The organism is Streptomyces sp. NPDC093094, from assembly GCF_044754345.1.
In the GTDB taxonomy this organism is placed as follows: Bacteria; Actinomycetota; Actinomycetes; order Streptomycetales; family Streptomycetaceae; genus Streptomyces.
Genome location: NZ_JBIVOX010000024.1, coordinates 1 through 56,899 on the forward strand (window position 1 = coordinate 1; position 56,899 = coordinate 56,899).

The window sequence follows — 56,899 nt, forward strand, 5'->3', positions numbered from 1 at the left end:
CAGCCACGTGATCATTCTGGCTGTCTGGGGCCCGTCGGCACAGCAATTGGGCGACACATCACGACAGGGCGAACGTTGCTTGATGCGGCACTAGCAATCTTCCGACGCGCGTTAGCAACGCCTGGCGAGGTGCGACCTGGGCGCTCGGGTCACGGCTGGGGTGGTCGCAAGGCGCCGGCGATGACCGTGGTCACCATCTTGCGGACGGCGGCGGTCTGCGGCGGGGCGCTTGTCCGGTCGGCGAACAGCATGTGCCCGGCCCCGACGAGGGTGGGGGCGAGTGTGTCGATGTCGGCGTCACCGGCCAGGCGCCCCAGCTTCCGCTCGGAGGTGAGGTATGCGGCGATCATGGCGGTGCCTTGCATGGCCAGTGGGATGCCGGTCAGACCGGCCTCGCGCAGCCGGGCGCGGAGGCCGTCGCGGAAGGTAATGAGCGCGACGATCGCCACCGTGACCGGACCGAACAGGTCCTGCAGCGCGTCGGCGAGGTTGTCCACCACGCTCCCGGTCCCGGCGGCCGCGCGCAGAGTCATGGTCCGGTCCTCGATGCCGCGAACGCGATCGAGGACCAGTTCCGCCAGGAAAGCGTCGAAGTCGGCGAAGTGCCGGTGCAGCACACCCTTGGCACAGTTCGCCTCCTCCGTGACCGCCCGGCTGGTCAACGCGTCGGGCCCGTCCCGAAGCAGGACGCGCTCGGCGGCTTCGAACAACTGGCCGCGCACGTTGTGGATGTGCACCCCTGACGGCATCGTCTCCCTTTCCACGCCGCCCCGCCTTAACAAGTGGGCAACCGCCCATTAGTGTGGGCGCATGCCCACTTTATCGCAGGGACAGCCCGACAAGTCCGGCCCCGAGCCCCATCGCCACCGGCAGACAGCCGAGTCGTTCGGCGTGGACGCCGAACGCTACGACCGCGCCCGACCGCCCTATCCCCAGGCCCTGGTGGACAGGATCGTCGCCGCAAGCCCCGGCTGGCACGTCCTCGACGTCGGAGCCGGGACCGGCATCGAGGCCCGGCAGTTCCAGGCGGCCGGCTGCACAGTGCTCGGTGTCGAGCCCGACGAGCGGATGGCCGCCTTCGCGCGACGCAGCCGCATCGAGGTCGAGGTCGCCAGGTTCGAGGACTGGCAGCCGGCCGGGCGGCAGTTCGACGCGGTCATCGCAGGCACCGCCTGGCACTGGGTGGACCCCGTCGCCGGCGCGGCCAAGGCGGCCCAGGTGCTCCGGCCCGGCGGCCGACTCGCCCCCTTCCACCACGTCCCCCAGCTCCCGGCCGAGGTGATCGACGCCCTCGCCGAAGCACTCCAACGGGTCGCCCCCGATTCCCTGTTCAACCCCGGCCTGCTGAGAGGCTCGGCCGTGGACGCCTACCAGCCACTGTTCGCGAAAATCGCCGACGGGATCCGGCAGACCGGCAGCTTCAGCGAGCCGGAACAGTGGCGCTTCACCTGGGAGCGCACCTACTCCCGAGAGGAGTGGCTCGACCAACTCCCCACTTTCGGCGGCCTCACCCAACTCCCCGCGGACAAATTGGCGCAGGTCCTGGACAGCGCCGGGACCGCGATCGACAAGCTCGGCGGCCACGCCACCATGCCCTACACATCCGTCGTGATCACCGCGACCCGCTCCCATACGTCCTGACCACTGCAAACGCCGGGTGTCGCCGAGCGTGAGGAGACTGATGAGCTCGGCTACACCCGCCGGGGAGCGGGGAAAATTCTCCGGTTTGTTGCACCGGACCTCAGCCCAACGGTCCGTCCCTGCGGGCCACACGATTGCTAAAGATCAGCGGATCGGCCCACGGCTAACGCAACATGGAATCCGGAGTTTCAGCAGGATCCACTGCTACTGACCTTTGCGGCGTGATGTCGTTGGGGGCTGACGATGTGTGACCGTTGCGGTATGCCGGTGGTGTGAGATATCCGCAGGGTGGTGGGCTGACGCCTGAACGGCAGGCGTTTCGCGAGCGGATCCGGCTGGACGCCGCGGAGCGATTCGCTGCTGGTGCCTCCAACGCCGAGGTCGCCAAGGACTTACGGGTGAGTGTGCGCTCGGTGCAGCGTTGGCGCCGGGCCTGGCACGATGCGGGCGCTGAGGGGCTGCGATCCACCGGACCGGTCTGCGTGCCCAAGCTCAGTGAGGCCCTGTTCGCAGTAGTCGAACAGGAGTTGGCCAAGGGGCCGGTCGCGCACGGCTGGCCGGACCAGACCTGGACGCTGGCACGGGTCAAAACGCTGATCGGACGCCGGTTCCACAAGAGCATGACGCTGTCGGCGATCGCGCGGATGCTTCACCGGCACGGCTTCAGCCACCAGGTCCCGGCCCGACGAGCCGTTGAGCGAGACGAGGAGGCCGTGACGGGCTGGGTGAAGGAGACCTGGCCGCAGGTGGAAGGTCCGTGGCGGCGCTCGATGCCTGGCTGTGCTTCGAAGACGAGGCCGGCTTCTCGATGACGCCGCCCACCGCACGGACGTGGGCCCGGCGCGGACGCACACCCTTCATCCGGGTGAGGGGACGTTCCCAACGCCGCTTCTCCGTCGCCGCTCTGGCCTGCTACAAGCACGGCGAACGCTCGCGGCTGATCTACCGGCCCAAGCGGCATCTCGATCACAAGCGGGGCGGCAGACGCAGTTTCACCTGGACCGACTACCGCGACCTGCTCATCGCCGCACACCGGCAGCTCGGCGCACCCATAGTGCTCGTGTGGGACAACCTCAACGTCCACAAAGACCGCCGACTGCGGGAGTTCATCGACACCCACGACTGGATCACCTGCTACTTCCTGCCGGCCTACGCACCGGACCTCAACCCCGTCGAGGGCATCTGGTCCCTGCTGAGACGCAGCAGCCAGGTCAACACCGCCTTCACCGACCCCGAACACCTCATCAGCACGCTCCGACATGGTCTCCGCAAGATCCAGTACCGCAGCAACCTCATCGACGGATGCCTCGCCGAAACCGGACTCACCTCGACGACACCACGACAACAAGGTCAGTAACGGAGCGGCTCAACCTACACCACCCCGACTCCTTCGACCTCGACTCCGTCGGAACCGCGCCGCACACAGCCGAGGATCCCCGGTGGCAGGGGCCAAGTTCGTGAGGCCGGCGCCTCAGAAATCGCGAACTCAGGCGCTTTCCCCGGCGGCTGCATCGGCGACAGCACCCGTAACGAGATCGACTACGCCCGCGGCCTCGGCAAGGAGATCCGCTACACCCACCCCGTCGACGGAGGCGACAGCCGTGGCTGACTCCACGACGACCGAAACCGGCGAAGTCCTTACCTTCGCCGGGACCGAGGACTCCTTCAGCACCCACTACGGCATCTCCGTCACCACGGTGGGCCTGGACGTCGAGGGCCTGCTGGCGTTGGGCCACCTCACCGACCGGCACGTCCTGGCCGTCACAACCGCCCACTCCCGACGCGCGTACGGCCACTGCGTCCAGCCCGACCAGGAGCTGCAGGACCTGCTCCGCTTCGGTACCAGGCGGGTGTGGGTCGTCTTCGCCCGCGGCGTCGAAGACCTCTACGCCTGGCGGTACGAGGAGAGCAAGGCCAGCGCCGAGCACGCGCAGCCCGCCACCCTCATCGACACCGAGCACCTCACCTACGAGGACAAGGCGGTCCAGTCCGAATGCCCGGCCTGCGGCAGGCCCAGCCGTTCCACCGCCGGCGCAGACGGCCGCGGCCGGTCCGGCTGGGGCGCCCACCACCACTGCAGGACCTGCCACCATGCGTGGCCGGCCGTCCCCTTCACCCCTGTACGGCTGGAGCGCGACCGTCGGTGGCCCGTGGCCCACGACGGCGGCTGTTTTGCCTGCCCCTGCCTGCCGGGCTACCCGTGCACGAGCGGCTGCACCATCGGCACCGACCCGGTCATCGGCCAGCTGCTGTGCACCCGCTGCCGCGCCCAGCACTCCCCGGCCACCTGGCAGCAGCTCGCCGCCGTCGCCTACGGCACCGCCCGCAGGCACGACACCCGCGACGCGCAACGCGACCGCTGGCTGTACAGCGAAGCCCTCCGCGGCATCCCGCCCACCCAGGCCGCCCGGACCTGGACCCACCGCGTCCAGCTCACCGCCGCCCGCCGCGTCCTTGCGTAGACCGTCACGGCCTGACACGCACACAGCCACCCACCCGGCTGCCGGGACCGACCGGCCACGACAGCCCCGCCGAATGTGAGGGCAGATGCCCACCGTCTACGACCAGTTCACCAACCGCGTCACCGACATCACCGCCCAGCTCACCGCCCACGGCATCCCGCTCACCGCGCCAGCCACACCCCCCCGTCGGCCCCGCCAACCCGGCCGACCCGTGGGCCAGCAGCCCGCCGATGCCGGTCGAGCGCTCCACCCTCACCTGGTGCACCGCCGTCCTGATGCTCGCCGGCCACCACCACACCGGCATCGACCGCCAGGTTGATGGCGAAAATGGCTCTGTCCGCAGTTCCGTGAATCCCCAGGTCAGCAGCAGGAACGCGGGATCGTTTCGGCAGCGTACTTCCTGCCGTGGCGAGTGCGACGGTTGAGGATGTGTGAGGTGTCCCCCGGAGTGTGGACACAGGGGCTCATGCTGCGATCGCGAGTTTATCTGCTCGTAGGCGCTGCTGTTCGAACTCGGCTGGTGAGAGGTAGCTGAGGGCACTGTGGCGTCTGCGGGCGTTGTAGTAGGTGAGCCACTGGAAGATCTCCAGCCTTGCCTGACGCACCGTAGAGAACAGCCGCTGGTGCAGCGTCTCCCTCTTGAGGCCCTGCCAGAAACTCTCCGCGAGGGCGTTGACGCTCCTATAGTTGTCAACTTCTTGTGGGGGCTGTTCTCGGGGCGGGTCGGAGCAGGTGGTAGACCTCGCGGATGACGTAGCGCTTGAGGCAGCGGATGATCTCGCGTTTCGTCTTGCCCTCGGCGGTGCGGCGGGCGACGTAGTCGATGGTGGGCTGGTGGAATCGCATGCGGACGATGACGGTTCGGTAGATCGCGGCGTTGAGCTGGCGATGGCCTCCGTGGTTGATGCGGTGCCTGCCGCTGGTCATGCCGGAGCCGGTGGGCACGGGAGCGATGCCCGCGAGCTTGGCGAGAGCGGCCTCGGACTTGATGCGCTCGGGGTTGTCGCCGACTACGACGAGGATTTCGGCGGCAGTGTCCACTCCGATGCCGAACGGCTCGAGCAACTGCGGGGCGGCTCGGTGCACCAGGTCATCGATCATCTTCGTCAGCTCTTTGGCCTCGGCGTCGAGGTACTGCCACCGCTTGGCCAGCGTGCGCAGGGCGTGACGTAGTGCATCCTCAGGGCCCTCCAGCTGTCGAGGGCGCAGGCCTGCCAGGTGCCGGGCCAGAGTGATCTGCGTTTTGCCGGCGGTCTCGTGACGCAGGCCATCGGGGGCGTGGACGAGCATCGCCTTCATGGTGACCATCGCGGCCGCGCGCTGTTCGACGGCCTGGTCGTGGGCGATCTTTAGCCGGCGGATCATCTCGGCCTCGCCGTCCGCCGTCTTGGGAGTGGCGGTGGCGAAGCCAGCGAGAACCGCGCGGGCGGCGTTCTCGGCATCCAGCGTGTCGGACTTGCCGTTCATCCGTCGTAACCGTCGGTCCGGCCGGCCAGCCTCGACCACCTTGTGACCGGCCCGGCGAAGGAACGAGGCCAGGGTGGCGCCGTAGGAGCCGGTGCCCTCGACCCCGAAGGCGAGCACCTTGCCGAACGAGGTTCCCCAGTGCAGGAGTTGCTGGAATCCGCCGATGTCCGTGGGGATCGTCAATGTCGCCAGGATTCCGCCGATGGTGTCCATAACTGCCGCGACGTGCACGTGCTTGTGTGTGTCGACGCCGATCACGACGTGCCCAGACATGTGCTGCTCGTCGGTGTTCACCGCGTTCCTTCCGGCCGGTGGCGTGAAGTGCACGCTGTCGCCGGCCGGACGGACAGGACTGTCACGGGGACGCTTTTGACGAGGTGGCTCCAGGCTCTTATCAGGTCACGTCCGTCCGGCGGCAGCGCTTGCTGCGTGCCCGGCCGGACGGTCGACAGATCAACGCCAGGACACCCGTGGGGTCGGTCGTAGCAAGAGTCAGACCGTCACGGCCGGGGCTACCCGATCCTTGCGGGATCCGGTGCCAAGAGACTGACAGTCGTACGAGTCCCCGACGGAACCCATCGATGCCTGAACTCCCGCTCGCACCAGGCGAGTTGTGAGCTTGATGGACGTGTATTGACAGCCGTGGTCGGCGTGATGGATCAGCTCGCCGGGCTCGACCTCGCGGGACGCGAGCGCGTACTCCAGCGTGGTCAGCACCAGGTCCGCGTCCGCTCGGGCGGAGGTCTCCCAGGCCACCACCCGGCGGGAGAACGCGTCCCGGATCGCCGAGAGCCACAGCGGGCCCTCGCCGGTGGGGATCACGGTGAGGTCGGTGACCCACAGCCGGTTCGGCACCTTCGCGGTGAAGTCCCGCTCGACCAGGTCCGGGGCGAGCGCGGCCTTGGGATCGCGGCGGGTGAAGCCCTTCCGCCTCGGGCTGATGCCTGCGATGTCGGCCTCGCGCATCAGGCGTTCAACCCGTTTGCGGCCGACGTGGACGCCCTCGCGTCTGAGGACGGCGTGCACGCGCGGTGATCCGTAGACGCCACCGGATTCCGCGTGGATCTCCTTGATCTGCTCGGTCAGCTCGACGTCACGCCGACGCCGGTCGCACGGCTCGCGCTCGGCGCGGCGCCAGCGGTAGTAGGTGGAGGAGGGGATGTGCAGTTCCCGAAGTACGCACTCGACTCCCAGGCGGGGATGCTCGTCGACGAGCGCCGTCACCTGGGCCGGGTCGGGTCGAGTTGCGCCGCGAAAAACGCCGAGGCCGTCCGTGGTACATCGTTGGCCCGCTTGAGCTGGACGTTCTCCTTGCGCAGGGCCATCAGCTCGGCGCGTTCGTCGGTGGTGAGCCGGTCGTCACGCTCGCCGGTGTCCGCCTCGGCCTGGCGGATCCAGCCGCGCAGGGCCTCGGGATGCACACCGAGATCGACGGCCAGCTTCTTGATCTGCGGCCTCGGCTCCGTCGTGCGATACATCCGCACCGCACGCTCACGCAACTCCAGCGAATACTTCCTGGGTGCAGCCATGGTCGATGCTCCTCTCATGAGAACCATCTGACCCTCTGTCACCGCACTCCGCATCTCGGGGGAACCTCACTTCGGTATGCTCGCCGCCGTCCCGGCCGCCACAGTTCAGCGCCTCCTGCGCGGCTGCTTGGCCGGCCGGCCTCCGACCGCCCTGCGGCATCGGCCCCGCACCCTGCCCGCCATCCCTTCGACCGCCGACACCCTCGCGGCTCCGCCGTCTGTGCCGCACTTCTCGACCCCGTCTCCCGGGTCCGGCCTCAGGAACGACGGGGTCACGGATCCTCTGCTGCAATGACCGCCGGCCGTTTTCTGGACCGTTCCGTACGTGGGCTCCCGGGCGGACGCCGGAGCGGGGTGGTCGGTGGCGCGGCGTGCGATGCGTGCCTGGGCGATCCCGGAGCGGGTCTTCGCGGTGGCGGACGCGCTCGTGGAGCGGTGGTGGGAGCAGGCCGTGCGACCGCCTGTACCCTGCGGGCGGGGGCCGGCGTGCCACGTGGCGTGGACGTTACCGCGGTGGCGTCCGGGGCACTCGGGATCGGCGGGGCAGCCGACGAGGAGGGTCCGGTCATGCAGGTGTCCTCTCAGGGCGTCACGGTCGTAACTCTCCTGGCAGATCCGGACGCGCCGACGGAGATCGCGCAGCGCATGGCCCGGACGCTTCCTGATCGGCTCGCCGACAGATCGGGCCAGGGGCGGCGGTTCGACGTCGAGGTGGTCAGTGAGCCCTTCACCTCGGGGGCTGAGGACCCGCCCGCCCTGATGCGCAGGATCATGGACCGTGGTAGTGCGGAGAACTGGGACATCGTCGTGGCCCTCACCGACCTTCCGCTGCACTCGCACGGGCGCAAGCTCGCTATGAATCTGAACCACGAGGACGGCTTGGCGCTGCTCTCTCTTCCTTCACTGGGGGGCCTACGGCTGCAGACGAGGGCTCGGCGGGCCGTGGAAGAAGCCGTGCTCGACATGGCGGGGCCGCAAACCGATGGGGCTGAAGGAGCTCCGCGAAGTCAGCCGCTTGCGGGGCCCTCCATCGATCGTCCCGCGCTTGTTCATCCGGGCCGAACCGGTGAGAAGGGAACCGACGACCTTCTGTACGTCATGGGCGGGCCGCGCGGTTACCTGCGGGTGCTCGCCGGTATGGTCCGCGCCAACCGGCCGTGGCGGTTGGTGCCGGGCTTGTCGAAGGCCCTGGCGGCCGCGCTCGCCACGGGAGCAGTCGCCACCGTGAACTCCACCGTCTGGACCCTGGCCGCGTCCCTCAGCACGCCACGCCTTGTGATTGCCACGATCGGATCTGTCGCGACCATGATCGGCTGGCTGATCATAGACGCGGAGCTGTGGCATCGAACGACAGAGAGCTCTCCGGAGGCGAGGCAGAGGGCGCGGCTGTACAACGCCTCGACGGTCGTGACCGTGGGTATCGGCGTGCTCGTCTGCTACGTGGGTTTGATGGTCATCAACTTGGTGTGGGCGCTGTTCATTCTCAACGATCAGGCTTTCACCGCCGTGACACGAACTCCACTGCATGCTGAGCAGTACTTGACGCTGTCCTGGTTCGTCGCTTCGGTCGCCACCGTGGGTGGCGCGCTGGGATCAGGCTTGGAGAGCGACGAGGCGATCCGGGCAGCCGCCTACTCCAAGCGCGAACAGGAACGTCGACGCAAGCTCCAGGACGACCACGATGACCGGTCGAGGTCCGAGTCGTAGACACGGCGGTAGTCGGTGGTCGTCCGGGTCGGAAGATTTCGCTGATCGATGGGCGCGTGCCTGTTTCGCGTCGAGGGCCGACGGGGACCCGGACGGCACGCCGCCGGGGCGCCGGCGCTCCGTGTCGCAAGCCGCCGGCGGCGCCGTTGCACCTGATCCGGGTGAACGACCCGCAGAGGCATGCCGGAGCCACGGACTGCGTCCCACCAACCCCCACGCGTTCAACTCCCGGGAGTGAGGCTCTTCGCGCCGTCTCCATCACCGCCATGGTGCGGTCATGCCGCGACATCGAGGGATCGCAATCATGAGAGCAGCGGTATACGAAGGCCCGCGAACGGTCACGGTGAAGGACGTGCCGGACGCGAAGATCGAGCACCCCTGCGACATCATCGTCAAGATCACCACCACCAATATCTGCGGCTCGGACCTGCACATGTACGAGGGCCGCACCTCGTTCGAGTCCGGCCGCACGCTGGGACACGAGAACATGGGCCAGGTGGTGGAGGTCGGCTCGGCCGTGCGCAAGGTCCAGGTCGGCGAGTATGTGGTCCTGCCCTTCAACATCGCCTGCGGCTTCTGCAAGCAGTGCGAACGGGGTCTGACCAACTACTGCCTGACCATGCAGCCGGAACCGGCCCTCGCGGGAGCCGCCTACGGTTTCGCAGACATGGGCCCGTACCAGGGCGGCCAGGCGGAGCTGCTGCGTGTGCCCTACGGTGACTTCAATGCGCTGCGCCTGGGCGAGGACGCCGCGGAGCGGCAGACCGACTACGTGATGCTCGCCGACATCTTCCCCACCGGCTATCACGCCACCGAGATGGCCAACGTCAAGCCGGGCGACCAGACGATCGTCTTCGGGGCCGGTCCGGTCGGGCTGATGGCGGCCTACTCCGCCGTGCTCAAGGGCGCCGGCCGCGTCTGGGTGGCCGACCACCAGACCGACCGGCTGCGCAAGGCGGAGGAGATCGGGGCCATCCCGATCAACACCGCCGAGCAGGACCCGGCGGAGACCGTCAAGGAGGCCACCCTCGGTCTGGGCGCCGACAACGGGTGTGAGTGCGTCGGCTACCAGGCACACGATCACGAGGGAAACGAGGACGCCAGCCTCACGCTCAATGGCCTGATCGACTCGGTCAGGTTCACGGGCGACATCGGCGTGGTGGGCGTCTTCCTGCCCCAGGACCCCGGCGGCGAAGAGGCCCAGGGCGAGCTGGAGGCACAGGGCAAGGTGCCGATCGACTTCGGCATGATGTGGTTCAAGGGCCAACGCATGGGGACCGGCCAGGCGCCGGTGAAGAAGTACAACCGGGCGCTGCGGGACCTGATCGCCGGCGAGAAGGCGACGCCGAGCTTCATCGTCTCCCACGAGCTCAGCCTGGACGAGGCCCCCACCGCCTACGAGCACTTCGACGCCCGTGACGAGGGCTGGACGAAGGTGGTGCTGCATCCCGACGGCCACAGCAACGGCCACAAGGAGTAAGGAGACCAGGGTCGTCAGCCGCTCCAGCACCGGGCGGGCGACGACCGGCGGCCGGCCCCGGTTTCGGCTGGGGCCGGATGAGCCTTCCCCGCCTGCGCTTCCCGCGACGCCGGGCATATGGCGGTCGGCTCCCTTCGGCATTGCGGTACGGACGGTGGGGTTCCGCCGCCCGGCGCGGCGGCGTGAGCACTGGACAGGCCAAGCCCCTTCCGGTCCTATGAGTCGGGCCGTGGAATCGGCCGTTGACGCTTGTCTGCGAGGGGCGCCCGCATACGGCCCCCGCAACCGGAGTGCCGCGCCGGGATTGTGGAGGGCAGGCGAGGATTGGATGCGGAGCGCACGGACACGCCGGCGTCGTCCGCCGTGGGCCCTTCGCCCCTTGAAGCGACTCACCTTCCGTTCACCTCACCGCACGTGAGGAGCACTGATGACAACAGACACCCGCTCTGCCTCCCTCCTGCGACACGATCCGCTCGTGCGTGGCCTCAGCTGGGCCAGTGCGCTCCTGGGCGTGCCCCAGGTCGTCGCCCCGGCGGGCTTCGCGCGGGTCCTGGGCGTGGACGACGCCCCCTCGCCACCGATGGGCCACGACCGCCGTCGGCATGCGCGAACCGGCGGCGGCGACGGGACTGCCGGGACGACTGCATCCTGTCTGGCTGTGGGGCCGCGTCGGTGGCGACCTGATGGATCTGGCGATGCTCGCCCGGGCCTTGAAGAACCACAACAGTCGCGGCCTCGGACGCACCGTCGCTGCGACGGCCGTGGTCACCGCCATCACGGCTACGGACGTCTACACGGCCGTGACCCGCACTCGTAGGAGCGCTCCCATTAAACTGACCGTGGCCACCACCGTCACCCGACCCCCCAACGAGGCGTACACCCTCTGGAAGGACCTGGAGCGACTGCCGGAATTCATGGTGCACCTGGACGAGGTGCACGTGACCGGCCCGCGCACCAGTCACTGGCAAGCCAGCGCGCCGTTCGGCAAGACGGTCGAATGGGACGCCGAGATCACCCAGGACGTCCCCGACCAGCTGATCGCGTGGCGGTCGGTGGACGGTGCCGACATCGACAACTCCGGCGAAGCCCGTTTCGTGCCGGCCCCCGGCGGCCAGGGCACGGAGATACGGGTGTCCCTGCGCTACGAACTGCCCGGGGGAGCGGTGGGCAAAGCGGCGGCGCGCTACTTCGGCGAGGAGCCGCACCAGCAGTTGGACGACGACCTTCGCCGCTTCAAGCAGATCGCGGAAACCGGTGAGGTCGTCCGCTCCGAGGGCGCACCCGGCGGCAAGCGGGCCCGGGGCGAGTTCCCGCAGCACCCGCCCGGCCGCTGACCGAGGACGAACTGAAGGAGGCCCTGGCGTGAAGGCCGACTGCTGGACGGGACGCAAATCGGTCGAGGTGCAGGACGTCCCCGGTCCGTCGATCCTGAACAGCCGCGACGTCATCGTGAAAGTCGCCTCGACGGCGATCTGCGGCTCCGACCTCCATCTGGTCGACGGCTGCGTGCCCACCATGGAGAAGGGCGACATCCTGGGCCATGAGTTCATGGGGGAGATCGTGGGGGTCGGCGCCGGCATCAGCGACGACAAACTGCGTGTCGGCGACCGGGGCGTGGTGCCTTTCCCCGTCTCGTGCGGCGCTTGTGCGTCCTGCCGCGCGGAGCTGTACTCGTGCTGCGAGAACAGCAACCCCAACGCCGGGATCTCGGAGAAGATGTTCGGTCATCCCATCTGCGGCATCTACGGGTACTCACATCTCACCGGCGGCCAGGCCGAGTACGCGTGGGGGGTACTCGCCGACGTCAACGCCTTCAAGATCGAGTCGGATCTCCTCGTGCTCCCACGTGCAGGACCTGTCCCACCACCGGGCCACGCGGTTGCGTGCGCCACTACGAGCACCAGCTCCGCGCCGCCTCGGACGGCATCGCACGCCGAGCCACCGGACACCCCGCTTCGGTGTCCTGCCCGGAAGGGCGAGGGGGCAGGCGAAGGCCCCGACTGGTTCGGGGGCACCAGCCGGGGTGGATCGAGAGTGGGTGCGAAGGGCGGTCGCCTCGCGGCGGGGGCTCCATAGGGCTTCAGCCGAACGATCTTCCTCATGGGCAAAGGGTGTGGCCCGGGGACACAGTTCCCTTCACGCCCGCGTACGGGTCAACGGTGAAGCACTCTCAAATGTTTCCCGGGAGCGGGGCCCGGTGACGGCGCCTGACGCGCGGTTCGCGGCGCGATCAGGTAATCAGGAACGGTGAACATGGACGCGACCGACCCCTTCGTGCATGTGCGGGGCGCCGGTGAGAACAACCTGCGGAACATCGATGTCGACGTTCCGCGGGACGCGATGGTCGCCTTCACCGGCGTCTCCGGTTCGGGGAAGTCCTCGCTCGCGTTCGGCACGCTCTACGCGGAGGCCCAGCGGCGCTACTTCGAGTCCGTGGCACCGTACGCCCGAAGGCTGTTGCAACAGGTCGGTGCGCCGCATGTGCAGGAGATCACCGGACTGCCACCGGCCGTGGCTCTGCAGCAGCGACGCGGGTCGCCCAGCTCGCGCTCGACGGTCGGCACCCTCACCACCTTGTCCAATCTGCTGCGCATGCTGTACTCGCGCGCCGGCACCTATCCGCCCGGGGCCGCACGGCTGGAAGCCGAGTCGTTCTCGCCCAACACCGCGGCCGGCGCCTGCCCGCAGTGCCACGGACTGGGCGTCGTGCACGACGTGGCCGAGGACCTGCTCGTCCCGGACCCCTCGCTGAGCATCCGCGAGGGGGCGATCGCCGCTTGGCCGGGCGCCTGGCAGGGCGCCAACCTGCGCAGTGTCGTGAGCGGCCTGGGGATCGACATCGACCGACCGTGGCGCCGGCTCAGGAAGAAGGACCGGGACTGGCTGCTGTACACGGACGAGCAGCCCTCCGTGTACGTCGAGCCGGAGGAGGGCCGCGTCGACCACGGCTACCAGGGCAAGTTCTGGAGCGCCCGCAAGCACGTCATGCACGTCCTGGCCGACTCCAAGAGCGAGAAGATGCGCGAACGGGCGCTGCGGTTCGTCAGGAGTGTGCCCTGCCCCGCCTGTCACGGCAGCGGACTGCGGCCCGAGGCGCTCGCCGTGACCTTCGCCGGACGGTCCATCGCCGAGATCAACGCCATGCCGCTCACCGAGGTCGTGGCGCTGCTGCGGCCGGTCGCGGAGCGGTCCGAGGCCGACGCCACCACGTCGACCGCCCGATCCGGGGAGACGACCGAGGTCGCGGTCCGGATCTGCGGTGATCTGGTCGCGCGGGTCGACGTACTGCTCGACCTGGGCCTCGGATATCTCAGCCTCGGGCGCCGTTCGACGACCCTGTCGCCCGGCGAGGCGCAGCGCCTGAGGATCGCCACCCAGCTGCGCTCGGGGCTGTTCGGCGTCGTCTACGTCCTCGACGAACCCTCCGCGGGCCTGCACCCGGCTGACGCGGAACCGCTGCTGGACGTGCTGGACCGCCTCAAGGCGGCAGGCAACTCGCTGTTCGTCGTGGAGCACGACATGGACGTCGTACGGCGGGCGGACTGGGTGGTCGACATCGGCCCCGGCGCGGGCGAGGGCGGGGGACGCGTGCTGTACAGCGGTCCGGTCGCCGGTCTTGAGCGGGTCGGGGAGTCGGCCACGAGCCAATACCTTTTCGGGCGCGCCCAGCCACTCGATCACCGCCCGCGCACCCCGCACGGGTGGCTGCGCCTGCGCGGCGTCTCCCGCCACAATCTGCACGACGTGTCCGTCGACGTACCGCTCTGCGTGCTGACGGCGGTGACGGGCGTGTCCGGTTCCGGAAAGTCGACGCTGGTGACGCAGGCGCTCGGCGAGGTCGTCCGCGGCCACCTCGGACTCGCGCCCGAGGAGCCCGACGAGGCACACCTGGAGGTCGACGTCCAGGACGCGTCGGGGGTCGAGTCGTTCGACCGGCTGGTCCGGGTCGACCAACGGCCCATCGGCCGAACTCCCCGGTCCAACCTGGCCACGTACACCGGGATGTTCGACGCGGTGCGCAAGCTGTACGCGGCGACGGACGAAGCCAGGGCGCGCGGCTACTCGGCCGGACGGTTCTCCTTCAACGTGCCCGAGGGGCGGTGCGAGACATGCCAGGGCGAAGGGTTCGTCGCGGTGGAACTGCTGTTCCTGCCCGGCACCTACGCGCCGTGCCCGACCTGTGAAGGCGCCCGGTACAACACCGAGACACTGGAGGTCACCTACCGCGGCAAGAACATCGCGGAAGTACTGGCGCTGTCCGTCGACGCCGCCGCCGAGTTCCTGTCCGCCGTGCCGGCCGCCTTCCGCAGTCTGGAGACGTTGCGCGAGGTGGGACTGGGGTACCTGCGGCTGGGTCAGCCCGCGACGGAACTCAGCGGCGGTGAGGCGCAACGCATCAAACTGGCGACCGAACTGCAGCGAGCCCGCCGCGGGCACGCGCTCTACCTGCTCGACGAGCCGACGGCGGGGCTGCACCCCTCGGACATCGCGCTGCTGTTGCGACAGTTGCACCGGCTCGTCGACGCCGGTAACACGGTCGTCGTCGTCGAGCACGACTTGGACACGATCGCCACCGCCGACTGGGTCATCGATCTCGGTCCGGGCGGCGGTGACGCAGGTGGGCGGGTGGTCGCGACGGGCCCGCCGGCCAAGGTGGCGAGGGCCCGCCGCAGCGCCACCGCGCCCTATCTCGCGGCCCGTCTCGCACGCTCCTGACAACAGAATCGTGATCGCGAAGCCGTCGGGGAGTCCCGCGCCCGCCACCCGGCGGACGACCGTTACGCGCCATCGGACCGGCCCGGCAAGCCAGGCGGAGCATCCGGGGTTTACCGGAACCGCGGCGTCTACTACGACGGATGGAAGCCGTACGAGACACCAGTGAAGTTGAGCGGCCAGGAAACCCTCCAGCGCGTTCGGGACGGCTTTCCCCACGCGGTCGACGGCGGCATCGAACGAGTCGTGCTGTGACTCCGAAGTGGGTCGGCACCGCTTGCGCCTCGAAGCCGCCGACTGGCCCGCGCATGTTGTTCATGCCGACCTTGATTGGCTTGATCCGTCCGGCGAGGGCGCGGGCGACCTGTCCGAGGGTGAGGGGCCGACCATGCGGCAGGGGCCGCACCAGGTGGCCCACGCCGGGTTCCTGCCGGTGCGCACGGAAAGTGTCGAGCACTCTGCAGGGGGACGAACCAGGTCGCTCCACGCCTGCGTCCGGCAGGTCAGGAACGCAGAGGCCCGGTCGCCCCACGAGTATGAGAGAAAGGATCCACACATCTCGGGTAGCCGGCCCGTGAGCGGGTACGCGAAGGGCTTCGAGGGACGGAGTGGTCCCATGGCCGGCAGTCGGGGGCACAGCCTGTACCGCCGTTACTCCTGCCGGAAGGGCGGCCTTCCGCGGGGCAGCGCATGGCGGCACGCCACGGCCGCGCGCGGAGGGCCTCGCCCGCCCGCTCGCACCCCGACCGACCGTGCCCTCCACGAACTGGTCGCGCTCTCCCGCGCCCTGTTCGGCACTCCGGACGAAGCTGAGATCCTGCGCCTGGCCATGGATCACATAGCCGCCGCGGGGCCATACACTGCCGAGGCCGGATACCTCAATGTGGGCGGTGACCTCGTCCCCAGCCCAAGGAACGGGCAGACGCCTGCCTCGGCCGTGAGCCGGAGGGTGCGGGAGCTGGCCGGGCAAGACGGCAACGTGAACGTGTCCGGCAGGCTCTGGGGCCGGGCCCTGGGGCTACGCGGACTTGAGGGACTCCACGGCTACCTCGTGGTCACGTCCCGCTCCCGTCCCACCAAGGCCGAGCGATCCCTGCTCGCCACGCTCGTCCGGCACACCGCTGCCGCACTGTCAGTCGCTTTGGCACATCGCCGCCGAAGCGAGGACGCGCTGGAGCTGCACCGCCTGAGGGACGAACGCACAGCCCTGCAGCGGCAGCTGATCTCTGTGGTGGCTGAGCTGGGCTATGAGCGAGCCGTTCACGCGCTCATGGCCGGCGTCGCTGTCTCGGGTGGCGGCGAGGAAGCTGTCACCCGCGCACTGCACGGGCTCACCGGACTTCCTGCGCTGGTCGAGGACCGCTTCGGTCGGCTGAGGTCCTGGACCGGCCCCAGCCGCCCCGTCCCCTATCCCGAACCGGACCCCGTGCGCCAGGACGAAATGCTGCACGCCGTCGCCCGTCAGGCCGGGCCGGTGCGGATAAGGGACCGGCTGATCACCTTGATCCGCCCGCACGGCGAGATCCTGGGCGTGCTGGCTCTGGTCGATGCCCGGGACGAGGCCGACGAGCACACCGTGCTCGTGCTGGAACACGCTGCCGCGTCACTCGCCCCGGAGCTGACGCACCTGCGCAATCTGGCCGAAGTGGAGCTGAGGCTGCACCGCGAGCTGGTGGACGACCTCCTGGCAGGGACGGACGAGGCGAGCGCCTACGCCCGGTCCGAGGCAGCCGGACACGACCTGCACCGCAGCCACTACGTCATCGTGGTGCAGTGGTCGAACCGGACCGCCGACGATTCCTTCGCACAGACCGTGGGGCGGGCGGCCTCTGACGTGGGCATGCGCTCGCTTCTGACCCGACGCTCCGACCAAGTCGTTCTGGTCGCCGACGACAGGCCGCACCCCCGCGCTCTGTACGACGCGCTCGCCCGGGAGACCGGAACACGGTCCGGGGCGATCGGGGTAAGCGCCCCTTCCGACTCCCTGAACGACATCCCCCACCACTACCAGGAGGCGCAGCGCGCCCTGGACGTGCGCCGCCACTCTCGTGAGTGCTACGGCACGTCGTTCTTCGACGAGCTCGGTCTCTATCGCATCCTGGGACCCGGCAACAATTACCGGGAACTGGAGATGTTCGTCCAGGAGTGGCTCGGGCAGCTCATCGACTACGACTCCCGGCATCACACGGCCTTGGTGGAGACGCTGTCCCGGTACTTCGACTGGGGCGGCAACTACGACGAGACCGCGGAATCCCTCACGATACACCGCAGCACGCTGCGCTATCGGCTCCAGCGCATCCGTGACATCACCGGCCACGACCTCGCGAACGTCGAGGACCGGCTGAACCTCCAGGTGGCGACGCGAGTGTGGAAGATCGTGCTGGGCGGGCCCGGCTGACGCCTCTCTGGAACTCCTGCGGGAGCGGTGTCAGCAGCGCTGCAGTGGGTGGGCCGGGCGGCATCTGGGCCGCCCGGCGGATGCCTGCACGGCCGGCGGCGACCTTGTCGGGCAGCCGGGTGTCGGCTGCGGAGTCTTGCATACCGACCGCGGTGACCAGCACCGCCAGGAGGAGGTCGGTCGCGTCGCGTCGCTTGCGGCCCACGATCTTCTTACCCGCACACGCGCTCTGGCTGGCGGAGGGAACGCCGGCGGAGGTCTTCAAGTCTGTGCTCGGGCGTCCGGCGGAGGTCCAGGCGTGGCCGTGGCGGGTGTGAGGGTCTCCGCATCATCGGGGGAGACGCCCGCCCGCTCGGCTGCCTTCGCCAGGCGTCGATCCGTTTTCCCCTGGGCTTGGAAGAAGCCGTAGGCCCCGCAGCTCGTGCCGGGCCGGCCCCTGAGGACCCCGCCACGAGCCGCCAACCGGAATCGTCGTCCCGCTCCCTGTCCTCGTAGACCGAGAGCCGGTGCCACTTTTCGACCCGCTGGGCGCAGGCGGGGTGACCGGGCGAGCAGCCACTCTGGGGCCTGCAGGGACCGCTCGGCGGTCGGCCGGCGGAAGGGAGGGGTGACCATGACCGAGCAGGCCCGCAGGACCGTTGCCTCGTACGCGACGTACCAGGAAGCCGAACATGCCGTCGATCACCTCGCCGACCAGGGCTTTCCCGTTCAGAAGGTGGCGATCATCGGTCGGGACATGCGCCTGGTCGAACAAGTGAATGGTCGAACGGGGTACGGCGAGGCCGCCCTCCACGGCGCAGCCACCTGAGCGCTGCTGCACGCGGCCCAGGGCGGCCGCCGGAACATCGCCTCGGTCCGCTCGATGGAGCCCAGCCGGTACGACGTCGTGGTGGACGAGGACGTCGCCGATGAGGCCGTCCGGCTGTACAGCCGGGCCGGCGCGGACGCGGAGAGCGCCTCCTCCAGGGGCGGCCGCCCGCGCGGCGGCCCCGCCCTCAGCTGAACGAGTTTCGGAGCCGGGCGGACAGGGCCCGGAGGATGAACGGTCGCCGACGGACGTCGACCGCCGCGAAAGGAGTTCCTCATGGCCAAGGCAGTGGGCATCGACCTGGGCACCACCAACTCGGTGATCGCCGTGTGGGAGGGCGGCGAGCCGTCCGTCGTGCCCAACAGCGAGGGCAACCGCACGACACCGTCCGTCGTGGCCTTCACCGACACCGGGGAACGTCTGGTGGGCCAGCTGGCCCGGCGCCAGGCGATCCTCAACCCCAAGGGCACCATCTACTCGGCCAAGCGGTTCATCGGCCGGCACTTCGACGAGATATCCGACGAGGCCAGGGCGGTGGCGTACGACGTCGTCGAGGGCGACGGCGGGGCGGCCCGCTTCAAGGTGCGCGACAAGCTGTATGCGCCTGAGGAGATCAGCGCACAGGTGCTGCGCAAACTCGCCGACGACGCGTCCAAGCAGCTGGGGGAGCGGGTCACGGAGGCGGTCATCACGGTGCCCGCCTACTTCAACGACGCTCAGCGCACCGCCACCAAGGACGCCGGACGGATCGCCGGGCTGGAGGTGCTGCGCATCATCAACGAGCCGACGGCGGCTGCCCTCGCGTACGGCATGGACAAGAAGGAGCACGAGACCGTCCTCGTCTTCGACCTGGGCGGCGGCACCTTCGACGTGAGCATCCTCGACGTCGGCGACGGTGTGGTGGAGGTGCGCTCCACCGCTGGTGACAGCCACCTGGGCGGCGACGACTTCGACCGGCGTCTGGTGGACTACCTCGCGGACGACTTCCAGAAGGAGAACGGCATCGACCTGCGCAAGGACCCGCAGGCGCTGCAACGACTGTTCGAGGCGGCGGAGAAGGCCAAGACCGAGCTCAGTTCTGTGACGCAGACGCAGGTCAGCCTGCCGTTCGTCACCGCCGACGCCTCGGGCCCCAAGCACCTCACCGACTCGATCATGCGGTCCACCTTCGAGCAGATCACCTCCGACCTGGTGGAGCGTTGTCTGGGACCGGTGCAGCAGGCGATGGCCGACGCGAAGGTCGGCGAGAGCGACATCGACGAGGTCATCCTGGTCGGCGGTTCCACCCGCATCCCCGCCGTCCAGACTCTGGTCCGCCGGCTGACCGGTGGCAAGGAACCCAACATGAGCGTCAACCCCGACGAGGTCGTGGCCCTGGGCGCCGCGATCCAGGCCGGGGTGCTCAAGGGCGAGGTCAAGGACGTCCTGCTGCTCGACGTCACCCCGCTGTCGCTGGGAGTGGAGACGCGCGGCGGAGTGATGACGAAGATCATCGAGCGGAACACCACCATTCCCGTGCGCCGCAGCGAGACCTTCTCCACCGCCGAGGACAACCAGCCGGCCGTCGACATCGTCGTCCTCCAGGGCGAGCGCGAGCTGGCGGCCGACAACCGGGTGCTGGGCCGGTTCCAGCTCACCGACATCCGGCCGGCGCCGCGGGGCGAACCGCAGATCGAGGTCACCTTCGACATCGACGCCAACGGCATCCTCAACGTCAAGGCCCGCGACCGGGACACCGGCAAGGAACAGGGCATCACCATCAGCGAGAGCTCCAACCTGGACCGCGGTGAGGTCGAACGCATGGTCCAGGAGGCCGAGCACAACCGGGGCCAGGACCAGGCACTCCGCGAGGCCGTCGACGCCCGCAACGAACTCGACGCCGTCGCGTACCAGGTCGAGAAGCGCCTCGCGGAACTGGGCGACGCGGCGCCCGCGCACGAGAAGGCACGCGCCGAAATGCTCGTGTCCGACGCCCGGGCGGCGGTCAAGGAAGAAGCGGGCGTGGAGCGCGTGCGACCTCTGACCTCCGAACTCCAGCAGGTGCTCGCCGGGCTGGCGGCCCATCAGGGCGCCGCCGCCACGGACGGCGGTCCCGGCCAGGACGCCGCCACCGGCGGTCCCACGAGTGGCGGTGGCGGTGACGATGATGTCATCGACGCCGAGTTCGACAAGGGCTGAGGCGCGCCATGCCCATCCACCCCCAGGAACCCGACCGGGCCGCGTCGGATCCGGGCGTCCCGGTCCCGGAAGACGCCGGACGCCGTCCTCGCGGGGATCTGCCCCAACCGGACCCGCCCCGGCCCGAAGCGGCGAACGGCGAACCGGGACCCGATGCCGCCGGCCCCGCGCCCGCCGAGGACGAGTACACGACCGCGATCCAGGAACTGGAGGACCGCTGGCGGCGCGCACTCGCCGACCTCGACAACCTCCGCAAGCGTCATGCCAGGGAACTGGAGCGCGAACGGGCGGTCGAGCGGTCCCGCACGGCGGCCGCCTTCCTGCCAGTCCTCGACAACCTCGAACTCGCCCTGACCCACGCCGGCGCCGATCCGGGCGCGGTCGTGGAGGGCATCCGGGCCGTACGCGACCAGGCGGTGAACGTCCTCGAACTGCTCGGCTACCCGCGGCATGCGGAGACCGGTGTCGCCTTCGACCCGGCCCGGCACGAGGTGGTCGGTGTCGTCCAGGACCCCGACGCCCCACCGGGCACCGTCGTCGAGGTGCTGCGCCCCGGCTACGGGGACGGCGAGCGGCAGCTCAGGCCCGCCGCCGTGACGGTCGCGAAGCGGGAGTGACCGGTCATGGCACAGGACTTCTACGAGGTGCTGGGTGTGTCGCGGACCGCGAACCAGGACGAGATCCAGCAGGCGTACCGCCAACTCGCCCGCAGGTACCACCCGGACGTCAACAAGGACCCCGGGGCGGAGGAGCGGTTCAAGGACCTCAACGAGGCGTACAGCGTCCTGTCCGATCCCAGGACCCGGGCCCGTTACGACCGCTTCGGCGAGGATTTCCGCAAGATCCCGGAGGACTTCGACGAACGGGTCGCGGCGGGAGCGGGCGGCGGCTTCCGCGGTCACAGGACCGCAGGCGCCGGCGGTCCTCGCGTCCGGTACGCCACCGGCTTCGGCGACGACTTCGGCGCGGAGGGCATCGACATCGAGGACCTGCTCGGCTCCATGTTCGGAGCCGGCGCCGCCCGAGGCGGCGTCCCCGGAGCGGACCAGGAGGCCGAACTGCCGCTCACCGTCGAGGAGGCGTACCGAGGCGGCCGTCGCACCGTCACGCTCGCCGGTCCCACCGGGCAGCCGCGGCGGTACGAGGTCGACGTGCCACCGGGCGTCACCGACGGGCAGCGCATCCGTCTGGCGGGCGAGGGTGGCCAGGGCAGTGGTGACGCCACCGCGGGCGACCTGTACCTGCGGGTACGTATCCAGCCCCACCCCCGGTTCCGGCTGGACGGCCGTGACGTGCACGTCCAGGTCCCGGTCGCCCCGTGGGAGGCGGCCCTGGGCGCGACCGTGCCGGTGCCCACGCCCGGCGGCGGCACGGCCAAGGTCACGGTGCCCGCGGGCTCGTCCAGCGGCCGGCGGCTGCGACTGCGCGGCGAGGGCATGCCGAACCCGCGAGGCGCGAACGGCGACCTGTACGCCGAACTCCGCGTCATGGTGCCTCCCGCCCTCGGCGACCGGGAGCGCGAACTGTTCGAGGAGCTCGCCGCCACTTCCTCGTTCGACCCCAGGAGGACGCGATGAACGACCGACCCGCGGGAGCGGGAGGCATGGGCCGGGCCGGCGTGGGCGCCCGTCCGGTACGAACGGGCGCCGACATCACCGCCTCGACGGCTGTCCGGTACGCGCTCGTGCCCCTCCCCAGGCTCTCCCTGGCCGCCGTGGCCCGTCGCTCGGGCCTTCACCCCGATCTGATCCGCCGGTTCGTCGCCCTCGGCCTGGTCGACGCCGAACGCGACTCCGCGGGGCAACTGGTGTTCGACCCAACGGCCCCGGCGGTTCTCGCCCGCATCCAGCGGCTGCGCACCGGACTCTGCCTCAACTACGCATCCATCGGCCTGGTGCTCGACCTGCTCGACCGCATCAGCCTGCTCGAAGCCGCCCTGCGCGGCCGCGGCACGAGGAGTGAAACACCCCCATGGACATGAACCGTCTCACCCAGAAGTCCCAGGAAGCCCTCCAGGAGGCCCAGAGCGCGGCCGTCGGCATGGGGCAGACCGAGGTCGACGGGGAACACCTGCTGCTCGCGCTTCTCGATCAGGAGGACGGCCTGATCCCACGGTTGCTGCAACAGGCCGGCACCGAGCCGAAGGAGCTGCGCGCGGCCGTGCGCGAGGAACTCTCCCGCCGCCCGAAGGTCACCGGTCCCGGCGCGGCACCCGGCCAGGTCTTCGTCACCCAGCGTCTGTCCCGCCTGCTCGATGCCGCCGAGCGGGAGGCCAAACGCCTCAAGGACGAGTACGTGTCCGTGGAGCACCTGCTGCTCGCCCTGGCCGAGGAGGGCTCGGCGACCGCCGCCGGACGCCTGCTCAAGGAGCACGGCGTGACCCGGGATTCGTTCCTGAGCGCGCTCACCCAGGTCCGCGGCAACCAGCGCGTCACCTCCGCCAACCCCGAAGTGGCCTATGAGGCTCTGGAGAAGTACGGCCGCGACCTCGTCCTCGAGGCTCGGTCCGGGCGGCTGGACCCGGTCATCGGCCGTGATGCGGAGATCCGCCGCGTCACCCAGATCCTCAGCCGCAAGACCAAGAACAACCCCGTCCTCATCGGCGATCCCGGCGTCGGCAAGACCGCCATCGTCGAGGGCCTGGCCCAGCGCGTCGTGCGCGGCGACGTCCCCGAGGGCCTGCGCGACAGGACGGTGTTCGCTCTCGACATGGGCTCCCTGGTCGCCGGCGCCAAGTACCGCGGCGAGTTCGAGGAACGCCTCAAGGCCGTCCTGTCCGAGGTGAAGGCCGCCCAGGGGCGCATCCTGCTCTTCGTCGACGAACTCCACACCGTCGTGGGCGCGGGCGCCGCCGAAGGGGCCATGGACGCGGGCAACATGCTCAAGCCGATGCTCGCCCGCGGCGAACTCCACATGATCGGCGCCACCACCCTCGACGAGTACCGCGAGCACATCGAGAAGGACGCAGCCCTCGAACGCCGCTTCCAGCAGGTGCTGGTCGACGAGCCGAGTGTGGAGGACACGATCTCCATCCTGCGCGGACTGCGCGAACGCCTCGAGGTCTTCCACGGCGTGAAGATCCAGGACACCGCACTGGTCTCCGCGGCCACCCTCAGCCACCGCTACATCACCGACCGGTTCCTGCCCGACAAGGCCATCGACCTCGTCGACGAGGCGTGCGCCCGGCTGCGTACCGAGATCGACTCGATGCCCGCCGAACTCGACGAGATCACCCGCCGTGTGACCCGCCTGGAGATCGAGGAGGCGGCCCTGTCCAAGGAGACCGACGCCGCCAGCAGAACTCGCCTGGAGGAACTGCGCAAGGAACTGGCCGACCTGCGCGGCGAAGCCGACGCCAAACACGCCCAGTGGGAGGCCGAGCGGCAGGCCATCCGCCGCGTGCAGGAGCTACGCCAGGAACTGGAGCAGGTCCGCCACGAGGCGGAGGAGGCCGAACGCGCCTACGACCTCAACCGCGCCGCCGAACTCCGCTACGGCCGCCTCCAGGACCTGGAGCGCCGGCTGAAGGCCGAGGAGGAGCAACTGGCCACCAAACAAGGGCAGAACCGGCTGCTGCGCGAGGTCGTCACCGAGGACGAGATCGCCGAGATCGTCGCTGCCTGGACCGGCATCCCCGTCGCCCGCCTCCACGAGGGCGAACGCGAGAAGCTGCTGCGCCTCGACGAGATCCTGCGCGAGCGCGTCATCGGCCAGGACGAGGCCGCCAAACTCGTCGCCGACGCCATCATCCGCGCCCGCTCCGGCATCCGGGACCCGCGCCGCCCCATCGGCTCGTTCATCTTCCTCGGCCCCACCGGCGTCGGGAAGACCGAGCTGGCCAAGACCCTCGCGGCGGCCCTGTTCGACTCCGAGGAGAACATGGTCCGCCTCGACATGAGTGAGTACCAGGAGCGGCACACCGTCAGCCGGCTCATGGGTGCGCCCCCCGGATACGTCGGCTACGAGGAAGGCGGCCAGCTCACCGAGGCCGTACGCCGCAAGCCGTACTCGGTCGTGCTGCTCGACGAGATCGAGAAGGCGCACACCGATGTCTTCAACACCCTGCTGCAGGTCCTCGACGACGGCCGCATCACCGACTCCCAGGGCCGAACCGTCGACTTCCGCAACACCGTGATCATCATGACGTCGAACATCGGCTCCGAGCACCTCCTCGACGGCGCCACCGCCGAGGGCGAGATCAAGCCGGACGCCCGCGCCCTGGTGATGGGCGAGCTGCGCGGGCACTTCCGCCCGGAGTTCCTCAACCGCGTCGACGACATCGTGCTGTTCAAACCGCTCGGCGAGCGGCAGATCGAGCGGATCGTGGAGCTGCAGTTCGACGAGCTGCGCCGTCGGCTCGCCGAACGCCGCATCTCTGTCGAACTCACCCAAGCGGCACGGGAGCTGATCGCCCACCAGGGCTACGACCCGGTGTACGGGGCCCGGCCGCTGCGCCGCTACATCTCCCACGAGGTCGAGACGATGGTCGGGCGCGCCCTTCTGCGCGGTGTCGTCCAGGACGGCGCGACGGTCCGCGTCGACGCCGAACATGGAGAGCTGCTGGTCACCTACGACCAGCCCGAGGACGTGAAGGGAGCGCGGGCGGCATGAGCACGATGCAGGCGACGACCGTCAGTTGTCCCCACTGCGGGCGCACCAACCGGGTGCCCGTCGCTGCGGACGGCCGCCCCAGGTGCGGCCACTGCAAGCAGCCCCTGCCGTGGATGGTGGACGCGGGCGACGACGACTTCACCGAGATCGCCGAGCGGGCCGACGTCCCCGTAGTGGTCGACCTGTGGGCCACCTGGTGCGGCCCCTGCCGCATGGTCAGCCCCGCACTGGAGAAGGTCGCCACCGAGCTCGCCGGCCGAATCAAACTCGTCAAGGTCGACGTCGACAAGAACCCGCGCCTGTCGCAGCGTTTCGAGGTCCAGGCCGTACCGACACTGCTGATCCTCGACCAGGGCGAGACGGTCGCCCGGCAGGCGGGGGCGGCGCCCGCCCCCGCTCTGCGTCATTGGGTGGAACAGTCGATCGCCGCTCGGAAAGGGTGATCCGGATGACCCTGCACGCAGACCCCCACCTCGCGCTCGTCCGGCCGGTCCAGCCGCTGACCCCACAAGGTTGTCAGGAGTGTCTGATGCTCGGCTCCCCGTGGGTCCACCTGAGGCTCTGCCTGACCTGCGGCCACGTCGGCTGCTGCGACTCCTCGCCGAACAAGCACGCGCGCAAGCACGCGGCTGCCGACGCTCATCCGGTCGTGCAGTCGTTCCAGCCCGGCGAGGAATGGCGCTGGTGCTACGTCCACGAGGCGTTCGTCTGATGTCCGGCGACCGGTCGCCGTCGGGCGAAGAAACGGTGCGCCAGAAGGCGGACGAGACCGACTTCTGGGAGACCCCGGACATCTACGGCGCGTATCCACGCCTCACGGAGGACCAGATAGAACGTCTGGCGGAGCACGGACAACGCCGGAACACGGCCCCGAACGACGTACTGATCCGGGAGGGGGAGCGCTGCGAGACGTTCTACGTCGTCCTCAGCGGCAGTGTCTCCGTCGTCGAGGACTACGGCACTCCTGAGGAGCACGTGCTGCGCGTGCACGGCCCCGGCCGCTTCATCGGCGAACTCGGCCTGCTGTACGGACAAGTGGCCTTCTACACCGCTGTGGCCAGGGAGCCCGGTGAGGTCCTTGCCGTCTCCCTGGACCAGCTGCGCCGGCTGGTGTCCCAGGACCCCACCATCGGGGACATCGTGCTGCGCGCCTGTCTGGGCCGTCGCGCGCTGCTCGTGGGACAGGGCGCCGGCTTCCGCATCATCGGCTCGCGCTACTCGCCCGACACCAGACGGCTGCGCGAGTTCGCCGTCCGCAACCGGCTGCCACACCGCTGGATCGACCTGGAGACCGACGACGAGGCCGAGGAACTGCTGCGCCGCTTCGGCGTCGGCCCGGCGGAGACACCACTGGTCATCTGGCGGGACACCACCTTGCTGCGCAACCCCAGCAACGCGGAACTGGCCCGGCTCATCGGCCTGCCGTCACTGCCCGCCGCAGACCGTCACCGCGACGTCCTCATCGTAGGCGCCGGCCCCGCCGGCCTCGCTGCCGCGGTCTACGCCGCCTCCGAGGGCCTGAACACCACGGTGGTGGAGGCGATGGCCACCGGCGGCCAGGCCGGCACGTCGTCCCGCATCGAGAACCTGCTCGGCTTCCCGTCCGGCATCTCCGGCGCCGAACTCACCGAACGCGCCGTGCTCCAGGCCGACAAGTTCGGCGCCGAGATCAGCCTTGGGCTGGAGGCGACCGGTCTCCGTCCCAAGGACGAGGACCACTGCGTGGTGACGTTCGCCGACGGCAGCGAGATCGCCGCCCGCGCCGTCCTCCTGGCCATGGGCGCCCGCTACCGCCGGCTCCAGGTGCCCGGCATCGAACGCCTGGAGGGAACGAGCGTGCACTACTCCGCGACCGTCTACGAGGCCCAGCAGTGCCGCACCGACCCGGTGGCCGTCGTCGGCGGAGGCAACTCGGCGGGCCAGGCGGTGCTGTTCCTCGCCGGGTACGTGCCGAAGGTGCACCTGCTGGTGCGAGGAACCAGCCTTGAGGCCAACATGTCCCGCTACCTGGTCGACCAGGTCGAGCGCCATCCGCGGGTGGAGGTCATGCTGCACACCGAGGTCACCGAGGTCATCGGCCAGGAAGTGCTGGAGGAGCTCGACGTGGTCGACAACCGCACGGGCGGGCACCGCCAGCTCGCGGTACGGAGCCTGTTCGTCTTCACCGGCGCCGACCCTCACACCGAGTGGCTCGCCGGCAACATCGCCCTCGACTCCCGCGGCTTCGTCCTCACCGGGCCGGAGGCCCAGGAAGCCTGCGCCCACCCCGAGGTGTGGCACGGCCGCGGGCGCTCGTGCATGACCCTGGAGGCCAGCCTGCCCGGAGTCTTCGCGGTAGGGGACGTCCGCAGCGGCTCGGTGAAGCGGGTGGCCTCCGCGGCCGGTGAGGGCGCGATGGCCATCCACTTCGTGCACCGGCACCTGGGGCACTCGGCTGTACCCGGCACCACGGGCACGTCAGCCGTCGCGGGCCACTCGGACGTCTCCCCACGCATACGTCGCAAGGAGTCCGCATGGCTCGCATGAAGAATGGCGCCCGTCCGGCGCCACCGCGGTGGCGGCCTGCTGGACTCTCCTCCGTGCGGGCGCGAGAGGCCGTCCCAGACCCCACGGGAGGCCGGGACGCCGCATGCCCGGGGCGAGACGGCAGGCTGCGTCCGGGGCTCACTTGTCGCCGCCTTCCTCCGCCATGGCGGAGTCGGCCATGACGCGCGCCCGTTCCGGCCGCGGGTGTGGTCGAGTTGCCCGCCCCGGGCGCCACGACCCTGCCCCGCCGGAAGGCGGCCATCACCGACCGGTGGACATAGGAGGGCGACGACGCACTCCTTCACGAGCACATCAAACAAAGCCGCGAGCTCGCACCTGTCCTCCGTCTCTGCGTCAAGAAGAACGTACCGCTGAGCTTCCTCTGACCCCTGCCTCCACTCGCGCGGGGACGACGGAAGGAACGACCGCGACCAGACGTCCGCCCAGGAGCAACCCCCACATGCGCGGGGACCACTCTTCCTGAGCTGCGCGTTCAGGCGGGCTTTGCGTTCTCTTTACGTCTGATTGCTTTGTGGGGCATGGCCTCGTCATGGCATGCGTATCGCCGCTGAAGCGTCGGACCGGACGTGGCCGTCTGCGGCGGGTGTTGTCCGCTGGTGCAGCGTCAGGTCACTGTGTGTCCACCCATCGGCGGCGCGGAGGGGCTGCGCGGAGGGGTCACGGCGTTCATCCCCTGCGTCAGGCCGGCTGCGTCTGTGTAAGCCGTGAGCACGGCGGCCGCGCGGTTTCTGCAGAGCGGGAGTGGGGGCGGCGCCGGCCGCGTTGAGGACCCGCCTGCGGTCGGGTAGAGGTGTCGAGGCCACGTCCGCAGGAGACCTTCTACCGGACCCGGAACGGTTCGTTCTGGGCGTGGTGGTGGTTCAGTGTCTGCCAGCGTCGTTCGAAGTCGGGGGTGTGTTCGGTGATGTAGGAGGTGTCGATGGGTCTGTTGTGCTGTGCGGTGATTCCCCGGGCTGCGCATTGCTGCGCGATGGTCTCGGGCGAGGGGGATTGGGTGCCTCGGCGTTGCTCGGCCCAGAGGCTGTAGGTCCGGAAGGGCAGGAGGTAGCGGCGCAGGGTGGAGGGGCGGAGGGGTTTGCCGCCGACGCGGCTGTGCAGGCCCTGGTCCGCAAGGATGGCCGAGAGCTGTTCGGCGGTCGGTTCTTGTCCGTGCTCGGTCTGGTGTTCGTTCCATGCGAGGTAATAGCGGTCGACTGTGGTGAGCGGTAGCTGCGCTGCTGTCGTGTCAGGTTCCGGCGCGGCGTCGTCGGCGGACGTCACCTCGGGGTGGTGTATTTGTTCGGCCGTGTGCGCCCGCCGATCCATGGGCGCCCGTCCGGCCCTTTGAGGGAGGGGCTTTTCGGAGGGTGTCGGGCTGGCGATTACCTGATCCTTTGCAGGTGGTTCTCTGTGGTTGTGCTGCCGCAGCCTCGCGGCAGGGCTGTCGGGAGTTGCGTGGGTATCGGTGTAGTTCTGGAAGCCGGGAACCCGCTTTGGGGCTCTGTCTGGCCGTCGCTGGTTCGGGTCAGGAATGGCGTCGTTGGGCGGATGTTTCCGTTCCTCCCCGGCCGCGGGTCCCGGGCAGGTGCGGGTCTCGGTGGGCCGGTGGAGCGGGGTCACCGGCGGGCTGAGCGTGGGTTCGATGCCGGCGGCGGCGAGGCCGGCGGGGGCGGTCTCGGCCAGGGGGACGCCGTAGCGGGCCAGGCGCAGCGGCATCAGGGACTCCACCGGGGCCTTGCGGCGCCAGGAGCGGCCGAAGCGGGCGTGCAGGCGGGCCTGGTAGACCAGGCGTTCCTGTTCGAGCTTGATGACCTGGTCGTAGGAGCGCAGTTCCCACAGTTTCATGCGGCGCCACAGCAGGAAGGTGGGCAGCGGGCTGAGCAGCCAGCGGGTGAGGCGCACGCCCTCCATGTGCTTGCCGTGGGTGATGTCGGCGATCCGGCCGATGGCGTGCCGGGCGGCCTCGACGGCGATGACGAACAGCACCGGGATGACCGCGTGCATGGCGGTGCCCAGCGGGTCGGGCCAGGCGGCGGCGCCGTTGAAGGCGATGGTCGCGGCGGTCAGCACCCAGGCGGTCTGCCGCAGCAGCGGGAAGGGGATCCTGATCCAGGTCAGCAGCAGGTCCAGGGCGAGCAGGACACAGATGCCCGCGTCGATGCCGATCGGGAAGACGTAGGAGAAGTCCCCGAAGCCCTTCTTCAGGGCCAGTTCGCGGACCGCGGCGTAGGACCCCGCGAAACCGATGCCGGCGATGATCACGGCACCGAGGACGATCACGCCGATGAGAACGCGGTGCGTCCGTGTCAGCCGTAACGGCGTCTCCACCTCTCACCCCCTCCCGCCCGCCGGGCATGGCTGTCCTGTGCGGGCTTGCGTGTACGGCGTGGTGCTGTTGTCCCTGGCCGTGGCGTGTGGCCGGTGCGAGCGTGTGAGCCTACGCATGGCGGGCATCGTGTGCCGGTGTGCCGAGTTGTGTGCGGAGTTCGCCGATGAGCTGGGTGGTCTCCGGTTCCGGCGAGAAGTCCAGGGATTCGTTGATCTCCTGCAGACGGCTGATGACGTTCTGCAGGCCTGAGCGGTTGCCGTGGGCTGCTTCCAGGCGCATGAGGTCGCGCCAGAGGAGTTCGGCGGTGGGGTCGGCTTCGAGGCCGGTGGCGATGGCGTGGCGGGCGGCGCTGAGGTCGTGGTGGGGGCCTTCGGCGGTGCGGTGGGTGGCGACGGTGTGGGCGACGTCGATGATCCGGGTGGTGATCTCCTGCACGTGGGGTTCGGCCCAGGGAAGCGGCTGCCCGCCGAACGGCCGACCGCGCACCAGGCCCAAAGCCTCCTCCAGGTCATCGAGGCCGTCCGCGCCCTGAGGCAGGGCGCGTTCGGCGAGGTGGAGGAAGCGTGTCCAGTCGCAGCGCACACCCGCCGCGAGGCGGTAGGGATCGTTGCCGGTCTTGCGACGCGGCACGTACGGGGCGCCTGCCGGGTCGTGGCCCAGGGCGCCGCGCAGGCCCCGCAGCCGCGCGTTGAGGGTGTCCATCGACCAGGGGTGGGCCGGGTTCATGTCGGCGCACAGGGTCTCGGCGCTGCGCCCGGGCCGGAAGTAGAGCAGCGCGGCGAGCTGGGCGATGCGGGGCCCGTGGCCACTGTGGTCCACGCCGGTCACCTCCACCGGCCCCAGCACCCGGATCTCCGGCGCGTGCAGATCCTGCGTCCCCTCCTGCCTCTGTATGGGCTCCGGCTCGGCAGCTGATGCCGCACCGTTGGGCGATGGCCGCGGGGGCGTTGACGCGGTGGTGGCCGGGCCGGCCTCGTCGGCGGGGCCGGTCGCGTATGGGGCGGGGGAGGCCACAGGCAGGCCGGACGGGTCGGTGCTGGCGGCGAGCAGCGCGGGGAAAACGTGCACCCCCGCATCCCCCGCCGGGGCCCGCGAGGAGAGCGGGCTCGGCGCCGGCTGTGCGGCAGGCGGCCGGGGCTGGCGGGGGCGGGAGGGTTCGTCGGGGACGTCTTCCCAGGGGCCTTCGGCGGGTTCGGCGGGTTCCTGGGATGTCTTCAGCGCGGTGGTGATCTGCTGGTAGGCGTCGTGTTCCAGGCGCTGCACCGTGATGGTGGTGCCGATGTGGCCGAGCATCTGCGGTTCGCTCTGTGAGGCGTTGAGGATGTCGGCTTCGGGGAAGCGGGCGGCCGCTGTGCCGGCGGGGGCGATGAGGGTGACCGGCACTTTTCCGGCGTGGGCGATGGCGTCGGCGAACTGCCAGGCCAGGTCGGCCTCGAGTTCCGTCGCGCACAGCACCACATACGGCTGGTATCCGGCGTCGGGGACCTGGTGGGCTTCCAGCACGCGTGCGTTCAGGTCGCGCAGGGCGTGGGCGGGCTCGCGCATGTGGGCGATCCGCATGGTCGGCAGCAGCGTGGGCAGTTCCTCGCCGAACCCGACGGCGATGATCTCGATGTCGGTGGCCCAGGGGCTCATGCTCAGTTCCAGAGCGATCGAGGTGCACACCTCGGTGACGTGGACCGGGTCGCCGTCCAGCAGCAGGGCGGGCAGCTGGGCCAGGTTGACCAGCAGCAGCTCCCCGGAGGCGGTGCTGCCGAGCGTGACCAGCCCCGGATACGGTGCTGAAACGTCCCGCGCCGTCTCCTCGGCCAGCAGGCCGGCGTCGGCGGGCAGCGTCCACCAGCCCCCGCGGCCCGGGACGAAGGGTGCAGCAGGGTCCTGGGTGAGCTCCTCGGGCAGCACCTCGACCGTCCGGGTCCCGATCCGGGCCGCCCGCAGCTCAGGCACCTCGCGGCTTCCGCTCTCGTCGGCGCCGTTGTTGATGTGGTGGGCGAGGGTGCGCAGTGCCGCGTCCAGCCGGGCGGCGCTGCCGGGCTCGGCGGCCGCGGCCAGCCGGGCCTCGGCTGTGGAGGTTTCCGAGGCGATGACGATCTTCTGGCCCGGCTTGCGGCGTCGGCGTTGCAGGGTCCTGCGCAGGGCCAGCGCGCCGGTGACGGAGGCCGCCAGCAAGGCTCCGGCGCCCAGGACCAGGTGCAGGCCCGACGGGCTGTTGCTGTTCGTCGGGCTTGTCGCCGGCGCGGCGGGTGTGGGAGGCACGTTTGACGGGGTTGCGGCGGCGGACGACGCCGGCGCGGAGGGCACGGTGGAGGGATGGGCGGTGGCGCCGGGTTCCGGCGCCACGGACGCCGCGGACGGGGAGCCCCGGTCCTGTCCTGGCTGTCCGGCGGGGCGGCCGGACGGTGTCGCAGGCTCCGGCAACCGCGGTGCCGGTGCCTCTTCCGCGCCGTCCGGTGTGTGGTCGCCGCCGGGCTGCCGCGGCGGGGGAGTCGTCTCGGCTCCGTCCGGGTTCTCGATTTCTGGCACGGTGACCTGCTGTCCGGCGTAGATCTGGTCCGGGTCGGTGATCTCGGGCAGCCCGTCGGGCTGCGGGGTGTCGCGGCTGGCTTGGAACAGCTTGGGCCACTGGGTGGCGTCGCCGAGTTCCTCCTGTGCGATCTTCGACAGGTAGTCGCCCGGCTCGACGGTCACGACATGCTCGTCCTCTCCCGTGCCGCCGGCCAAGGCGCGCCCCTCCAGCTGCGTACGGGCCCCGTCCGCGGTGGCGGCCGGGGCGGGGGAGCGGGCGTCGGGCGGCAGGGTGATGACGGTGTCTTTGGCCAGGTACTGGTCGCCGGAGGCCAGTTCGGGGATGTGCGGGTTGAGGGCGGCGATGTCGCGCCAGCGCTGTCCGTCGCCGAGGTGGTGCTCGGCGAGATCCCATGGCGTTTCGGTGGCCCCGGCGACGGTGTGGGTCGGCCCTCCGGAGGCGGCCGCGCCGACTGCCGCGCCGGCCGTGGGGGCGCCAGCAGGCGTGCTGGTGCTCGCGTCCTGGGTCTGGGTGATGGCGGCGGCGGGGGTGGTGGTTGCGGCGGAGGCGGCGGTCGGGGCGAGCAGGACGATCCCGCCGATAAGGAAGCCGGCCAGGGACTGCATGCCGCCCAGGCCGCGGATGCGGGGTGCGGAGCGGCGGCGGGCGACGGCGACGACCTCGACGGCGACGCTGAACGTGAACGCCGCCCAGGCGGTCCAGCCGATGCAGGTCAGCACGGTCAAAAACAGGGTGCCGTCGTCCTGCTCCAGCAGCAGGCCCAGTCCGCCGGACAGTTCGGTGGGCTGGCTGCCGAAGCCGAGCAGCGCCGGCGGGACACCGCCGATCAGGGCGGCCAGCACGATCAAGCCGGCCAGGGCACGCAGCAGGACGCCGGCGGCACGCAGCGGCCTGGGCGTGGGGGTGCGGTGGGCCATGCCTCAGCCTCCAGCGGCTTGGGTCTGCAGTTGCGCCGTCGCGGTCCCGTCGACATGGATGGTGCCGACGCCGAGCAGGGACGCGAAGCGGGTGGAGTAGGTGTCGCGGACGGTGACGGTCAGCCTCTGGCCGCCATCGGTGACGGTCACGTCGCCCTGGACGTCCGCGGCGGCCAGGTAGTCCAGGGCGGCCGCGCGGGCGGCGTCGGGGTCGATGGTGATGGCGGTGCCCTGGATCGCCTGGGCCGGATCGAGCTGCTGGCTGGCCGTCCGGGCGGCTTCCTGGGCCAGGGAGGTGGCCCGGTTGCTGGCGTTCAGGGCGCCGCCGCCGTCGACGAGCAGGCCCATGACCATCAGGACGGCCAGCGCCGAGATCGCCAGGAACAGCGACATGGAGCCGCGGTCGCCGCGGAAGCCGGCCGCGCGCCGGCGGCGGACCGGGCTGCCGCGCAGAGCGTGGATCACTCCGGCTTCGATTCCGCGTGATACGCAGCCGCTACGCTCCAGGCCATGGGCGTACTGCACGACTACTTCCGGGCACCGGACACCTGTGCCGCGATCGACTGGTCCGTCGGTCCCGGCGGGAACTGGAGGCAGCACCCCGGGACCGGTCTCGATGATCACGGTGTCGATTGGTTCGACGCCAAGGGTCTCGATCCGAACGTCGTGCTGGGGCAGCTCGTAGCATTCGCCGAAGGAGTCCCCTTCGACACCCATGCCACCGCACCCGCACTCGTATGGCCGGACCAGAGGTTGTGGCCGCAAGGAGAGGACAGGCCAGGACAGGAGTCCCCCTGGGAGACCGGCCTGTTCCTTCAGCAAGTGCCCGCCGAGTGGATCGCAACGCTCGCCGAGATCCATGACGAACATCTGCCGCTGCTCGCACTTCAGTGGTTCGACATCCCCGAAGTCAGCTTCGCCGACTTCATCAACGTCCAGGACACCATCGTCGAGTTCCGCGCCCTGGCCCGCCGCGCTCGTGAGCACGGACACGCTGTCTACTGCAAGACCGTCGTATAGTCCGCCGACGGCACGCGAACCGGGAATGCCCGCCACAGCACGGCGGGGGATGGGGCGATGACACGCTGGTTTTGCAGCTTCTGGGCAGAGGAGGACACCTGGTTCTACTTCGAGGTCGGCACCGACGGCTGGATCTCCCGCCAGGTCGAACTCCAGGGCCCCGCCCGCAAGCCGACGGCCGCGGCGTGTCTGGCCGAATGGCAGTCCGCGCAAGCGGCCGGAACGCTCGCGCAGTACGAGGCGGTGTTCGGCGCCACGGCTGAGGCGCCCGTTCAGGAGTGGGACGGACACGAGCCGCACGACCTCACCCTGTATGAGTTCGAGACCGTCTGGCGCACCGCCCGGGCAGCCTGCCGGGCACGGGCTGGGAACCGCCCGACGCACGGAGCGTGAACCCGGATACTCCCGCGCGCTCACTGCACGCCCCCCGTACTGCGGTCCGCACTCCGGGACCCGTCAGAAGCCGTGAGCCCCAGGGCCCTTCCCCGGTAGGTGTCGAGGGAGCTGGTGAAAGTAGCGGTGAGGGTCTTCGCTCCGGGCAGGCCCGGCAGCGCGATGTCCGACAGATCCGCGGTGCACGAGATCGTGGCGGTCACGGTGGCCGTCTGGCCGACGTCGAAGGAGAACCCGGAGGTGTCGACGGTGACGTCTGTGTTCTGGCAGGTGATGCCGTCTCCGCTGAGGCTGGCCTGTGCGGCCGCACGGGCCTGCGACTGTGCGGTGGCGGCGTCGCGTTGCAGGGAGGCTGCCCGGGCCGCGGCGTGGGCGGCGCCGTCGACGGCCCCGTCGGCATCCACGACCCGCCCGAAAGCGATCATCAGCCCGAGCAGCGCGATGAGCGCGGGCGCGATCACCGCCGTCTCCAGCGCCGCAGTCCCGCGGTCACCCCCCAACCAGGCCCGGCCCGCCCAGAAATGCCACGTGCGCTGAAGACCGGCCGGGTGCGCGGACAGGTGGCGGCGCCTCATGGGTTCGTCCAGCGTTCGATGGGCCCGTGGGCGTCCTGGCTGACGGTCAGCTCCAGACCCGGGACGAGGGTGGCCACGCTCCCGGTGACGGTGATGTGGAGCTCCTCGGCGGTGCTGCCCGCCGACGACACGGCCGCGCCGCGCACGCTGCCGCCGAACTTGGCGAGGAAGGCTTCGGCCTGGGCGACGCCGTCGCCGGGGCTTGCGCCGAGCTGGCGCCCGGTGTCGACGCCCTGCCGCGCGGCGGACTGGGCGACCTTGCGTGCGTGGTAGAACAGCCCGACCTGGATGATCATGAAGACCAGCATCAGCACCACGACCGCCACGACGGCGACCTCGACACTGCCGGCCCCGCGATCCGCAGCGCCCGGCCGGACGATCCTGCGCCGCCGGAAGCCGCCGAGTGCACGCCCCTTCACCGCTCCCTCTCCTCCCTGCCTCTCTGTCCTGTGCGGGTTGGGGCGGTCAGCCACCGTTGATGATGCCGATCTTCTCCATCGCCTTGGTTCTGATCGCGGCGACGACCAGGCCGGCCACCACGATCAGCACGGCGGCCATGACCGCGAGTTCGGTGGTCGACTGCCCCGCGTCGCGGGCGTGCCTGAGCTGCTCTAACCGGGCCCGGAGCATCGCCGTCAGGAAGGTGAGGTCCATCGCGTGTGTCCTTTGTCTTTCAGCTGCCGAGAATGGTGATCGTCAGGGGGATCATCACGAACGTGATCATGAGGATGACCCCGAACGTGACGGGGATGATCATGGCGGCGGAGGCTTCGTTGGCCCTCGCCTTCTGGTCGGACAGCAGCGCGATCCGCAGCTGCCGGGCCTGCGCCTGCAAGGTGGTGTAGACGGCCGCGCCGTCCCCGGCCAGCGCCAGGGTGTCCGCGGGCCGGGCGAGTTCGGGGATGTCGAGTTCCTCGCCGAGCTGCTTCAGCGCGTCCCACGGCGTCACACCGGCGAGGTCGGCCTGGTGGAAGACCTGCCGCATCCGCTCGAAGATGAAGTTCTCCCCCACCCGCGCGGTGTCGGTCAGGGCCTGCGCGGCGCCGGAGTTCGCCACCCGGGCCAGAGCGACCCGTTCCAGGTAGGAGGCGGCGGCGTGCCGGACGATCAGGCGCGCCGCCGCGGCCTCCCTGGCGACCTCGCGGCCGGGCCACAGCCAGAACAGCGCCGCCAGCCCCAGTGAGAGTCCTGCCGGGACGACGTACGGAAACGGTGCTCCGGCCAGTGCGAGGACGGCCTGGAGCAGCAGTGGGACGGTGAGCCCGTACAGCGCGAACAGCACGCGTTTGCCGAGGTGTTCGGCCGGGCTGATGCGCAGCAGGTTCAGGTCCCGCACCGGCAGCGCGATGCGGTCCCCGACGTCGGCGAGCAGACGGTTGCCGACCCGTTCCTGCACCGACCCCGTCGGCGTGAGTGTGCCGGTCGGCAGCGTGGTGGTCACCTTGCTCGTGTCGAGGCGGTCCAGCGTGCTGGTCAGATCCGGCCGGGCCGGCCACGCCGCCCGCACCCCCAGCCCGACGAGGACCCCGGCGGCCGCGGCGGGCGCGATCACATCAAGCGGCGTCATTGCGTCCCTTCCCTCCGGCCGACCCCGACGCCCGCCGGAGGCCAGACATGCAGGCTGCCGTCGCCGCTGGCGCTGTTGGCGTAGCCGGGAGCGATGTCCCGTGTGTGGTGGTGGTCGTGGTCGATGAGGCGGGGGTCGGGTGCGGTGCGGGCGATGCGGCGCAGCAGCATCAACGTCCAGGCGAACCCGCCGCCCAGGACGGCGAGGACGAACTGCCCGGCCGGGGTCTGGTACCAAGCCGACCAGGCCGAATTCAGCATGCAGCCCAGCACGACGACGCAGATGACGACGGAGACCAGACGGGCGCTCTTGCGGACCTTGGCCCGGTCGGCCTCGACGTCGCGCGCATCGGCGGCCTGCTGGTGGATGGTCACGGCCATCGCCTCCAGCGCATCGGCCAGGCCCGGGCCCTTGTAGACGGCGTGCGACTGGAACAGCAGCACCACATGGTCGAACACCCCGTCCGCTATCTCCGCGGCGAACAGATCGAACGCATCGTGCGCCTCCATCCCGGCCCGCAGCCGTTCGGACAGGGCCCGCACGCTCGCGGCGATCGGCGCGGGCGCGTTGCGGGCCGAGGCGCGGATCGTGGCCGGCAGCCCGATGCCGGCGGTATGGACGCCGGCGAGGTGGTTGAGCCACTGAGCGAGGGCTTCGAGGCGTTCGATGCGTGCCTGTGCGGAGGTGCCGGGGTTGAGGACGAACGGCAGGCCCAGCACGGCGGCGCCGGCGAGCAGCCCGTGGACGGGCCAGCCGGTGTACGCCCACACCGCGAGGGTGACGACGGCGGCGATGGTGACCAGGTAGCGCCAGCGGGCCTGCCACTTCTCCGGCAGCTCCGCCCGCGCCCGCCGCACACGGGACGCGAGCTGTCGGCGCGGCCTGAGCGGATCGTGCGCCCGCCCACGGGCCTCCCGCACCAGCGCGATCAGCGCGACGACGGCCAGAACGGCGGACAGCGCACCGATCAGTGAGAGTTCGGAGACGGTCACAGGACCTCCCCGGCTGCCAGCCGCGCACCGCGGGTGAGAGCAGACAGAGGCGTCGTCGGGCGCATGGTCTGGCTCGGGGGTCTCATGTCGTGGGCCCCTTTCGCTGCAGGGGTCCGCCCCAGGCGCCGAGGGGGTTGTCGGTGAGCCAGGACCGGTGGAAGGACGGGGAGCCCTTGAGGTCGGGGAAGCGGCTCTTGTTCTCCAGCTCGCTCATGAAGGACGGCATGTTGCGGAACACCGCGCGCGGCTCCTGCGACCCGGCCGGCCCGAAGATCTCGGTGGTGGTGGGGCGGCCGCCCTCGCCGACGGTGTCGTGGACCTCGTAGACGTGGCTGACGTAGCGGTGTTTGCGGCCGCCGTACTTCACGTCGTCCCAGTCGTAGGCGAGGTAGACGACGACGTCGACCGAGGCGGCGATGAGGTGGTGGGCGGCCTCGGTGGCCATCCCGGCCTTGGTGCACAGCTGTACCAGGCGGCTGATGATGGCGTGCGGGCGTCGTACGTGCATGGTGCACATCGACCCCGATCCGCCGGCGGACATGGCCTGCAGCATCGGCACCACCTCGGTGGAGCGGACCTCACCGACCACGACGCGGGTGGCGTTGTAGCGCAACGCGGTGGCGAACATGTCGGCGATGGTCACCTCACCGGCCCGTCTGTCGCCGACGATCTCGCCGTTGCTCTGCCGCGCCTCGAACGCATAGGTGACGGGCCCGGGCCGGCCGGAGGCGGCCGGCTCGTCCAGGTACAGCTCGCGGTCGGACTCCAACGTCACCAGCCGCTCGTCGGCCGGAATCTCCCGGCCCAGCGCCCGCAGCAGGGACGTCTTCCCGGCGCCCATGTCACCGACAACCAGCAGGTTCATCCGCGCCTGCACACAGGCGCGCAGGAAGTACTGCAGCAGCGGGTTGATCGTCCCCCAGGCGCGCAGCTCGTCCAGGCCGGTGTCGCGCAACCGGTGCTTGCGGATGACGACCGAGGGACGGCTGGTGAGCACCGACGCGGTCACCCGGGAGCCGTCCGGCATGCGAAAGCCCACCATCGGCGTCGACTGCGTCAGCCCCCGCTCGCCGTGCCCGGACAGCCGCGCCATCCGGTTCACCCACGCGATCAGCTCCTCGTGCGAGCCGGCGACGCGGTCGACGGTGCGGCGGGGCCGGTCGAGGTATTCGATGTGGGCGCGCAACCCGTCGACCATGACGTCCTCGACGCCGTCCTCGTCCAGCAGGCTCTGCAGCCGACCCCCGCGGTACATCGAGTCGAACACCGCCGTGCCGACGGCCTGCTCCTGCACCTCACTCAACGGCACGTTGGCCTGCGCGTACTTCGCCGCCCAGTCCGCCACCGCAGTCGTCACCAGCGAACGCGCCAGCGCACGCCGGTCTGCCTCCTCCATCAGCCGCTGCGGATCCCGGCCGGTCAGCTGCTTCGACACCTCCCCTTGGAGGGTCTCGATGACCTCCCAGCCCACCGGCAGCTCACCCGGCAGATCCGCCAGCCGCGGCACCGCGGCAGCAGGACCCGTCCTCGCCGACGGCACGGCGACAGGAGGCGTGGGCCGCGCCTGGGCGGGGGACGGGGCGGCCTGTGGCGGGCGGCGCTGGGCGAGGTGCCCGGAGAGCAGGCCCGCGATGTCGTCGCGGCCCATGGCCCGCTGGTGCCCGTTCGTCCCAGGCCCCTGATGGGTCTCCGCCATCTCTACTCTCCCCTCGCGTGATGTTCGGCTGCCGGACGCTGTTCGGCCAGCCGCTGAAGGATTCCGGCCAGCTGCGGGGCCGCCGCGGGCGGGTACTGCTGCTGGAGCCGGCGGCGGGCCGCCAGCGCCCCGATCTGCTCCGCCGCCGTGCGGGCATGGCGCAAGAACGGGCTGCGCCCATAACCCCGGGGCGGCCGCCCGCCGCTGCTCAGGTAGTAAGTGACGTCGGGGGCGTACGGCAGGGCCGCGGCCACCGGCACCCCGAGCGATTCACTGACCTGGTGGGCCTTGAAGGAACCTTCTTCGATCAGCAGCAGGCCCAGCGCGTCCGCACCGGACCCGTTCTCACCCAGCCCGCCACGCAAAGGCCCGATGACATGCCGGGCCAGGGTCAAGGACTGCTCGGTCCCGCGCACCACCAGCAGCACCAGATCAGCCCGGTACAGCAGCGCGGCCGGGGTGAACACCGGGTGGAGGCGTCCGGCCTCCAGGGCGAGGCGGCCGCCGTCGATGAACACGTCATGCCCGGCCTGCTGCGCCATCACCTGCAGCACGTCGGCCAGCGCTGGCCAGGTCCGGGCCAGGGCGGCGGCCTGTGCGGGGTCGGTCAGGCCCGGCAGCAGCTTGCGGTGCCCGGCCTCGTCCAGATGCCACAGGTGGGAGGCGAAGGCGTGCGCGAGGGCTTCGGGGCCGGTTCGTTCGGCGCGCGCCAGGTGGTAGAGACCGATGCCCGCATCGACCTTCCCGCCGAGCAGGCCGGCACGGATGGTGCCGCCTGCCGGATCGCACTCGGCGAGCAGGGTGGGGTTCTTCGAGGCCAGGCTCAGGCCGAGCGCGCTGGTGGTGACGCCGACGGACTTCACGGAGACGAGTGCGGTGACCGGCATGACTACCTGCTCCGCGGTTCCCGCACGATCGCCACCCGTCCCAGGGCCGCGCGGGTGGCCAGGAACGCGCCCTGGTCACGGGCGACGGCGAGGTTGACCACCACGGTGCCGGAAGCGTCCGGGCGGGAGACGGAGACGACGGTCGCGGGCATGCTCTGCGGCGCCGTGTCGTCCTCGGGTAGGTCGTCGCCCTGCGCCGGTGTGGTCACGGCTTTGATCTTGTCGCCGGGGGCGAGGGTTCCAGCCGGGGCCATGCCCCGCCTGACCTGCACGCCGACCTGCTCTTGGTCGTCGCCCAGCCCGCTGCCCGGCGCCAGCTGCGAGGCGAGCAGCAGCCCGCCCTGGCGCAGGTCGACGGCCGTCCGCTGGCCCACCACGGAGTCTTTTTGTGCGGCGGGCAGGGGGGAGAGGGCCGCGTCGGCGGAGACCTCGGCGACCGTGACGTCGCCGGCCGTGAGGGCCTGGCCGGCCGGCACGTCCCGGGCGACGGCGAGCACCTGGGTGCGGTTGCTGGCGGAGTTCACCGCCCAGGCGGCGGTCAGGGCGCAGATCACCGCGAGCACGATGCACAGGGCGACCACCGACCAGCGGCGCTCCCGTCGCACGGGTGCGGTGGTGGTGATGGGTAACTCGGAGCGTTCGGAGCCGGCCGGGCGCGGCACGGGCGGCGCTGTGGCTTCCATGGGGAGGGGAGAACCTTTCGGAATGTCTGTCGTGGGACGAGGCGCGTGGTCAGTTGAGGACCTGCACCTCGGCGACGGTGATGTCGACGGCGCTGGTGCGAATCTCGGTGAGCTGGCCGGTCTGCCCGCCGGTGGCCTGCCAGTCGATCGACCAGGTGGAGGTGGCGGTGACGTGGTACATGCCGCTCGGTGTCGTCGTCGAGGGCTGGCGGTAGCGGTAGCCGCAGTCCGGGGACGGCTGCTTGCCGAACGCGGGCTTGTAAGGGGTGCCGGCGGTGGTGCAGGTGACGGACTGCCCGTCACCCATCGACCACACGATCTTCTTCACCTTCGCGGTCGCCGTGACCGTCATCCCGCCTGCGGAGGCGCTGGCGGTGTTCGGGCCGTAGGTCTCCGGCCCCGTCTGCGTCCACAGGTACACCGGCATCCCGACCACACCCCGGCCACCAGGGCGGGGCGTGATCCCGATGTCCGGGCCGCGCAGGAGCATCTTGTCGACCGCCTGCTGAGCCAGCACCGCGGGATCCACAGCAGCCGCCTGACCGGCCGGCGGATCCGCCAGCCACATCGCGGTGATTCGCGCGCCTTCGAGGCCGCCGCCGGTGCAGTACTCCTCGTAGACCGCCCCGCCCTCACCGGGCTTATGGTCACCCCAGCCAAGGCCCCCAGCGGGCGGCTGCGGGTCTAGCAACCGGTAGGTGCAGGTAGGGGCGTTACCGCTCTGCCCGGAGCCACTGCCTCCACTGGCAGGCTCCCCGCTTCCCGACGCACTCCCGCCAGGAGCTCCCGGGACTTCGACCCCGACGCACACGAGGCCGCTGTCGCATGGTTCAACGCTGCCATTGGGGTCACCTGCCGCCTGCGCCGGAGCGGCCAACGCCGCCAGCACCCATGCGCCGCCTAACGCTGCAGCGATCCGACGGGTCAGCATGGCCGGCCCGCTTGAGGTTCGTCCTTGATGACCTTCCACCCGTCGGGCCACCGTTCGACCGTGCCGATCATGATGTATCTCGTCAGCCGCTTGGTCGGGAGAGGAATAGGCTCTCCTGTGTCGGCCTCAATGGGCTTCCACTGCGACACATCCAGGCAGCTGGTGATGACCGCGTTGGGAATCCTCCGGTTCAGAGTGACCTCGGCCGACGGGTTGTTCATGGTCACCGAACCAGTAAACCGACGCCCGTTCTTCTGTAGCTGTTCGACTTCATGCTCGGGGCGGCTGAGGGCGGCGAGGGCCGCGTACTCCTTGATGTTGGTCCCCTCGACACTGGCCTTGGCGTAGACGCGCTCCATCTCACGCCAGTAGGCGCGGTACCGGGCGATCGCCTCCCGCTCCGCGACCTGTGCCGGGTCGGCTGAGGGCGAGGGGCTGCTGGGCGCAGGAGCAGTCGTGGAAGTCTGAGCGGATGCCGTGTTGTTCGAGGGCTTGTCCGCAGCGTTGTCGTCGTCCGACGAGGTGCACGCGGGCAGCGTCAGCATTGCTCCGGTCGCCAGAGTCGCGGCCAGCCGGTTCCGGCTGCGAACAGTGAAACGTCGGCTTGAGTTCACCGGAATGTTCATATTGCCTTCCCGTGCGACGCACTGGCCGCCCCGAGACCGGGTTGCTGGTGCACGGCGGCAGCCCATGGCTGCGCCAGGGTCCAGGTGCGGTGGTGTGATTGCGAGACTGCAAGGCTATGCATATGCCATCCAACTCCCCAACGATGTCATTGAGTTCGTCTGAATAACTCGGGACGTATCCGGCCACTTCCGGAACCGGATGGCGATTTCCAGCCGCGTGTGTTCGCTGCGTTCCGCCCGCACACGCTCACCCGAAGCGGGAAGCGAAGTCGACCAGTGGCCCGCCGTGCAGGCCGTGTGTCTGCCCGGAGACGGGTGCGGGCGACGGGTGTGGGGCGGCGTGTCCCGGACGGTACGGCCGTGCGTCGCCGCGCAAGAGGGTGGGGTGCGGGGTGTGGCGGGTTCTCACCGGGTCTGTCTGTGGCGGGGCCAGACGGTGATGACGTCGCCGTCGAGGGTGACGCGGTGGTGGGGGAACTGCTCGCGTACGAGGTTGAGGTCGTCGAGACCGAAGTCGCCGCAGGCGGTCAGGACGTAGGCGTCGCCGATGCGGGAGACGTCCCGGGTGGCGTCCGGCCAGCGGTGGAGTAAGTGTGAGGGATCTTCGTTACTGCGAATGCCTGTCGTGGTGTCGGTCACCTGGAATCCCTGAAGTCTGATTTTTTGCAAGGAAGATGTGGGGGAACTTCTCTGCTCCCCGGAAGCATAGTAAAACTTCGCGTGAGCAAAGTGCAAGGGTTTTTGAGTGACGGGAGGATCACCGGCAGACCAACCGGCCGGCATCGGACGCAGCAGCGGCGATGAGCAGAGACACCGTGAGCGGGCATCCGTCGCAGCCCCTGGCCGCGCCCGCGGGACCAGGAGGCCGACCCTCCCGCTGATGCTGTGACAGGCCGTGTGTGCTGCAGGGTGGCGAGACGGATTCGAGCGGGCCGTAGGCTTTACCGTCTACGCCTTCTGGAGATCTGTGGGCGGCAAGGCGTCCCTGTCCTCGCCGACCGCGTCCATACGGCGCCGGCCCCCATGTCGCCGCAGGCATCAAGCGACTGCTTAGGATTCGCCCATGCTGACCGGTCAGGACGAGTCGTACGAGGTCGTCAGGCGCCTGGCTGGCGGAGTCGCCCTGGAGCAGGCCCTCGATGTGACGAACCCGGAGTCCTGGATCGGCCTTGACTCGGGGGTGCGTGAGCTGGCCCGGCGGCGGCCGGAGCTGTTCCACTCGAACGCATCACCGGCGGGGCGGCGTCTGAAGTGGGATCCGGATGCATCGGTACCGACCGTCACGTGGTCCCATGAGCCCGGTGACGCCGAACTCGCCCTGGCTCTGTGCCACCCGGACGGCTGGATCCGCGAGGCCGCACTGGACCAGGCCGGCCGGCGGCCCGCGCTGCTCGCCCTGGTCGTCGTCCGCTGCGCCGACTGGGCGGGCCCGGTACGCGCACGCGCTCGCGCGATCCTGGCCCAGGCGCCCGTGCAACGGCTGGGCGCGCAGGCCGCCCTCATCCTGCGCATCGGCCGCCGGCCCCGGGGCGACTTCGCCCGGGAACTGCTGACAGGGACGCTCAGAGCGGGCCCGGCCGCGCACATCGAAGCACTGCTCGGCAGCGGCGACCGGGCCACGGCCCGCCTCGCGCACCGCATCGCCGTCGAGCGGCGGCTGCTGCCCGCGGCGCGGCTCGCCCGGATCGCCGCCCGCCACCGCGACGTCGCCGTGCAGGACCTGTGCGCCGACGCGGCCCTGGCCGCCCTCGGCGACCGCACCGCCGAGGAGTTCACCCAGGTGCTGGCGCCGCTGCTCGCATCCCGGCAGCCCCGGGTCAGGTCGGCGGGGGTGACCGCGCTGCACCGGGCCGGACGGCCCGCCGACGCCGAGCCCTACCTCACCGACCGCTCCGCCGTGGTACGGGCCTGCGCCCGGTGGGTATTGCGGCAGGCCGGCACCGACCCGGCACCGCTGTACCGCGCCCTGTGCGCCGATCCCACGGTCCGGCCCGCCGCCGCGGCGGGCCTGGGCGAATGCGGCTTCCGCCAGGACACCGATCTGGTCCGGGCACTGCTCACGCACCCGGCCCCTGGGGTGCGCGCCTTCGCGGTGGCGGGGCTGCGGGCCCTGGACGCGGTGCGTGTCGACGACGTGCGACCGCTTCTTCACGACCCGTCGGCAGCCGTGGTCCGCCAGGCCACCACGGCGCTGCTGCCGTCAGCCGACCAGGTACCGAAAGAGCTGCTGCGCGGGCTTTTGGCCGAGGACCGTCCGCGCCACCAGCGGATCGCGGCGATCCGGCTGCTGCGCGCGCTCGGTGTGCACGCCGGCATCTGATCCGTGGGATGTCGGCATGGCCAGACCAGCGGCAGAGCGCTGGCGGGGTCACTTCGCCGAGGTCGGCCCGCTCTGCCGACTCGGCGGGCTGTGGCCGCCGCTTCATCCTCTGCAAGTGGCTTTATCGACGTCGCACGACAGCAGTTGTCGACGACCTTGGGAGGTGCTCACCGCGCCCGGATCTCGATGTCGACGAGAACGGGAGGCACCCGCCGGCACTCGGCAACGCCGGGACGACGGTCGCCGCCTACGCCCGTAGCCAGCGCTTTTGTCCCAGGCCCCGGACGAGCGACTCGCGGCGTCTCGCCGGTCGGCCTCAAGCTGCTGTCCGAAGCCATCGATACTCGGCGCGGGCAGCACCTCCGGAACTGCCCGAGAAACGTTGCTCCTCGTCATCGATAGAGCCAGGCGTAGATGTCGGCTGCCGGTGTGGGTTGTGCTTCTCCTGTGGCGAGCACGCTGCGCGCGATTTCCGGGGCTTCGTAGTGGACGAGGCAGCTGCGGAACGGGAAGTCGTACTTGGCGGGCACGTCTCCGCCTCGGGCAAGGGCGAGGTCGATGAGATGGGTCCGCTCGAGTCCGATGATGAAGTGGGCAGGCTGCACATCCCCATGGACCCAGCCTCTGGCGTGAAGTTCGGTCAGGGCTTCGACGCAGCCAAGTGTCACGTTGATGTGCAGCAGGACAGTCGTTCCCGGCCCGCGGCAGGGCTCCTACAACTGGTACAGGTCGGGTCCTTCGTGCCACGGCTGGTAGTTCCACGTCCCGCGTTCCCACTCGCTGTAGGCCACGTGATCGGATCCGAGGCGGTGCAGCACGGCTCCTTCGCGTGCGGGTGCGAGCGCGGTCCAGGGCTGGGCGGGCCAGTCGGTTGTGGCCTCGATCGGATACCCGACCTTCACGGCGTAGTGGCCTTGGGAGTTCTCCGTCTTCCAGACCGCCGAGCCCCGGCGGTTCACGATCAGGCGCCAGGTCGTGGGCGTGAGGGCGTCGAGCACGGCGGGCGGCAGTTCAGGGAGTGACCCGGACAACGTTGATTTTCCCTTCCGGGCGACCGTGGCCAGCCTCGCGTTGAGATTGGCCGCAACGCTGCGGGCTGTGGTCATACCTGACCGGGCGGCCGCAGTCGGGATGCACGGCGGAGGTTCGTGCCGTCTACGGTCCACAGGTCGTCGAAGATCATGAACCCGCTGAGCGCTTCGGCGCCGGGTCCCCGCCCGGTGCTCCGCAAGATGATCGGAGCAGGGCCGTCTGCGGGCCGGGTCAGGCGGCCCGGGCGCGCACGATGAGCGTGCCCGGTGCTGCGGTATCAGGTGCGGGCAGGCTTTGTGCGTCGATGTCGGTGAAGCCGTGCTGTTTGAGGATGTCGGCCCACTGCACGGTGGTGTACTGCCAGCGGTGGAGCGTCAGTTCGCTCTCGCGGCCTTCCAGCCATTTGCCGCTCATCTGCTGTGCCCCGTAGTGGCCGGTGACCGGCTCGCGGTGAGAGAACGCGAAGATCCCGCCGGGTGTGAGGCGCTTGGCGATGAGGGGGAAGAGATCGTCGGGGTCGGTGAACCAGACGGCCCCCCAGGTCGAGTAGATGGCGTCCCACTGGCGCGGGTCCTCGTGGAGGAAGGCGCAGGCTTCGGCGTGCACGAATTCCAGCCCGAGGAGGTCGGCCCAGAAGGCCCGGGCCCGGGCGACCTGTACGGCAGAGAAGTCGACGGCGGTGACCTTGATGCCCTGGCGGGCGAGGAAGGCGGCGTTCTCCCCTTCGGCCGGCCCGAGGTCGAGGGCGCTGTCAGGCGTGCCGAGCACTTCTGCCCCGGGCCCGTGGCCGGGGATGCCGGTCCACTCGAAGCGGTCCGCGGCCGGGCGAGGCTGGACCCCTTTGCTCCGGTAGGGCCTGTACTTGTCCCAGTACTCGGCTGCGGTCAGGGGGGCAGCGCTGGACATGCGGAGCCTCCGGGAAGAGGGGGCGGTTTCGGAGCCGCCAAGCTACTCGTGTCCCTGCTGCGTCGTCCGTGAAAGCCGGAAACTGGGCTATACAGGAATAAAATGGTTCCCAGGGTCGTGGGATGTACGGCCCTGGGCAGGGCGACTCTCGACGGGCTTGCGGTGTCAGCGGCAGTCGGAGCCGTGTACAGGGCCCCCACTTGCCGAAGTCGGCGGACTGCCCTGACGTGCTGATACCCCGCCCGTGCTATCAGAGGGCGGATGGGTAGGGCTGTCGGAGACCCGGTGATCGTGCGGTTACTGCCAGCCGTGCAGTGTCAGAGGGCTGGAGGGGTTCAGGCTGCCGTACAGGCCTGCGCGGGGATACTCGATGATGTCCTCAGGGAGGTCGTGGTCGGCGAACCACTGGAGCGTGAGGCATTTTTCGGGTTCCTTGTTGCGGGGTGTGCCCTCCCATTGGGTGGCCACGAAGAAGAACCCGATGCGTTCGGATCCGTCTTCTTGCCGGTGGTGCACGACGTGCTGGAGTTTGAGGTGTTCGGGGTCGGCTTTGACGTCGGTTTCCTCGAAGAGCTCGCGGGCTGCCCCGACGGTGAGGGCTTCGCCCTCATCGAGTTTTCCGGAGGGAAGGTGCCAGCGGCCGTAGCCGTAGGGGCTTCCTCGCTGGGAGAGAAGGATCTTGTCGCCGTCGCGGAGGATGACGTGGGTGTCGATGGTGGGCTGTGCCGGCTGTCCGCTCATGGTCCCTGAGGGGTCGGTGGGGTGGTGGAGGTGTCTGACGGTAGTGGGAGGACGGGGAGCGCGTCAGCGATTTGGCGCGCGACCTCCGATGGAGGGACGGCGGTGCTGTCGATGGCGAGCACCTTCGATCGGTGATCCTCAAGGAGGCGGGCGGCATCGCGGTACAGCTCGACCTCTTGTGCGGGCGCGTGAGGGTCGGCGCGGAAGCGGTGCGTGATGCCGGCCCTCGCGATGCGGTCGGCGATCGTGGCGGGGGAGGCGGTGAGGATTACTGCCAGGTCGGGCTTGGGGGCGTAGTTGTTGAGCAGGAGCAGGAAGTCCAGCGGGACGCCGTCGAGGCGTTGCAGGACGAGGGTGGAGGCCAGGTAGCGGTCGGATATGAGCAGTTGGCCGGTCTTGAGTGCGGGATCGATGGTGGTTTCGATGTGCCGGTACCGGGCGGCTGCGACGAGGCAGGCCAGGGCCAGGCCGTGCAGCTGGCTGCCGTGCGTGCGGGTGAAGTCGCCGAGGAGGTCCCCGCGGGGCGGCTCGACGGTCCACCGGGCAGGAACATCCCGTGCGGCGAGCACAGCCTGCAGCTCCCGGATCGTGGTGGACTTGCCCACGCCGCTCGGTCCGTCGACCGAGACGAAGAAGCCTGTGCGGTTCTGGGTCATGCGGCAGTACCCATGGCGGCCTGGTTGCGCTGGTGCTGTTCGCGGGTGAGCATCGCGAGGGTGGAGCGGATCTCGGTCAGGGGCACGTCGCCGAACTGGATGCCGACGGAGAAGTTGAACTCGTCGCGCTGGCGCATGGACTCCTCGGCTCCTTCGTCGGTGAGGTCGACGTCTGCGTAGGCCAGCAGGTCCTCCGGGTCGTAGCCGCCCTGCTCGGTGAGGGTTCTCCACACAGGCGTGCCTGGGTAGGGGCGGAACTCGAAGACGCTGGCGCGGACGTCGCCTGGGTGCCGGTCGGCCAGGGCCCACAGGCTGCGGATGTGCTGCACGGTGGCCTCCAGGTCGGCACGGGTCTCGCCGGGGAAGCCGAGGATGAAGTAGCCCTTCACGCCGATGCCGTGGGCGACAAGGCGCAGGGTGACGCGTTCGGTCATCTCGGCACTGATCCGCTTGTCCATCGCGGCCAGAATGCGGTCGCTGCCTGATTCGATGCCGAGGGCGACTTCGCGCAGCCCATTGCTGACGAGACGGTGCAGGTCGGCGTCGGTGAGCCGGTCGAGGACGTTGATGCGGCCGGTGGCGTCCCACACGTACCGGTCGCCGATCTGGTGCCGGGTGAAGGCATCCATCTGTTCGTCGATGATCCGGCCCGCTCCGAGGAACAGGTCGTCCACGAACCGGAACGCGGTCACGCCGTACTGCTCGTGCAGCTGGTCGAGCTCTCCGATGATGTTCTCGGCCGAGCGGACACGGATCGTGACGTCGGGGTTGGCGGAGACGGCGGCGCCGCAGAAGGTGCAGTTGTAGGGGCAGCCGCGGCTGCCGACGATGTTGGCCTCCCAGTGCCCGCCGGTAAGAGTCTGCCCGATCCAGGGCCGCTGGAGGGTAAGGCGGCGGTCCGTCGCCGTCGGCGGGGCCTGGTAGGGGTCCTGGGGGAGGAAGGAGCGGTCCACGTAGGGCAGGCTGTTGATGTCGGGGCCCAGCAGAGCCGCCGTGTTCCTGGGGTCCGGGATGCCGGCGGCCCGGGTGCCGAGCAGCGGGTCGCGCCACAGGACGCCCGGCAGCGTGCGCCGGTGTTCCTCGTCCTGTAGGAGGGCGGCGACGCGGAGCTCTCCCTCGCCCAGGACAAGAGCGCGCAGGCGGCGCATGCGGGGATCGGCGAGGACCCGGTCGGGCATGGCCCTGGCGTGGTGGCCGCCCGCCATGAGGGCGATGCCCTCATCGAGCAGGGCGGCGATCTTCGCGGACATCTCGTACGTGGGTGCGAGGAGATTCAGGGCGGCCCAGCGGGGTGCGGCCTCGTTGACGATCCGGGCTGTCGCCTCGATACCCAGACCGTGTGCTTCGGCGTCGAGCACGCCGACGTTGTAGCCGCGGCTTTGGGCGTAGGTGGCGATGTAGGCCATGCCGAGGACGGGAAGGGTGTAGTCGTTGGTGCGCGGGCGCAGGGTGTAGTCACGCAGCGGTGCGTTGATGAACAGGGCGTCGAGCGTGTGATGGTTGTTGACGCCTGCGATCAGGGGTAAGTGCTGCATCGGTCCTCCAGGTCATCCGACGTGCGCCCCCCAGGTGAGGGTCGCGAGGGTGAGGGTGTGCAGAGCGGTCGGGTCGGGCCCGGCCCAGCCGGTCCACAGCGGGCCGAATGTCTTGTCCTTCTTGCCGGGCCAGGGATAGGCGGGGGCGATCTTGGTGGCCCAGGTGCGCACGGCCAGGTCGTCGTGCGGGTAGACGCTGAAATCGCCGGTGAAATCTGCCGCAGCCGCGGCAGCGGTCCAAGGGCCGATGCGGGGGATCTGAGTGAGCTCGAGGACCAGGCTGGCGGCGTGCAGCCCCTCCCACTTCTGATGCCTTTGTTCGTACGCGGTTGCGGCAGCCACCAGAGCGCTGCGGTGGAACTTCGCCCCCACGGCAGCGAACTCCTCCTCGGCCAGAGCAAGGACCGTAGCTGGCGCGGGCGCCACGGCGAGCGCACCTCGCGGCCCCTCAACGGTCCTGCCGTAGTTGCTGCACCATGCTCGGTACAGCTTGCGGGCCTGCTCGGCGCGCACGACCTGCCGCAAGATCGCCGTAGTGATCGCGTCCCACAGCCACGGGTTCGCCAGACGCTGCGTGACACCGAGCCCGGCGAGCCCTGCACGCAGGCCAGCCGGAGCCGCGGACGGAAGACGCACCGGATCGCTGGCCACGAACTCTGGCTTGACGTCCTCGGTGCCCTCCACGCACACAACATGCAGCCCGTCCCCGTCGCGAGACACGGCCCAGATCCCGGAAGAGGTACGGACGGCACGCGCCCACGAGCCGTCTTCATACGCCTGCCAAGCAGGATGGTCGGTAGTCAGAACACTGTTCACGAAGGCTCCTCGGTGTACCGGTAGTGCTCGCAGTAGCCTCTCGCGTCACAGCCCCGCGACGCGCCGCAGCCACAGAATCAGAGGCGCCAGCCGGCCACTTTCGATCACACAGATAGGCATGTGGTGGTCCTCATCGGGCGAGCACGGACGGGACGCCTCGGGCCCACCGTCTGGGACGGCGGCGATGGGCCAGGCTCTCCGATTCCTGTTCCTGGTGGCGCGACCACGGACGGGGCGACGCGCAACGGACGGCTGTGGCGGACTGCCAGAGTGATGATCTGGCCCATGCAGGGCATGCGCAATGTCTCGAGCCTGGCCGCGCGTGGCGCGGGATCTGAGTGGTGTCGTCACGTTGCTTCCTCGGGGGCCGCCGCCTGCCTTGCCAAAGAGTCCTGTCGGCGGCAGAAGCAGGGTCGTGCAGGGGGACCGGGTGTGGCGTCATGCCCGGAAAGTGGTGAACGCGACGCCGCACGCGGGGTTCAGGAGATGCTGCTGAGCACAGATGCCAGTAGCGCTTCGTGGGGTGCGGGGCCGGGTTGGAACTGGTCGAGGAGCTGGCGCAGGGCCGTGGGCGGGACGAGCCGGTCGCCGCGGCAGGGCCGCAGCCAGTACGGCCCCGGCGGTTCCGTCGCCGCCATCGGCGGGAGAGCCAAGTGGTGCGGCCGGCCTAGGCACAGGGCGTGGCGGTGCGGTGCCCACTGCTCGCTGGTGCCAGGGGGCACGAGCCAGATGAGCCAGGAACGGTGCGGGTCCTCGATGACGGGCCCGCACGCGTCCGGCTGTTCCTCGCTGGTGTGCTGGATGCCGTCCATCACGGCGACGGCGGCGAGGGCTTGCGGGCCGGCGGCGGTGACGACGATGCCGAAGAACTGCCCGCCGAGGGGGAGCTGCAGCACATCCTGCCGCTGGAGGGCCATCAGGCTGCGCACGCGGGCGGCGAGGTCGCCCATGTCGGCGGCTACCTGCTGCGGTTCAACGGTCGTGCTGGTGGCGGTGAAGCCGACCGGGGCCGGGGGCGGCAGATCCCGGTCCGGGGCGAGCTGGCGGCGGGGTAAGTGTCCGGTGGGGATCACGCCGGATCCCCTTGGCCGGCAGGGCGCAGGACCGCGCTGACGGTCTTGCCCGTCACGTTCCCGTCGTCGTCCACTTTGGGTTCCCACGACAGGTGGGCGCCATAGCGTTGCACCCACCACAGGCCGCGGTCCTGCGGGGCTGCGGCGGTGGCCGTGTCGAAGTCGGGGAAGGCGGGGTCGGCGTCGACGACCTCGATGCGGAGTTCGTCCGCGTCTGGGAGGATCGTCAGGTGGAGATGCACGCAGCCGTCGTGGAACGGTTTGCCGTGGCGGGCGGCGTTGTCGACGAGTTTGTCGCTGATCTGTCCGGCGGCGTCGATGTCGCCTGCCCAGCAGACCGCTGTGAGCCGGGGGCGTACACGGAGTCTGGCGTTGGGGCCGGATGCCTCGTTGGCCAGCAGCTTGGAGGTCCAGCGGAAACGGAAGGGCTCCGGGTCTGCCATCAGCGAGAGCAGAGCGATCGTGGAGCTGACCGGGTGGGGCTGGCGGGCGTATTGGGATGCAGTGGTGGATGCCTCGGCCACCGGCGCTTCGGCGACGGGTAAGAGGTTGCTGGGCTGCTGGCGGGGTGGGTGGTTCAAAGAGGACTCCTGGATCTTGTGGTGGTGCCCACTCAACGAAGTCGGCGGTGGGCTTTGTTCGCCGTACCTGGCTTCGCTGTTGCATGCCGTGTGACGACTGCTGGCGTGCAAACTGGGTGAGCGTGCCGCTACGTTGAGCGAACCGCGAATCGGCGCCCAGGGGTACGCCCGCACGGACGCCGACACCGTCAAAGGCGTCAAAGATCACTTCGGAATTGAGGGGGCAGCTATGGCCCGTGAGCGAAACGTCGCCCTCGCTGCGCTCCTGCGCGAAGCAGGCTGGTCCCAGCCCCAAGCTGCCGCCGCTGTTGGCCGCGTGGCTGCAGAGAGCGGTGCGCGGGAACTGGAAGCCGTCAGCCGCTCGCACATCGCCATGTGGGTCCAGGGCACTCGGCCGAGCGGAAAGGCACCCCATATCCTGCGCGAGACGCTGTCCCGCAGGCTCGGCCGCCGCCTCACCCTGGCCGACCTGGGGCTGGAGGAAGCGCCAACAGGCGCGACCGACAGCGGTTCCGACTGGAGCGTCGACCCTCTGACCGCACTGGCTGAGATGGGAAGCGACGACCTCGACATGCACCGACGCAAACTGCTGGCGACCACCGCATACTCTGCCGCCGGCCTCGCCCTGCCCGCAGCCACGTGGTGGGCAGCCGCGCCTGCCCAGGCAGCCAACAGGCACGCAGTCTCCCCCCGCACAGTGGCCCAGTCCGACATCGATGACGTCCGTGAACTGACGGCCTTCTACTCCGCACGTGACCAGCAGCGCGGAGGAGCCTCCGGGCGCTCGGCCCTGGCCGGACACCTGCGCGATGAAGCCGTGCCCCTGCTCGGCAGCAGATTCCACAGCGAACAGCTTCGGCGCGACGTGTACTCGGCTGTGGCCGAGATGACCTACCTTGCTGGCTGGATGGCCTTCGACGCCTCCGAGCACCGCAGCGCCCAGCGCTACCTCACTCTCGCCGCCCGCATCGCAGCCGAAGCCGCAGACGGACCGCTCGGCGGCCACATCCTGCGCGCCCTCGCGCACCAGGCCGTGGACCTCGGACACCCGCGCAGAGCAGTCGATCTCGCGGAAGCCTCGATGTCCCGCGACCACTACGGCCAGGCCGGACACCGTGAGAAGGCCCTCCTCGCCATCGTGCACGCACGCGCCCTTGCCGCCGACGGAAACCGCGCCGGAGCCCTTACGGCCATCAGCCGCGCGGAGCGGGACCTCGCCCGAGCCGACAACGAACAGGCCCCAGGACGCGTCGACTTCTTCCAGGACGCCTCCCTCGCCCACGAAACAGCCTGCGCCCTGCGCGACATGGGCCAGCCAGCCGACGCGGAGAACCACTTCCGGCGCAGCGTCGCCACCCGCCGCCGCCAGCAGTACGCCCGCACCCACAGCGTGACCCTCGGCTACCTCGGGGCCGTCCAGGTCCAGCAAGGCCGGCTCGACGAAGCCTGCGTGACCTGGAACCAGGCCCTCGATGCCATGGCCGGTATCCAGTCCGGCCGCGCCCGCGACGTCATCGTCCGGATGCAGAGCGACCTCTCTCCCGTACGGCAACGCGGCGGCCGCCACGTCGACGAACTGGACCGCCGCGCACGGGACATGCTGCGCGCCATAGGCTGACCCCACAACAGATCCGCGGCACCGACCGAAGGCCGCCGCGCAAGCCGCGCCCAGGGAGAGGAGCGAGCACTGATGCCGGCCTACGAGGTCAGATCGATCGCCACGGTCGTCGGAGGTCACACTCGCGTTCAGGACGACTACCAGGGCGGGGTCGAATCGATCATCAGAATCGACGACGCGTACCCCCTCGAAACGCTCCAGGGAATCGAGGAGTTCTCCCACCTGACCGTGACGTGGCGCTTCCACCTGGCGCGGCCCGAGGACGTGCAACTCCATGCGCGCAGCCCACGGGGCAACCAGAACTGGCCGGCGACCGGTACGTTCGTCCACCGCAACCACCGCCGCCCCAACCAACTGGCCATCAGCTACCCGCGGTTGCTCGACGTGAAAGGCCGCGACCTCCTGGTCACCGACCTGGACGCCGTCGATGGGACACCGGTGATCGACCTCGCTCCTTACTTCGAGCAGATGGGGCCGCAGGGCGTGGTCCGGCAACCGCCATGGCCCGGGGAGATGCTCGACCCTGACTACTGGGCGAAAGCCAGTACCCGACCCGGCGAACACCCCCTGTAGGGCATTGCGCTCGAGAGTGACTGCACTGGACTGACTGAGCGGGGCGAGCGCCGGGTTGTGGCTTTCGTTGGCTGCATGTGGGTTTCGCTGCACTGCGGATACCGGAGCCCTGTGACCACTGCGGCCGTCGATGAGGCGGCGGCGAACGACATTCCACAGTTCTGCGGAACCTGTGCAGCAAGCTCCCGAGATGCCGCTATTGCTGCCTCCAGGGCGGCGCGGTCTACGACGCGGAGCGAACCTTCATTCCGCCTGTCGTACTCGCGGCCTGAATTCCTATTTTTCCTGCAGCGACACGACATGTCTTGCTGGTCCCGTCAGCCGCGGGAGCGTCCGAGATCACGGCCGGCCGGCTTGGTGAAGATCCCGCCGGACGCCTCCTTCACAAGGTCTCCCCTTTTCGCCGCTCCGCCGGCGTGCTGGTGCGCTCGGCGGACTGTGGAGTCGACGTTTACCTCCCAGGTGATCAGGCCCCTGGCGTGTCCCCCGAGGCTTGGAGCTGGGTGAGGAACCTCGCCCAGGTCTCGTCCCGCTGCCAGCGCAGGAACAGGACGTACACCCGGTTCCCCGGCCCATCAGGCTCCGGCATGTCGTGCCACGCGGCGCCGGTCGGGTCCGCCACCGTATGCCGCCTATGAGCTGCCGCCGCGTCCACACCTGCGGACGACCCGGCTTGATGCCCAGCGGCAGCAACGGCTTCGGCCGGGCCCGCGGGCCGTTCGTCACCTCACCATGTCCCACCGGACAAGATCACCAACGGTCCAGATCCGCTTCCGCAATGCGCCCTGGCTAGGGGCCCACGTGGAGGTAACAGGCCCAGTTCAAAGGAGAGGCGTGGCCGGGGGTCCGACGCAGTCTCTGGACGGCGTCGTGGAGCGAGCGGGCGGTGTCGCCCGTGCCCTGGCCGGAGGATCTGAGGGCCTGGTAGAACTCGCGCGTGACCGCGGGCGCCGGTCCGTCGGCGAGGCTCCACAGAGTGCCGACCACGTGGGGGAAGCCAGCGAGCTGGAACGCCGCGGCGAGATGGATCGCCTCGTCGGCGAGGCTGCTCGTGCCACGGGCGGTGTGGCAGGCGGAGAGGAAGGCGAGTTCCGCGCCGGAGAGGTCCTGTCCGGCGATCCTGGTCACGGAGAGCGGACCGTCGTACAGGACCAGGTGGCTGTCGGCCGGGTCGTCCGGGTCGTGCATGCCGTGGCAGGCGAAGTGGACCCAGGGATGCGAGGGCAGTGCGGACAGCACGGCGGGCAGGACGGCTTCCTCCGCCGTCCGTTGTGTGAGCCGGTCGCCGAAGAGGTTGCTCAAGCTGGACAGTTCGGTCCGGACACCGGGCAGATCGGTCAGCGGCACCTTGCCTTCGTCGTCTTGCGGTACGCCGGCGACTCCTACCGCGAGGAGCTTCGGCTGCGGGGACGGGCGGTGCGATCTGGCCCTGATGAGTGAGCCCAGGGTCGGGGTGTAGGAGGAGACCACGCGGTCGATGACCCGCGGGCCGTCCTTGGGCCCCGCGGCGTGCAGGGGGAGAAGGGACAGCGGACCGGTGGGGCACCACCACAGGCGAGGCACCGTCGGACCCGGCTGGTCCAGGCCGAGCGCGGCGAGTACGGGTTCGGCGATGTCCTGCCACAGCCAGTGCAGTGTTGTGGTGACCCGGGCGGCCAGCGCGCCCGCTTCGCGGGGGCTGAGAGCGAGTCCGGGCCGGTCGAGCCGACTGATCGCGTCGAGGAAGCCGGCGGCGGCGAGCTCGACGGCCTTCGCGGTGACGCGGGGCAGCTCGACCAGTGTGATGGGGTCCTGGCCCGGGGCGGAGGTGAGCAGCAGGGCGTCGCAGCGGTGGCTGCTGATGTTGATGATCGCGACCGGTCCCTTGTCGGCGGCGCGGTGCAGGCGTTCGAAGGTCGGCGGCTCGAGAAAGGCGGTGAAGTCGGTGAGGCCACGGATCCGGGTCAGGACGTCGTCGAATCTCTCGCTGAGTCCCCAGCGCTGGGACGGGGTGGCGGGGTTCGAGGGGCGAGGGGCGTCCAGACCTGGTTGTCCGCCTTCCAGGTCGGCGCAGATCGCGTCGAACTCTGCCGCCAGGAACGGGTGCCGGGCGCGCAGTGCGGTCCGGTCGGTGCGGGTCTGCATCAGCTGGGACCAGATCACCGAGCGCCCCTGCTCCAGGAGGCGGACGGCACCGGGCAGGTCGTCGGCGGAGATGGCCGCCGCAGCGGCGTCGCCTGCTAGCAGGGGCAGTTGCGCGATCTGAGCCAGCCGGGAAGCCCGGGGGATGCCGCGGTCGGCCAGTCGGGGGAGCAAGTGCTCGATCGCAGTGCGGTAGCTGGCGAGAGCGCCCTTGGGGTCGCCGGTCAGCATGCTCAGTTTGCCCGCGTAGAAGGCAGAGAACAG

Annotated in this window: 52 protein-coding genes and 2 pseudogenes (1 of these 54 cut by a window edge); 25 read left to right on the forward strand and 29 right to left on the reverse strand. The window is 70.1% G+C overall.

From position 1 onward, the window contains the following. Positions 1 to 149: 149 nt before the first annotated feature. Entirely contained in the window at positions 150 to 737 is a 588-nt protein-coding gene (locus tag ACIQGV_RS34435) for a TetR family transcriptional regulator (protein ID WP_402502258.1), read from the reverse strand. Positions 738 to 810: 73 nt separating this feature from the next. Between ACIQGV_RS34435 and ACIQGV_RS34440 the strand changes: the two genes are divergently transcribed. The 4 genes from ACIQGV_RS34440 to ACIQGV_RS34455 all read left to right on the forward strand — a co-directional run bounded on the left by ACIQGV_RS34440 (position 811) and on the right by ACIQGV_RS34455 (position 4,103). After that, complete coding sequence (locus tag ACIQGV_RS34440) at positions 811 to 1,641, forward strand: class I SAM-dependent methyltransferase (protein WP_402501964.1); 831 nt, start codon at positions 811 to 813, stop codon at positions 1,639 to 1,641. Between the two features lie 272 nt (positions 1,642 to 1,913). Next, positions 1,914 to 2,453, forward strand: a complete 540-nt coding sequence (locus tag ACIQGV_RS34445) for a transposase (RefSeq protein WP_402501967.1) — start codon at positions 1,914 to 1,916, stop codon at positions 2,451 to 2,453. Continuing rightward, positions 2,450 to 2,998 (forward strand): transposase, encoded by a 549-nt coding sequence (locus tag ACIQGV_RS34450; protein WP_402502261.1) that lies wholly within the window; start codon positions 2,450 to 2,452, stop codon positions 2,996 to 2,998. Before ACIQGV_RS34445 ends, ACIQGV_RS34450 begins: the two co-directional genes overlap by 4 nt. Positions 2,999 to 3,242: 244 nt before the next feature. Further along, positions 3,243 to 4,103, forward strand: coding sequence for a hypothetical protein (locus ACIQGV_RS34455; RefSeq protein ID WP_402501970.1), 861 nt, complete (start codon positions 3,243 to 3,245; stop codon positions 4,101 to 4,103). A gap of 464 nt (positions 4,104 to 4,567) precedes the next feature. Here ACIQGV_RS34455 and ACIQGV_RS34460 read toward each other — a convergent pair. From ACIQGV_RS34460 to ACIQGV_RS34475, 4 genes and pseudogenes are all read right to left on the reverse strand, one after another. Further along, positions 4,568 to 4,777: pseudogene (locus tag ACIQGV_RS34460) on the reverse strand (integrase core domain-containing protein); the annotation flags it as partial. Positions 4,778 to 4,793: 16 nt separating this feature from the next. Beyond that, on the reverse strand, positions 4,794 to 5,864 hold the full coding sequence (locus ACIQGV_RS34465) for an IS110 family transposase (protein WP_402501972.1): 1,071 nt from the start codon (positions 5,862 to 5,864) through the stop codon (positions 4,794 to 4,796). Between the two features lie 198 nt (positions 5,865 to 6,062). Next, complete coding sequence (locus ACIQGV_RS34470) at positions 6,063 to 6,794, reverse strand: IS3 family transposase (RefSeq protein ID WP_402501974.1); 732 nt, start codon at positions 6,792 to 6,794, stop codon at positions 6,063 to 6,065. Further along, on the reverse strand, positions 6,791 to 7,099 hold the full coding sequence (locus tag ACIQGV_RS34475) for a transposase (protein WP_402501976.1): 309 nt from the start codon (positions 7,097 to 7,099) through the stop codon (positions 6,791 to 6,793). The genes ACIQGV_RS34470 and ACIQGV_RS34475 overlap by 4 nt, the downstream gene beginning before the upstream one ends. Before the next feature lie 567 nt (positions 7,100 to 7,666). Between ACIQGV_RS34475 and ACIQGV_RS34480 the strand changes: the two genes are divergently transcribed. From ACIQGV_RS34480 to ACIQGV_RS34555, 16 genes are all read left to right on the forward strand, one after another. Then, a complete protein-coding gene (locus ACIQGV_RS34480; protein WP_402501978.1) occupies positions 7,667 to 8,806 on the forward strand; it encodes a hypothetical protein in 1,140 nt (379 codons plus the stop codon). A gap of 304 nt (positions 8,807 to 9,110) precedes the next feature. After that, a complete protein-coding gene (locus ACIQGV_RS34485; RefSeq protein ID WP_402501981.1) occupies positions 9,111 to 10,286 on the forward strand; it encodes a glutathione-independent formaldehyde dehydrogenase in 1,176 nt (391 codons plus the stop codon). Between the two features lie 602 nt (positions 10,287 to 10,888). Next, positions 10,889 to 11,620 (forward strand): SRPBCC family protein, encoded by a 732-nt coding sequence (locus ACIQGV_RS34490; RefSeq protein ID WP_402501983.1) that lies wholly within the window; start codon positions 10,889 to 10,891, stop codon positions 11,618 to 11,620. A 28-nt stretch (positions 11,621 to 11,648) separates the two neighbouring features. Further along, complete coding sequence (locus tag ACIQGV_RS34495; RefSeq protein WP_402501986.1) at positions 11,649 to 12,362, forward strand: alcohol dehydrogenase catalytic domain-containing protein; 714 nt, start codon at positions 11,649 to 11,651, stop codon at positions 12,360 to 12,362. 171 nt (positions 12,363 to 12,533) lie between these two features. Continuing rightward, on the forward strand, positions 12,534 to 15,002 hold the full coding sequence (uvrA, locus tag ACIQGV_RS34500; protein ID WP_402501988.1) for an excinuclease ABC subunit UvrA: 2,469 nt from the start codon (positions 12,534 to 12,536) through the stop codon (positions 15,000 to 15,002). A gap of 613 nt (positions 15,003 to 15,615) precedes the next feature. Further along, a complete protein-coding gene (locus tag ACIQGV_RS34505; RefSeq protein ID WP_402501990.1) occupies positions 15,616 to 17,397 on the forward strand; it encodes a PucR family transcriptional regulator in 1,782 nt (593 codons plus the stop codon). Between the two features lie 613 nt (positions 17,398 to 18,010). After that, on the forward strand, positions 18,011 to 18,205 hold the full coding sequence (locus tag ACIQGV_RS34510; protein WP_402501992.1) for a general stress protein: 195 nt from the start codon (positions 18,011 to 18,013) through the stop codon (positions 18,203 to 18,205). A gap of 54 nt (positions 18,206 to 18,259) precedes the next feature. Then, a complete protein-coding gene (locus ACIQGV_RS34515; RefSeq protein ID WP_402501994.1) occupies positions 18,260 to 18,400 on the forward strand; it encodes a hypothetical protein in 141 nt (46 codons plus the stop codon). 81 nt (positions 18,401 to 18,481) lie between these two features. Beyond that, a complete protein-coding gene (gene dnaK / locus ACIQGV_RS34520; protein ID WP_402501996.1) occupies positions 18,482 to 20,383 on the forward strand; it encodes a molecular chaperone DnaK in 1,902 nt (633 codons plus the stop codon). 8 nt (positions 20,384 to 20,391) lie between these two features. Next, positions 20,392 to 21,000, forward strand: coding sequence for a nucleotide exchange factor GrpE (locus ACIQGV_RS34525; protein WP_402501998.1), 609 nt, complete (start codon positions 20,392 to 20,394; stop codon positions 20,998 to 21,000). 6 nt (positions 21,001 to 21,006) lie between these two features. After that, entirely contained in the window at positions 21,007 to 21,960 is a 954-nt protein-coding gene (locus tag ACIQGV_RS34530; RefSeq protein WP_402502000.1) for a DnaJ C-terminal domain-containing protein, read from the forward strand. Continuing rightward, positions 21,957 to 22,364, forward strand: coding sequence for a chaperone modulator CbpM (locus tag ACIQGV_RS34535; RefSeq protein ID WP_402502003.1), 408 nt, complete (start codon positions 21,957 to 21,959; stop codon positions 22,362 to 22,364). The genes ACIQGV_RS34530 and ACIQGV_RS34535 overlap by 4 nt, the downstream gene beginning before the upstream one ends. Then, positions 22,355 to 24,994, forward strand: a complete 2,640-nt coding sequence (gene clpB, locus ACIQGV_RS34540; protein WP_402502005.1) for an ATP-dependent chaperone ClpB — start codon at positions 22,355 to 22,357, stop codon at positions 24,992 to 24,994. The genes ACIQGV_RS34535 and clpB overlap by 10 nt, the downstream gene beginning before the upstream one ends. Beyond that, a complete protein-coding gene (trxA, locus tag ACIQGV_RS34545) occupies positions 24,991 to 25,437 on the forward strand; it encodes a thioredoxin (protein WP_402502008.1) in 447 nt (148 codons plus the stop codon). The genes clpB and trxA overlap by 4 nt, the downstream gene beginning before the upstream one ends. Positions 25,438 to 25,442: 5 nt before the next feature. After that, the gene (locus ACIQGV_RS34550; RefSeq protein WP_402502010.1) at positions 25,443 to 25,706 is read left to right on the forward strand and encodes a UBP-type zinc finger domain-containing protein; all 264 of its coding nucleotides are present in this window, start codon (positions 25,443 to 25,445) and stop codon (positions 25,704 to 25,706) included. Beyond that, positions 25,706 to 27,520 carry an FAD-dependent oxidoreductase gene (locus ACIQGV_RS34555; RefSeq protein WP_402502013.1) on the forward strand — a complete coding sequence of 605 codons (1,815 nt, stop codon included), beginning with the start codon at positions 25,706 to 25,708 and terminating at the stop codon, positions 27,518 to 27,520. The genes ACIQGV_RS34550 and ACIQGV_RS34555 overlap by 1 nt, the downstream gene beginning before the upstream one ends. Before the next feature lie 840 nt (positions 27,521 to 28,360). Here ACIQGV_RS34555 and ACIQGV_RS34560 read toward each other — a convergent pair. From ACIQGV_RS34560 to ACIQGV_RS34570, 3 genes are all read right to left on the reverse strand, one after another. Next, positions 28,361 to 29,848, reverse strand: coding sequence for a DUF2637 domain-containing protein (locus ACIQGV_RS34560; RefSeq protein ID WP_402502015.1), 1,488 nt, complete (start codon positions 29,846 to 29,848; stop codon positions 28,361 to 28,363). A 109-nt stretch (positions 29,849 to 29,957) separates the two neighbouring features. After that, a complete protein-coding gene (locus ACIQGV_RS34565; protein ID WP_402502017.1) occupies positions 29,958 to 33,293 on the reverse strand; it encodes a hypothetical protein in 3,336 nt (1,111 codons plus the stop codon). Between the two features lie 3 nt (positions 33,294 to 33,296). Further along, on the reverse strand, positions 33,297 to 33,758 hold the full coding sequence (locus ACIQGV_RS34570; protein WP_402502020.1) for a pilus assembly protein TadG-related protein: 462 nt from the start codon (positions 33,756 to 33,758) through the stop codon (positions 33,297 to 33,299). A gap of 45 nt (positions 33,759 to 33,803) precedes the next feature. Here ACIQGV_RS34570 and ACIQGV_RS34575 point away from each other — a divergent pair, with 45 nt between their 5' ends. Both ACIQGV_RS34575 and ACIQGV_RS34580 read left to right on the forward strand, forming a co-directional pair. Next, entirely contained in the window at positions 33,804 to 34,313 is a 510-nt protein-coding gene (locus tag ACIQGV_RS34575) for a hypothetical protein (RefSeq protein ID WP_402502021.1), read from the forward strand. A gap of 57 nt (positions 34,314 to 34,370) precedes the next feature. Next, the gene (locus ACIQGV_RS34580; RefSeq protein ID WP_402502023.1) at positions 34,371 to 34,706 is read left to right on the forward strand and encodes a hypothetical protein; all 336 of its coding nucleotides are present in this window, start codon (positions 34,371 to 34,373) and stop codon (positions 34,704 to 34,706) included. A 20-nt stretch (positions 34,707 to 34,726) separates the two neighbouring features. Here ACIQGV_RS34580 and ACIQGV_RS34585 read toward each other — a convergent pair whose 3' ends face one another. From ACIQGV_RS34585 to ACIQGV_RS34635, 11 genes are all read right to left on the reverse strand, one after another. Beyond that, the gene (locus tag ACIQGV_RS34585; RefSeq protein WP_402502025.1) at positions 34,727 to 35,281 is read right to left on the reverse strand and encodes a TadE family protein; all 555 of its coding nucleotides are present in this window, start codon (positions 35,279 to 35,281) and stop codon (positions 34,727 to 34,729) included. Beyond that, entirely contained in the window at positions 35,278 to 35,700 is a 423-nt protein-coding gene (locus ACIQGV_RS34590) for a TadE/TadG family type IV pilus assembly protein (RefSeq protein WP_402502028.1), read from the reverse strand. The genes ACIQGV_RS34585 and ACIQGV_RS34590 overlap by 4 nt, the downstream gene beginning before the upstream one ends. Positions 35,701 to 35,746: 46 nt before the next feature. After that, positions 35,747 to 35,935, reverse strand: coding sequence for a hypothetical protein (locus ACIQGV_RS34595; protein WP_402502030.1), 189 nt, complete (start codon positions 35,933 to 35,935; stop codon positions 35,747 to 35,749). A 19-nt stretch (positions 35,936 to 35,954) separates the two neighbouring features. Beyond that, positions 35,955 to 36,848, reverse strand: a complete 894-nt coding sequence (locus tag ACIQGV_RS34600) for a type II secretion system F family protein (protein WP_402502032.1) — start codon at positions 36,846 to 36,848, stop codon at positions 35,955 to 35,957. Beyond that, positions 36,845 to 37,840, reverse strand: a complete 996-nt coding sequence (locus ACIQGV_RS34605; protein ID WP_402502034.1) for a type II secretion system F family protein — start codon at positions 37,838 to 37,840, stop codon at positions 36,845 to 36,847. The genes ACIQGV_RS34600 and ACIQGV_RS34605 overlap by 4 nt, the downstream gene beginning before the upstream one ends. An 82-nt stretch (positions 37,841 to 37,922) precedes the next feature. After that, entirely contained in the window at positions 37,923 to 39,536 is a 1,614-nt protein-coding gene (locus tag ACIQGV_RS34610) for a CpaF family protein (protein ID WP_402502038.1), read from the reverse strand. 2 nt (positions 39,537 to 39,538) lie between these two features. Beyond that, positions 39,539 to 40,423 carry a MinD/ParA family protein gene (locus ACIQGV_RS34615; RefSeq protein ID WP_402502040.1) on the reverse strand — a complete coding sequence of 295 codons (885 nt, stop codon included), beginning with the start codon at positions 40,421 to 40,423 and terminating at the stop codon, positions 39,539 to 39,541. A gap of 2 nt (positions 40,424 to 40,425) precedes the next feature. Continuing rightward, the gene (locus ACIQGV_RS34620) at positions 40,426 to 41,106 is read right to left on the reverse strand and encodes an SAF domain-containing protein (protein WP_402502041.1); all 681 of its coding nucleotides are present in this window, start codon (positions 41,104 to 41,106) and stop codon (positions 40,426 to 40,428) included. A 49-nt stretch (positions 41,107 to 41,155) separates the two neighbouring features. After that, positions 41,156 to 41,623: an ATP/GTP-binding protein gene (locus ACIQGV_RS34625; protein WP_402502044.1), complete on the reverse strand. Its 468-nt coding sequence runs from the start codon at positions 41,621 to 41,623 to the stop codon at positions 41,156 to 41,158. A 407-nt stretch (positions 41,624 to 42,030) separates the two neighbouring features. After that, positions 42,031 to 42,663 (reverse strand): hypothetical protein, encoded by a 633-nt coding sequence (locus tag ACIQGV_RS34630; protein WP_402502047.1) that lies wholly within the window; start codon positions 42,661 to 42,663, stop codon positions 42,031 to 42,033. Positions 42,664 to 43,068: 405 nt separating this feature from the next. Further along, positions 43,069 to 43,302, reverse strand: a complete 234-nt coding sequence (locus ACIQGV_RS34635; protein ID WP_402502049.1) for a hypothetical protein — start codon at positions 43,300 to 43,302, stop codon at positions 43,069 to 43,071. Between the two features lie 424 nt (positions 43,303 to 43,726). On the opposite strand from ACIQGV_RS34635, the gene ACIQGV_RS34640 reads away from it, so the two are divergent. Next, positions 43,727 to 44,983, forward strand: a complete 1,257-nt coding sequence (locus ACIQGV_RS34640; protein ID WP_402502052.1) for a HEAT repeat domain-containing protein — start codon at positions 43,727 to 43,729, stop codon at positions 44,981 to 44,983. Positions 44,984 to 45,390: 407 nt separating this feature from the next. On the opposite strand, the pseudogene ACIQGV_RS34645 reads toward ACIQGV_RS34640, so the two are convergent. From ACIQGV_RS34645 to ACIQGV_RS34680, 8 genes and pseudogenes are all read right to left on the reverse strand, one after another. Beyond that, a pseudogene (locus tag ACIQGV_RS34645) lies at positions 45,391 to 46,014 on the reverse strand (protein kinase); the annotation flags it as partial. A 232-nt stretch (positions 46,015 to 46,246) separates the two neighbouring features. Further along, positions 46,247 to 46,921 (reverse strand): class I SAM-dependent methyltransferase, encoded by a 675-nt coding sequence (locus ACIQGV_RS34650; RefSeq protein ID WP_402502055.1) that lies wholly within the window; start codon positions 46,919 to 46,921, stop codon positions 46,247 to 46,249. 297 nt (positions 46,922 to 47,218) lie between these two features. Further along, positions 47,219 to 47,662: an NUDIX domain-containing protein gene (locus ACIQGV_RS34655; RefSeq protein ID WP_402502056.1), complete on the reverse strand. Its 444-nt coding sequence runs from the start codon at positions 47,660 to 47,662 to the stop codon at positions 47,219 to 47,221. Further along, complete coding sequence (locus tag ACIQGV_RS34660) at positions 47,659 to 48,318, reverse strand: dTMP kinase (protein ID WP_402502058.1); 660 nt, start codon at positions 48,316 to 48,318, stop codon at positions 47,659 to 47,661. The genes ACIQGV_RS34655 and ACIQGV_RS34660 overlap by 4 nt, the downstream gene beginning before the upstream one ends. Then, positions 48,315 to 49,853 carry a B12-binding domain-containing radical SAM protein gene (locus ACIQGV_RS34665; protein WP_402502060.1) on the reverse strand — a complete coding sequence of 513 codons (1,539 nt, stop codon included), beginning with the start codon at positions 49,851 to 49,853 and terminating at the stop codon, positions 48,315 to 48,317. The genes ACIQGV_RS34660 and ACIQGV_RS34665 overlap by 4 nt, the downstream gene beginning before the upstream one ends. A 12-nt stretch (positions 49,854 to 49,865) precedes the next feature. Continuing rightward, the gene (locus ACIQGV_RS34670) at positions 49,866 to 50,669 is read right to left on the reverse strand and encodes a hypothetical protein (protein WP_402502063.1); all 804 of its coding nucleotides are present in this window, start codon (positions 50,667 to 50,669) and stop codon (positions 49,866 to 49,868) included. A gap of 479 nt (positions 50,670 to 51,148) precedes the next feature. Beyond that, positions 51,149 to 51,742: a hypothetical protein gene (locus ACIQGV_RS34675; protein ID WP_402502065.1), complete on the reverse strand. Its 594-nt coding sequence runs from the start codon at positions 51,740 to 51,742 to the stop codon at positions 51,149 to 51,151. Continuing rightward, positions 51,739 to 52,323: an ATP-binding protein gene (locus ACIQGV_RS34680; RefSeq protein WP_402502067.1), complete on the reverse strand. Its 585-nt coding sequence runs from the start codon at positions 52,321 to 52,323 to the stop codon at positions 51,739 to 51,741. The genes ACIQGV_RS34675 and ACIQGV_RS34680 overlap by 4 nt, the downstream gene beginning before the upstream one ends. 229 nt (positions 52,324 to 52,552) lie before the next feature. Here ACIQGV_RS34680 and ACIQGV_RS34685 point away from each other — a divergent pair, with 229 nt between their 5' ends. After that, positions 52,553 to 53,941 (forward strand): Tat pathway signal protein, encoded by a 1,389-nt coding sequence (locus tag ACIQGV_RS34685; protein WP_402502070.1) that lies wholly within the window; start codon positions 52,553 to 52,555, stop codon positions 53,939 to 53,941. 72 nt (positions 53,942 to 54,013) lie between these two features. Beyond that, on the forward strand, positions 54,014 to 54,514 hold the full coding sequence (locus ACIQGV_RS34690; protein WP_402502073.1) for an SAM-dependent methyltransferase: 501 nt from the start codon (positions 54,014 to 54,016) through the stop codon (positions 54,512 to 54,514). A gap of 466 nt (positions 54,515 to 54,980) precedes the next feature. Here ACIQGV_RS34690 and ACIQGV_RS34695 read toward each other — a convergent pair whose 3' ends face one another. After that, positions 54,981 to 55,136, reverse strand: coding sequence for a hypothetical protein (locus ACIQGV_RS34695; protein ID WP_402502076.1), 156 nt, complete (start codon positions 55,134 to 55,136; stop codon positions 54,981 to 54,983). A gap of 167 nt (positions 55,137 to 55,303) precedes the next feature. After that, a protein-coding gene (locus tag ACIQGV_RS34700) for a CHAT domain-containing protein (RefSeq protein ID WP_402502078.1) crosses the window boundary here: on the reverse strand, positions 55,304 to 56,899 show its end. Its footprint extends 2,034 nt past the window's final position; only the last 1,596 of its 3,630 coding nucleotides appear in the window; its start codon lies beyond the right edge, outside the window — the gene reads right to left on this strand; it ends in the stop codon at positions 55,304 to 55,306.

Coding starts and splice junctions, on each gene's coding strand:
- ACIQGV_RS34440 (WP_402501964.1), top strand. CDS start 811: ATGCCCACTTTATCGCAGGGACAGCCCGACAAGTCCGGCCCCGAGCCC.
- ACIQGV_RS34450 (WP_402502261.1), top strand. CDS start 2,450: ATGACGCCGCCCACCGCACGGACGTGGGCCCGGCGCGGACGCACACCC.
- ACIQGV_RS34475 (WP_402501976.1), bottom strand. CDS start 7,099: ATGGCTGCACCCAGGAAGTATTCGCTGGAGTTGCGTGAGCGTGCGGTG.
- ACIQGV_RS34480 (WP_402501978.1), top strand. CDS start 7,667: ATGCAGGTGTCCTCTCAGGGCGTCACGGTCGTAACTCTCCTGGCAGAT.
- ACIQGV_RS34485 (WP_402501981.1), top strand. CDS start 9,111: ATGAGAGCAGCGGTATACGAAGGCCCGCGAACGGTCACGGTGAAGGAC.
- ACIQGV_RS34490 (WP_402501983.1), top strand. CDS start 10,889: ATGCGCGAACCGGCGGCGGCGACGGGACTGCCGGGACGACTGCATCCT.
- ACIQGV_RS34505 (WP_402501990.1), top strand. CDS start 15,616: ATGGCCGGCAGTCGGGGGCACAGCCTGTACCGCCGTTACTCCTGCCGG.
- ACIQGV_RS34510 (WP_402501992.1), top strand. CDS start 18,011: ATGACCGAGCAGGCCCGCAGGACCGTTGCCTCGTACGCGACGTACCAG.
- ACIQGV_RS34515 (WP_402501994.1), top strand. CDS start 18,260: ATGGAGCCCAGCCGGTACGACGTCGTGGTGGACGAGGACGTCGCCGAT.
- dnaK (WP_402501996.1), top strand. CDS start 18,482: ATGGCCAAGGCAGTGGGCATCGACCTGGGCACCACCAACTCGGTGATC.
- ACIQGV_RS34525 (WP_402501998.1), top strand. CDS start 20,392: ATGCCCATCCACCCCCAGGAACCCGACCGGGCCGCGTCGGATCCGGGC.
- ACIQGV_RS34530 (WP_402502000.1), top strand. CDS start 21,007: ATGGCACAGGACTTCTACGAGGTGCTGGGTGTGTCGCGGACCGCGAAC.
- ACIQGV_RS34535 (WP_402502003.1), top strand. CDS start 21,957: ATGAACGACCGACCCGCGGGAGCGGGAGGCATGGGCCGGGCCGGCGTG.
- clpB (WP_402502005.1), top strand. CDS start 22,355: ATGGACATGAACCGTCTCACCCAGAAGTCCCAGGAAGCCCTCCAGGAG.
- trxA (WP_402502008.1), top strand. CDS start 24,991: ATGAGCACGATGCAGGCGACGACCGTCAGTTGTCCCCACTGCGGGCGC.
- ACIQGV_RS34550 (WP_402502010.1), top strand. CDS start 25,443: ATGACCCTGCACGCAGACCCCCACCTCGCGCTCGTCCGGCCGGTCCAG.
- ACIQGV_RS34555 (WP_402502013.1), top strand. CDS start 25,706: ATGTCCGGCGACCGGTCGCCGTCGGGCGAAGAAACGGTGCGCCAGAAG.
- ACIQGV_RS34565 (WP_402502017.1), bottom strand. CDS start 33,293: ATGGCCCACCGCACCCCCACGCCCAGGCCGCTGCGTGCCGCCGGCGTC.
- ACIQGV_RS34575 (WP_402502021.1), top strand. CDS start 33,804: ATGGGCGTACTGCACGACTACTTCCGGGCACCGGACACCTGTGCCGCG.
- ACIQGV_RS34580 (WP_402502023.1), top strand. CDS start 34,371: ATGACACGCTGGTTTTGCAGCTTCTGGGCAGAGGAGGACACCTGGTTC.
- ACIQGV_RS34585 (WP_402502025.1), bottom strand. CDS start 35,281: ATGAGGCGCCGCCACCTGTCCGCGCACCCGGCCGGTCTTCAGCGCACG.
- ACIQGV_RS34595 (WP_402502030.1), bottom strand. CDS start 35,935: ATGGACCTCACCTTCCTGACGGCGATGCTCCGGGCCCGGTTAGAGCAG.
- ACIQGV_RS34600 (WP_402502032.1), bottom strand. CDS start 36,848: ATGACGCCGCTTGATGTGATCGCGCCCGCCGCGGCCGCCGGGGTCCTC.
- ACIQGV_RS34610 (WP_402502038.1), bottom strand. CDS start 39,536: ATGGCGGAGACCCATCAGGGGCCTGGGACGAACGGGCACCAGCGGGCC.
- ACIQGV_RS34615 (WP_402502040.1), bottom strand. CDS start 40,423: ATGCCGGTCACCGCACTCGTCTCCGTGAAGTCCGTCGGCGTCACCACC.
- ACIQGV_RS34620 (WP_402502041.1), bottom strand. CDS start 41,106: ATGGAAGCCACAGCGCCGCCCGTGCCGCGCCCGGCCGGCTCCGAACGC.
- ACIQGV_RS34630 (WP_402502047.1), bottom strand. CDS start 42,663: ATGAACATTCCGGTGAACTCAAGCCGACGTTTCACTGTTCGCAGCCGG.
- ACIQGV_RS34640 (WP_402502052.1), top strand. CDS start 43,727: ATGCTGACCGGTCAGGACGAGTCGTACGAGGTCGTCAGGCGCCTGGCT.
- ACIQGV_RS34650 (WP_402502055.1), bottom strand. CDS start 46,921: ATGTCCAGCGCTGCCCCCCTGACCGCAGCCGAGTACTGGGACAAGTAC.
- ACIQGV_RS34655 (WP_402502056.1), bottom strand. CDS start 47,662: ATGAGCGGACAGCCGGCACAGCCCACCATCGACACCCACGTCATCCTC.
- ACIQGV_RS34660 (WP_402502058.1), bottom strand. CDS start 48,318: ATGACCCAGAACCGCACAGGCTTCTTCGTCTCGGTCGACGGACCGAGC.
- ACIQGV_RS34665 (WP_402502060.1), bottom strand. CDS start 49,853: ATGCAGCACTTACCCCTGATCGCAGGCGTCAACAACCATCACACGCTC.
- ACIQGV_RS34685 (WP_402502070.1), top strand. CDS start 52,553: ATGGCCCGTGAGCGAAACGTCGCCCTCGCTGCGCTCCTGCGCGAAGCA.
- ACIQGV_RS34690 (WP_402502073.1), top strand. CDS start 54,014: ATGCCGGCCTACGAGGTCAGATCGATCGCCACGGTCGTCGGAGGTCAC.